The sequence below is a fragment of the Caulobacter sp. GW821-FHT09A05 genome, assembly GCF_059418465.1.
On record NZ_JBWKPX010000035.1, the window covers coordinates 1 to 46847 of the forward strand.

The 46847-nt window shown below is 68.7% G+C and carries 50 protein-coding genes; 29 read left to right on the top strand and 21 right to left on the bottom strand.

Annotated elements, in window-relative coordinates; all coding sequences use genetic code 11:
• Positions 1 to 120: 120 nt before the first annotated feature.
• On the bottom strand, positions 121 to 2379 hold the full coding sequence (locus AC07NX_RS22805; protein ID WP_494644953.1) for a S9 family peptidase: 2259 nt from the start codon (positions 2377 to 2379) through the stop codon (positions 121 to 123).
• A gap of 337 nt (positions 2380 to 2716) precedes the next feature.
• Positions 2717 to 5056 (bottom strand): TonB-dependent receptor family protein, encoded by a 2340-nt coding sequence (locus AC07NX_RS22810; protein ID WP_494644955.1) that lies wholly within the window; start codon positions 5054 to 5056, stop codon positions 2717 to 2719.
• Between the two features lie 236 nt (positions 5057 to 5292).
• Here AC07NX_RS22810 and ettA point away from each other — a divergent pair, with 236 nt between their 5' ends.
• Positions 5293 to 6960 (top strand): energy-dependent translational throttle protein EttA, encoded by a 1668-nt coding sequence (gene ettA, locus AC07NX_RS22815; protein ID WP_494644957.1) that lies wholly within the window; start codon positions 5293 to 5295, stop codon positions 6958 to 6960.
• A 69-nt stretch (positions 6961 to 7029) separates the two neighbouring features.
• On the opposite strand, the gene AC07NX_RS22820 is transcribed toward ettA, so the two are convergent.
• Positions 7030 to 7479 (bottom strand): hypothetical protein, encoded by a 450-nt coding sequence (locus AC07NX_RS22820; protein WP_494644958.1) that lies wholly within the window; start codon positions 7477 to 7479, stop codon positions 7030 to 7032.
• A 350-nt stretch (positions 7480 to 7829) separates the two neighbouring features.
• Between AC07NX_RS22820 and AC07NX_RS22825 the strand changes: the two genes are divergently transcribed.
• The 9 genes from AC07NX_RS22825 to metH all read left to right on the top strand — a co-directional run bounded on the left by AC07NX_RS22825 (position 7830) and on the right by metH (position 17671).
• Positions 7830 to 8789, top strand: a complete 960-nt coding sequence (locus AC07NX_RS22825) for a 2-hydroxyacid dehydrogenase (protein WP_494644959.1) — start codon at positions 7830 to 7832, stop codon at positions 8787 to 8789.
• Between the two features lie 343 nt (positions 8790 to 9132).
• Complete coding sequence (locus AC07NX_RS22830; protein WP_494644960.1) at positions 9133 to 9507, top strand: VOC family protein; 375 nt, start codon at positions 9133 to 9135, stop codon at positions 9505 to 9507.
• Between the two features lie 97 nt (positions 9508 to 9604).
• Positions 9605 to 10606, top strand: coding sequence for an ArsR/SmtB family transcription factor (locus AC07NX_RS22835; protein WP_494644962.1), 1002 nt, complete (start codon positions 9605 to 9607; stop codon positions 10604 to 10606).
• Positions 10603 to 11559, top strand: a complete 957-nt coding sequence (gene metF, locus AC07NX_RS22840) for a methylenetetrahydrofolate reductase [NAD(P)H] (protein WP_494644963.1) — start codon at positions 10603 to 10605, stop codon at positions 11557 to 11559. The genes AC07NX_RS22835 and metF overlap by 4 nt, the downstream gene beginning before the upstream one ends.
• The gene (gene blaCAU, locus AC07NX_RS22845) at positions 11556 to 12422 is read left to right on the top strand and encodes a CAU/MBL1b family subclass B3 metallo-beta-lactamase (protein WP_494644964.1); all 867 of its coding nucleotides are present in this window, start codon (positions 11556 to 11558) and stop codon (positions 12420 to 12422) included. Before metF ends, blaCAU begins: the two co-directional genes overlap by 4 nt.
• Before the next feature lie 95 nt (positions 12423 to 12517).
• The gene (locus AC07NX_RS22850; RefSeq protein ID WP_494644966.1) at positions 12518 to 13594 is read left to right on the top strand and encodes a homocysteine S-methyltransferase family protein; all 1077 of its coding nucleotides are present in this window, start codon (positions 12518 to 12520) and stop codon (positions 13592 to 13594) included.
• A gap of 11 nt (positions 13595 to 13605) precedes the next feature.
• Entirely contained in the window at positions 13606 to 14601 is a 996-nt protein-coding gene (locus AC07NX_RS22855) for a D-alanine--D-alanine ligase family protein (RefSeq protein WP_494644968.1), read from the top strand.
• Positions 14602 to 14603: 2 nt separating this feature from the next.
• A complete protein-coding gene (locus AC07NX_RS22860; RefSeq protein WP_494644969.1) occupies positions 14604 to 15005 on the top strand; it encodes a DUF4259 domain-containing protein in 402 nt (133 codons plus the stop codon).
• Positions 15002 to 17671 carry a methionine synthase gene (gene metH / locus AC07NX_RS22865; protein WP_494644971.1) on the top strand — a complete coding sequence of 890 codons (2670 nt, stop codon included), beginning with the start codon at positions 15002 to 15004 and terminating at the stop codon, positions 17669 to 17671. The genes AC07NX_RS22860 and metH overlap by 4 nt, the downstream gene beginning before the upstream one ends.
• 41 nt (positions 17672 to 17712) lie before the next feature.
• Here the strand turns inward: metH and AC07NX_RS22870 are convergent, their stop codons facing one another.
• The gene (locus tag AC07NX_RS22870; RefSeq protein ID WP_494644973.1) at positions 17713 to 18282 is read right to left on the bottom strand and encodes a Uma2 family endonuclease; all 570 of its coding nucleotides are present in this window, start codon (positions 18280 to 18282) and stop codon (positions 17713 to 17715) included.
• Positions 18283 to 18420: 138 nt separating this feature from the next.
• Here AC07NX_RS22870 and AC07NX_RS22875 point away from each other — a divergent pair, with 138 nt between their 5' ends.
• From AC07NX_RS22875 to AC07NX_RS22885, 3 genes are all read left to right on the top strand, one after another.
• Positions 18421 to 20250, top strand: coding sequence for a DUF885 domain-containing protein (locus AC07NX_RS22875; RefSeq protein ID WP_494644974.1), 1830 nt, complete (start codon positions 18421 to 18423; stop codon positions 20248 to 20250).
• 106 nt (positions 20251 to 20356) lie between these two features.
• Positions 20357 to 20737 (top strand): hypothetical protein, encoded by a 381-nt coding sequence (locus AC07NX_RS22880; protein ID WP_035070905.1) that lies wholly within the window; start codon positions 20357 to 20359, stop codon positions 20735 to 20737.
• A gap of 124 nt (positions 20738 to 20861) precedes the next feature.
• Positions 20862 to 22310 carry a GH1 family beta-glucosidase gene (locus AC07NX_RS22885; protein ID WP_494644977.1) on the top strand — a complete coding sequence of 483 codons (1449 nt, stop codon included), beginning with the start codon at positions 20862 to 20864 and terminating at the stop codon, positions 22308 to 22310.
• 33 nt (positions 22311 to 22343) lie between these two features.
• On the opposite strand, the gene AC07NX_RS22890 is transcribed toward AC07NX_RS22885, so the two are convergent.
• Positions 22344 to 23243, bottom strand: coding sequence for a hypothetical protein (locus tag AC07NX_RS22890; RefSeq protein WP_494644979.1), 900 nt, complete (start codon positions 23241 to 23243; stop codon positions 22344 to 22346).
• A gap of 371 nt (positions 23244 to 23614) precedes the next feature.
• On the opposite strand from AC07NX_RS22890, the gene AC07NX_RS22895 reads away from it, so the two are divergent.
• The 5 genes from AC07NX_RS22895 to AC07NX_RS22915 all read left to right on the top strand — a co-directional run bounded on the left by AC07NX_RS22895 (position 23615) and on the right by AC07NX_RS22915 (position 26465).
• Entirely contained in the window at positions 23615 to 24310 is a 696-nt protein-coding gene (locus tag AC07NX_RS22895) for a TerB family tellurite resistance protein (RefSeq protein ID WP_494644981.1), read from the top strand.
• A gap of 170 nt (positions 24311 to 24480) precedes the next feature.
• On the top strand, positions 24481 to 24726 hold the full coding sequence (locus tag AC07NX_RS22900) for a hypothetical protein (RefSeq protein WP_494644983.1): 246 nt from the start codon (positions 24481 to 24483) through the stop codon (positions 24724 to 24726).
• 156 nt (positions 24727 to 24882) lie between these two features.
• Positions 24883 to 25173 (top strand): putative quinol monooxygenase, encoded by a 291-nt coding sequence (locus AC07NX_RS22905; RefSeq protein WP_494644985.1) that lies wholly within the window; start codon positions 24883 to 24885, stop codon positions 25171 to 25173.
• Between the two features lie 5 nt (positions 25174 to 25178).
• Positions 25179 to 25313, top strand: a complete 135-nt coding sequence (locus AC07NX_RS22910; RefSeq protein ID WP_494644987.1) for a hypothetical protein — start codon at positions 25179 to 25181, stop codon at positions 25311 to 25313.
• A gap of 60 nt (positions 25314 to 25373) precedes the next feature.
• On the top strand, positions 25374 to 26465 hold the full coding sequence (locus AC07NX_RS22915; RefSeq protein ID WP_494644989.1) for an NADH:flavin oxidoreductase: 1092 nt from the start codon (positions 25374 to 25376) through the stop codon (positions 26463 to 26465).
• Between the two features lie 324 nt (positions 26466 to 26789).
• Here the strand turns inward: AC07NX_RS22915 and AC07NX_RS22920 are convergent, their stop codons facing one another.
• The 7 genes from AC07NX_RS22920 to AC07NX_RS22950 all read right to left on the bottom strand — a co-directional run bounded on the left by AC07NX_RS22920 (position 26790) and on the right by AC07NX_RS22950 (position 32351).
• Positions 26790 to 27581: an SDR family NAD(P)-dependent oxidoreductase gene (locus AC07NX_RS22920; RefSeq protein ID WP_494644991.1), complete on the bottom strand. Its 792-nt coding sequence runs from the start codon at positions 27579 to 27581 to the stop codon at positions 26790 to 26792.
• A gap of 107 nt (positions 27582 to 27688) precedes the next feature.
• Positions 27689 to 28600, bottom strand: a complete 912-nt coding sequence (locus AC07NX_RS22925; RefSeq protein WP_494644993.1) for an SMP-30/gluconolactonase/LRE family protein — start codon at positions 28598 to 28600, stop codon at positions 27689 to 27691.
• 109 nt (positions 28601 to 28709) lie between these two features.
• Positions 28710 to 29108 carry a hypothetical protein gene (locus AC07NX_RS22930; protein ID WP_494644995.1) on the bottom strand — a complete coding sequence of 133 codons (399 nt, stop codon included), beginning with the start codon at positions 29106 to 29108 and terminating at the stop codon, positions 28710 to 28712.
• Entirely contained in the window at positions 29108 to 29623 is a 516-nt protein-coding gene (locus tag AC07NX_RS22935) for a dihydrofolate reductase (RefSeq protein ID WP_035070885.1), read from the bottom strand. The genes AC07NX_RS22930 and AC07NX_RS22935 overlap by 1 nt, the downstream gene beginning before the upstream one ends.
• Before the next feature lie 198 nt (positions 29624 to 29821).
• Positions 29822 to 30664: a thymidylate synthase gene (locus tag AC07NX_RS22940; protein ID WP_494644997.1), complete on the bottom strand. Its 843-nt coding sequence runs from the start codon at positions 30662 to 30664 to the stop codon at positions 29822 to 29824.
• A 99-nt stretch (positions 30665 to 30763) separates the two neighbouring features.
• A complete protein-coding gene (locus tag AC07NX_RS22945; RefSeq protein ID WP_494644999.1) occupies positions 30764 to 31714 on the bottom strand; it encodes a CsgG/HfaB family protein in 951 nt (316 codons plus the stop codon).
• A 70-nt stretch (positions 31715 to 31784) separates the two neighbouring features.
• On the bottom strand, positions 31785 to 32351 hold the full coding sequence (locus tag AC07NX_RS22950; protein ID WP_494645000.1) for a DUF924 family protein: 567 nt from the start codon (positions 32349 to 32351) through the stop codon (positions 31785 to 31787).
• A 133-nt stretch (positions 32352 to 32484) separates the two neighbouring features.
• Here AC07NX_RS22950 and AC07NX_RS22955 point away from each other — a divergent pair, with 133 nt between their 5' ends.
• Positions 32485 to 33402: an RcnB family protein gene (locus tag AC07NX_RS22955; protein WP_494645002.1), complete on the top strand. Its 918-nt coding sequence runs from the start codon at positions 32485 to 32487 to the stop codon at positions 33400 to 33402.
• A 114-nt stretch (positions 33403 to 33516) separates the two neighbouring features.
• On the opposite strand, the gene AC07NX_RS22960 is transcribed toward AC07NX_RS22955, so the two are convergent.
• Entirely contained in the window at positions 33517 to 34041 is a 525-nt protein-coding gene (locus AC07NX_RS22960; RefSeq protein WP_494645003.1) for an inclusion body family protein, read from the bottom strand.
• 464 nt (positions 34042 to 34505) lie between these two features.
• Between AC07NX_RS22960 and ilvC the strand changes: the two genes are divergently transcribed.
• The 3 genes from ilvC to AC07NX_RS22975 all read left to right on the top strand — a co-directional run bounded on the left by ilvC (position 34506) and on the right by AC07NX_RS22975 (position 36480).
• On the top strand, positions 34506 to 35525 hold the full coding sequence (ilvC, locus tag AC07NX_RS22965) for a ketol-acid reductoisomerase (protein ID WP_035070870.1): 1020 nt from the start codon (positions 34506 to 34508) through the stop codon (positions 35523 to 35525).
• Positions 35526 to 35627: 102 nt separating this feature from the next.
• Positions 35628 to 35984 (top strand): ArsR/SmtB family transcription factor, encoded by a 357-nt coding sequence (locus AC07NX_RS22970; protein WP_494645033.1) that lies wholly within the window; start codon positions 35628 to 35630, stop codon positions 35982 to 35984.
• The gene (locus AC07NX_RS22975; RefSeq protein WP_494645004.1) at positions 35971 to 36480 is read left to right on the top strand and encodes an SRPBCC family protein; all 510 of its coding nucleotides are present in this window, start codon (positions 35971 to 35973) and stop codon (positions 36478 to 36480) included. Before AC07NX_RS22970 ends, AC07NX_RS22975 begins: the two co-directional genes overlap by 14 nt.
• Positions 36481 to 36554: 74 nt before the next feature.
• Here AC07NX_RS22975 and AC07NX_RS22980 read toward each other — a convergent pair whose 3' ends face one another.
• Entirely contained in the window at positions 36555 to 37379 is an 825-nt protein-coding gene (locus tag AC07NX_RS22980; protein WP_494645005.1) for a CAP domain-containing protein, read from the bottom strand.
• A gap of 49 nt (positions 37380 to 37428) precedes the next feature.
• Here AC07NX_RS22980 and AC07NX_RS22985 point away from each other — a divergent pair, with 49 nt between their 5' ends.
• Entirely contained in the window at positions 37429 to 37992 is a 564-nt protein-coding gene (locus AC07NX_RS22985; protein WP_035070864.1) for a nucleoside 2-deoxyribosyltransferase, read from the top strand.
• A gap of 7 nt (positions 37993 to 37999) precedes the next feature.
• Here the strand turns inward: AC07NX_RS22985 and AC07NX_RS22990 are convergent, their stop codons facing one another.
• Positions 38000 to 38701, bottom strand: a complete 702-nt coding sequence (locus AC07NX_RS22990) for a tRNA1(Val) (adenine(37)-N6)-methyltransferase (protein ID WP_494645007.1) — start codon at positions 38699 to 38701, stop codon at positions 38000 to 38002.
• 200 nt (positions 38702 to 38901) lie between these two features.
• On the opposite strand from AC07NX_RS22990, the gene AC07NX_RS22995 reads away from it, so the two are divergent.
• Complete coding sequence (locus tag AC07NX_RS22995) at positions 38902 to 39912, top strand: polyprenyl synthetase family protein (RefSeq protein ID WP_494645010.1); 1011 nt, start codon at positions 38902 to 38904, stop codon at positions 39910 to 39912.
• A gap of 1 nt (position 39913) precedes the next feature.
• Positions 39914 to 40450 carry a hypothetical protein gene (locus AC07NX_RS23000; protein ID WP_494645012.1) on the top strand — a complete coding sequence of 179 codons (537 nt, stop codon included), beginning with the start codon at positions 39914 to 39916 and terminating at the stop codon, positions 40448 to 40450.
• Positions 40451 to 40584: 134 nt separating this feature from the next.
• Here the strand turns inward: AC07NX_RS23000 and AC07NX_RS23005 are convergent, their stop codons facing one another.
• The gene (locus AC07NX_RS23005; protein ID WP_494645014.1) at positions 40585 to 41439 is read right to left on the bottom strand and encodes an FkbM family methyltransferase; all 855 of its coding nucleotides are present in this window, start codon (positions 41437 to 41439) and stop codon (positions 40585 to 40587) included.
• Between the two features lie 185 nt (positions 41440 to 41624).
• On the opposite strand from AC07NX_RS23005, the gene AC07NX_RS23010 reads away from it, so the two are divergent.
• Positions 41625 to 42026, top strand: coding sequence for a YccF domain-containing protein (locus tag AC07NX_RS23010; protein ID WP_145686877.1), 402 nt, complete (start codon positions 41625 to 41627; stop codon positions 42024 to 42026).
• A 3-nt stretch (positions 42027 to 42029) separates the two neighbouring features.
• Here AC07NX_RS23010 and AC07NX_RS23015 read toward each other — a convergent pair whose 3' ends face one another.
• The 5 genes from AC07NX_RS23015 to fumC all read right to left on the bottom strand — a co-directional run bounded on the left by AC07NX_RS23015 (position 42030) and on the right by fumC (position 45211).
• On the bottom strand, positions 42030 to 42338 hold the full coding sequence (locus tag AC07NX_RS23015) for a CcdB family protein (RefSeq protein WP_494645017.1): 309 nt from the start codon (positions 42336 to 42338) through the stop codon (positions 42030 to 42032).
• Positions 42339 to 42581, bottom strand: coding sequence for a type II toxin-antitoxin system CcdA family antitoxin (locus tag AC07NX_RS23020; RefSeq protein ID WP_494645019.1), 243 nt, complete (start codon positions 42579 to 42581; stop codon positions 42339 to 42341).
• Between the two features lie 29 nt (positions 42582 to 42610).
• Positions 42611 to 43075 (bottom strand): phytanoyl-CoA dioxygenase family protein, encoded by a 465-nt coding sequence (locus AC07NX_RS23025; protein ID WP_494645021.1) that lies wholly within the window; start codon positions 43073 to 43075, stop codon positions 42611 to 42613.
• A gap of 234 nt (positions 43076 to 43309) precedes the next feature.
• Positions 43310 to 43756 (bottom strand): GNAT family N-acetyltransferase, encoded by a 447-nt coding sequence (locus tag AC07NX_RS23030; RefSeq protein WP_494645023.1) that lies wholly within the window; start codon positions 43754 to 43756, stop codon positions 43310 to 43312.
• Between the two features lie 63 nt (positions 43757 to 43819).
• Complete coding sequence (gene fumC, locus AC07NX_RS23035) at positions 43820 to 45211, bottom strand: class II fumarate hydratase (protein ID WP_494645025.1); 1392 nt, start codon at positions 45209 to 45211, stop codon at positions 43820 to 43822.
• Positions 45212 to 45340: 129 nt separating this feature from the next.
• Between fumC and AC07NX_RS23040 the strand changes: the two genes are divergently transcribed.
• The 3 genes from AC07NX_RS23040 to AC07NX_RS23050 are packed head-to-tail and all read left to right on the top strand — an operon-like array spanning position 45341 to position 46659.
• Complete coding sequence (locus tag AC07NX_RS23040; RefSeq protein WP_494645027.1) at positions 45341 to 45880, top strand: DUF1697 domain-containing protein; 540 nt, start codon at positions 45341 to 45343, stop codon at positions 45878 to 45880.
• A 54-nt stretch (positions 45881 to 45934) separates the two neighbouring features.
• Positions 45935 to 46258: a YbjQ family protein gene (locus AC07NX_RS23045; RefSeq protein WP_494645029.1), complete on the top strand. Its 324-nt coding sequence runs from the start codon at positions 45935 to 45937 to the stop codon at positions 46256 to 46258.
• Positions 46259 to 46260: 2 nt separating this feature from the next.
• A complete protein-coding gene (locus tag AC07NX_RS23050; RefSeq protein WP_494645031.1) occupies positions 46261 to 46659 on the top strand; it encodes a RusA family crossover junction endodeoxyribonuclease in 399 nt (132 codons plus the stop codon).
• Positions 46660 to 46847 lie beyond the last annotated feature (188 nt).

Genomic DNA, 46847 nt, shown 5'->3' on the forward strand with positions numbered 1-46847 from the left:
CACCATCGACTTGACCGACCCCAAACCTGTCAGTCATGTCCCCGAACAGGTGTCCGCCATGTCCCCGAACTGAACAGCGAGGCCCGGGATGACGGCTGGAAAGGGGAAGCAGGGCCGGGGCTATTGCCCCTTCAACTGGCGATCGAAGAACTCCAGATGGGTCTTCAGCACGTGCAGGCCCTTGGTCTTGCTGCCGGGCGCGCTGTGGCGCTCGCCCGGATAGAGCATCATCTCGAACGGGATGGCGTTCTTCTGCAGCGCCGCGATCAGGCGGGTGCTGTTTTCGAAGATGACGTTGTCGTCGGCCATGCCGTGCAGCAGCAGCAGGCTGTTCGGCTTGAGGGTCTTCAGCCGGTCGAGCACGTCGGACGCGGCGTAGCCGTCCTTGTTCTCGTCCGGCTTGCCCATGAACTGCTCGGTGTAGTGGGTGTCGTAGAGGCCCCACGCGGTGGGCGGCGCGCCCGCGGCCCCGGCCTTGAACGGGGTGTCGGGCGCGGTCATCAGCATCAGGGTCATGAACCCGCCGTACGACCAGCCCATCACGCCCAGCCTGTCGGCGTCGACATAGGGCAGCGACCGCAGGAACCTGGCGCCGACCAGCTGGTCCCCGACCTCGACCGTGCCCATGCGGCGATCCAGGGCTCGCTTGAACCGGGCCGAGCGGTTGGCGCTGCCGCGGTTGTCCAGCTTGAAGACGACATAGCCGTCCTCGAGATAGGGCCGCTCGCCGACCTTCTGCCACGACCGGCTGACGGTCTGGGCGTGCGGGCCGCCATAGACCGAGACGATGGCCGGATACTTCCTGGCCGGGTCGAAGCCGACCGGCTTGAGGATCTCGTAGTGCAGCACCTCGCCGTCGGCCGCCTTCAGCGTCCCGTATTCGGGGACGGGCAGGGTGGCGGCGTAGGGCCAGTACGGGTGGCTGGCGTCGAGCCGGTTCTCCTCGATCCAGCGCACGCGCTTGCCGCTCGCGTCATAGAGCGCCATCTGCGGTGGAGTCTTCGGATCGCTGTAGCCGGCCGTGAAGGCGCCGCCGGTCTCGGCCACCTTGGCGGTCCACCAGCCGCCGGCCGGGGTCAGGGCCTTGGGCTTGCCATTCTTTCCCTGAGGGGGCTTGGCATAGGAGATCTCGTAGATCCGCCGCTCCAGCGGGGTGTCCATCGAGGCCGAGAAGATGGCGACCTTGCGGGCCTCGTCGACGCCTTCCAGGGCGTTGACCGGCCAGTCGCCCTGGGTGACCTGGGCGATCAGCTTGCCGCTGGCGGCGTAGTGGTAGAGGTGCTTGTAGCCCGACTTTTCGGACGACCACAGGAAGGTGCCGTCCTTCAGCGGCTTGAAGTCGTCGGAAAGCTCGACCCAGTGGGCGTCGGTGTCGGTGACGATCGTCCGGCCCCCAACCATCTGACCAGGGCCGGTGGCCGGGTCGTAGGCGATCAGCTCGACGGTCTTCTGGTCGCGGGTCTGGCGCTGGACGTACAGGGTCTTGCCGTCGGCCGACCAGTCGACGCGGGCGACATAGATGTCCTTGTTCGGGCCCAGGTCGATCTGGACGGTCTTGCCCGTCGCCAGGTCCTGGACGAACAGGTCGACCACGGCGTTGGGGCGGCCGGCGCGCGGATAGCGCTGCTCGACCACGGTAGCGCCGCCCGGGCCGATGTCGGCGCGCGGGATCACGTCGACGCCGCTCTCGTCGACGCGGGTATAGGCGATGCTGGTCTCGTTGGGGTTCCACCAGTAGCCGGTGAAGCGGTCCATCTCCTCCTGGGCGACGAACTCGGCCACGCCGAAGGACAGGGCGTCCTTGCCCTGCGTCGTCAGGGCCTTCTCGGCCCCGCCGGACGCTCCCCCATTCAGGGGCTTGATGTAGAGGTTCTGGTCGCGGACATAGGAGACGAAGCCGCCCTTGGGCGAGACCTTGGCGTCGACCTCGTCGCCGGGGGTGTCGGTCAGGCGGCTGACCTTGCCGTCGGCGACGCTGTCCAGATAGAGGTCGCCGTCCAGCGGCACGAGGATGAAGCGGCCTTCCTCGTCCCAGCTGTACTCGACGATGCCGCGGGCCGAGACGCGGGCCCGTTCGCGGCGGGCCTTCTCGGCCTCCGACAGTTCCTTGCCGCCCGACGACAGGGCCGCGGAGTCGATCAGGCGGTAGGGCTCGCCGCCCTTGACGTCGGCGGCCCACAGGTCCTGGACGTTGGCCGCCTCGGGTTTGCCCTTCAGGTAGGTGACGCGCTTGCCGTCCGGCGACAGGGCCACGCCCTTGGCGGTGGGACCGTTCAGGGCCGGGTCGGCGAAGATTCGCTCGGGGGTGAGTTTTTCCGCCAGGACCGGCGATGACAGGGCGAGGCAGGCCGCGATGGCCAGGAGCGAGGGTCTGATCATGGCGCGGGACGCTAGAGACGAGCGTGGCCGTTGTCAGCAGGGAAGTTCGGACCTTTTGGCGGGGAAAACGGGCCGGCGGCAGCGCGGCGGGTGCGTCAGCTCGCCGCGTGGCGAAGGAAACACTTGCCATGACCCACCTGTTAGCGGTAACAGGGGCCCGTGAGGCGCCGAGCGCCTCTGCCCTTCCTGGGCGTTTCCTCCCTAATGAACTTCAGCCCGGTCTTTTGGCCGGGCTTTCTTTTTGCGCGCGACCTCAGGCCGACCCGCTCGCGGGCGGAAACGAAAAAGGGCCGGAGGTCGCCCTCCGGCCCTTCGCCGCTCGGACGAGGTCGCCCGCCTAGAACTGCTTCTTGACGGTCACGAACGCCTGGCGAGGCGCGCCCGCCAGCAGGGTCTGGTTGTCGCCCGAATTGCCAAAGCCGTTCGAGCCGATCGTCGAGACGTAGTTCTCGTCGGTCAGGTTGGTGATGTTGGCCTGGATTTCGAGGCCCTTGGTCCAGCCCTCGCCCTGGAAGCGGTAGCCGGCCGTCAGGTCGACCAGGGTGTAGGACGGCACGCTCTGGTCATTGGTGTAGGTGAAGAACCGCTTGTCGGTGTAGTTGGCCGAGACCTTGGCGAAGAAGCCGGCGTGCTCGTACGACAGCTCGGTCTTGAACAGGTTCTTGGGGGTGTCGACGGTGTTCTTGCCGGCGGTGCGGGCCACCAGGGCGCCGGCCCCGTTGAGGACGTCGTCGCTGTAGGTGGAGTCGTTGTAGGCGTAGGACGCGAACAGCGACCAGTCGGGCAGGAAGCGCCACGTGCCGGCCACTTCGAAGCCCTGGCTCTCGACGCTGCCGACATTGGCCAGCACCGACGGATTGCCGACGATGCCCGCGCCGGCCTGGGTGGCCAGCAGGCGGTTCTCGAAGTCGACGTGATAGACGTCGACCACGGCCTGCAGGGTCTCGTTGTGGAAGCGCCAGCCCAGTTCGACGGTCTTGGAGGCTTCCGGCTTCAGGGTGTTGCGGATCGCGTTGAAGCCGGCCTGGGTGGTCGAGAACGGCCCGCTGGTGGCCGCGGCGACGAAGGCGCGGATGTTTTCCGAGTACGACCCGAAGAACTCGTGATTGTCGTTCATCCGCCAGGTGGCGCCCACCTGCGGCAGGAAGCTGTCCTTGGAAACGATCGAGCCGGTGATCGCGCCGCTGGACGGGGCCACGACGGTGTTGGCCGCGTTCTTGACCCGCAGCGACTTGAAGCCGGCGTTGATCGTGAAGGCGTCGGTCACCGACCATGTGTCCTGCAGATGGAACTGGCTGGTCAGGGTCTCGAACGAATAGGCCCACTGGGTCGCGAACGGGTTGGACTGGAACTCCAGGCTGTCGCGTTGCGGCGCGGCCCGATCCAGGCCGTAGAAGCGGCGAGCCTGGTTGAAGTCGTTGTCCTCGTACCACCAGCCGCCCTCGACCTTGTGGGCGCCCAGCGTCAGGGTGGCCGAGCCGATCACGCCGGCGCGGTTGATGTCGTATTCGGTGGTGCGGACCGAGATCGGCGCGTTGTTGGTGGTCGCGCCGGGGGTGTAGGCGTTGGGCGAGGGGACGTAGGGCGTGTACCACAGGCCCTGGCCGTTGTTGGTGTGGCCATAGGCCGTGCCCGACAGGCTCAGGTGCTCGTTGACGTCGGCGTCCAGGGTCACCGCGCCGATCACGTCGTCCCGCAGGCCGGCGGCGTCGTAATAGGCGTCGTCCAGCGTGGCGATGGGCGAGGGATAGGCCGTGCCGGCCGCCGGGTTGGTGGGCGGGGCGCCCGAGTCGCCGCGATTGTTGCCGACATCGGCGATCCGCACCGCCTTGGCCCAGTCGCCCGAGATGTTGTCCCAGCCGTAGCCGAGGCGCTTGATCATCCCCAGCGACAGGTCCTGGTAGTCGTTCTCACGGCGCTTGGAGCCGTTGGCCCAGGCGGTGATCGTCAGCGGGCCGGCCGGCTGGACGATCTTGAAGTTGATCTGCTCCTGGTTCTGCTGGCCCTCGCCCTTCCACTTGTCGCCTTCCTGCTTGGAGTAGCTCAGATAGGCCGTGGCGCCGCTGGGCAGCACGCCGGTGTCCAGGCGCACGAAGCCGCGCCAGGTGCTGTCCGAACCGCCGGTCGCGGCGGCCAGGACGCCGAACGTCTCCGACGGCTTGCGCGAGGTGAACTTCAGCGCGCCGCCCAGGTTCGAGGTCGAGGCCGTGTCCAGGGCGCCCGAGCCCTGGGCCAGCTCGACCGTGCCGATGTTCTCGGAACCGATCGCCCGGCTGATGTGCAGGCCGTTGTAGTTGCCGTAGCTCATGTCGCCCAGCGGCACGCCGTCCAGGGTGAAGCCCAGCTGGTTCTGGTTGAAGCTGCGGATCGAGATGCGCGTCGACCACTCGTAGGCGCCGAAGGCGTCGGCCGACTGGAAGTTGACGCCCGGCAGCTTGGCGACGGCCTTGATCGGGCTGGTGCCCGCCGCTTCCAGCGACAGGGCCTGCGCGTTCAGCATCTGGACCGACCGGCTCTGGCCCTGGCCCAGCACGACCACGGCGTCGACTTCGGTGGCGTCGGCCGGGGCGGCGTCGGCGGGCGCCGCGGCGGCGGCGGGTTCGGCGGCCAGGGCCAGGTGCGGCGCGGCCAACAGCAAGGCGCAAAAGGCCCCGCCCAGCATCAGGTGTCGTTGCATGCTCGTATCCCCACGCCGGCGCTCAGGGGGAGCGGCGCCGGCTTGGGGAGCTGCGGTAACAGCGCTCGACGACAGCGCGCCGACAGTTCCGTGTCGGGTTTCCGACGGAACCGCGACGGCGGAATGACAGCCCGCCAGCTGTCCGCGCCCGCCGGGAACATTGCGGAATCCCGCCCCGGAGGCTATCTGAGCGCCCGACCCCCCGATCCCGAATACCGAAGAGGCCGACGCCCCCCATGGCTCAGCAATATATTTTCCAGATGCAAGGTCTGACCAAGGCCTATCCCGGCGGCAAGAAGGTCTTCGAGAACATCTGGCTGTCGTTCTATTCCGACGCCAAGATCGGCGTCGTGGGCGTCAACGGCTCGGGCAAGTCGACCCTGCTGAAGGTGATGGCCGGGCTCGACAAGGAGTTCTCGGGCGAGGCCAAGGCGGCCGAGGGCATCAAGCGCGGCTACCTCCCGCAGGAGCCGGTGCTGGACCCGACGCTCGACGTCTGGGGCAACGTCATCGCCGACTGCGAGGACAAGAAGGTCTTCGACCAGTACAACGCCCTGGCCGCCAAGCTCGGCGAGGAATATTCCGACGAGCTGATGGAGGAGATGACCAAGCTCCAGGAGATCATCGACGCCCGCGACCTGTGGGACATCGACTCCAAGGTCGAGATGGCCATCGACGCCCTGCGCTGCCCGCCCAACGACGCCAATATCGAAAGCCTGTCGGGCGGCGAGAAGCGCCGCATCGCCCTGGCGCGCCTGCTGCTCAGCAAGCCCGACATCATGCTGCTGGACGAACCGACCAACCACTTGGACGCCGAGTCGGTGGCCTGGCTGCAGCACCATCTGGAAAACTTCCCGGGCTGCGTGATCCTGGTCACTCACGATCGCTACTTCCTGGACCAGGTCACCAAGTGGACGCTGGAGCTGGATCGCGGCAAGGGCATCCCCTACGAGGGCAATTATTCCGGCTGGCTGGAGCAGAAGCAGAAGCGCGTCGTCCAGGAGCAGTCGGAGTCCGAGTCCCGCCAGCGCGCCCTGACCCGCGAACTGGAATGGGTCCGCAGCTCGCCCAAGGCCCGTCAGTCCAAGTCCAAGGCCCGCCTGGCCTCGTACGAGGAAATGGTCGCCGCCCAGGAGAACGCCCGCGCCGCCCAGACCCACGCCCACATCCAGATCCCGCCCGGCCCGCGCCTGGGCAACGTGGTGCTGGAAGTCACCGGCCTGGAGAAGGAATACGGCGACAAGGTGCTGTTCAAGGACCTGTCGTTCAAGCTGCCGCCGAACGGCATCGTCGGGGTGATCGGCCCCAACGGGGCCGGCAAGTCGACCCTGTTCAAGCTAATCACCGGCCGCGAGCAGCCCGACCAGGGCACGGTCAAGGTCGGCGAGACCGTCAAGCTCTCCTATGTCGACCAGTCGCGCGACGCCCTGGACGCCAACAAGACCATCTGGGAAGAGATCAGCGGCGGCACCGACGTGATGATCGTCGGCAAGCGCGAGATCAATTCCCGCGCCTATGTCGGCAGCTTCAACTTCAAGGGCGGCGACCAGCAGAAGAAGGTCGGCCTGCTGTCGGGCGGTGAGCGCAATCGTGTCCACCTGGCCAAGACCCTGGCCACCGGCGGCAACCTGCTGCTGCTCGACGAACCGACCAACGACCTGGACATCGAGACCCTGCAGGCCCTGGAAGAGGCTCTGGAAGAGTTCGCCGGCTGCGCCGTGGTCATCAGCCACGATCGCTGGTTCCTCGACCGCCTGGCGACCCACATCCTGGCCTTCGAGGGCGACAGCCACGTCGAATGGTTCGAGGGCAACTTCGAGATGTACGAGGAAGACAAGAAGCGCCGCCTGGGCGCCGACAGCCTGATCCCCAAGCGCATCAAGTTCCAGAAGTTCGCGCGATAGTAGCGCGCGGTTTCGGCTACGCGACGGGGCGGTCCGCGAGGGCCGCCCCGTCGTCGTTTCGGGCCAGCCCTACTTCGGTTCGGTCGGCGCGCCGGGCGTCGTGGTCGAGCCGGGCAGGTTCGAACCCGGGGCCGGGGTCGCGGAATCCGGCATGGTCGGCGGGGTGGCCGGCATGCTGGTCGAGGACTCCGACGGCATGGTCGACGAGGTCGAGGGGTTCACCGACGTGTCGGTGGTCGTCGAGGTCGACGTCGAGGCCGAGGTGTCGGTCGCGGGCGCGGTGGCCGGCGCGGTGGCCGAGGTGTCGGTCGACATGCCGGTCGAGGCTGATCCGCTCCACCAGTCCTTGCTGGCCCGCACCTTGGGCGAGGCCTTCAGATAGGCCTCGAGCTGGCTGTAGGGGATCGGCTGCTTGGGGCTGGCCGCGGCGGCCGAGGCCTTGGACTGGGGCGCGGCGGAGGCGGCGCCGGCGACGAGCAAGGCCAGGGCGGCGCCGGCGGCGAGGGTTCTGATCATCATGGGGAGTTTCTCCAGAACTGGCGCGTCCACGGGATCGCGTCGTTGAGCAAAACCCCTGAGCGTGGCCGCAGTTCACAGCTTGGCCTATGCAAGCCTCGGAACCAGGGTCCGCGCGACCGGGTTTGAAAGGCCGGTTCCCCCGTCAGCCTGGAGGCCAAGATGATCGAGGCGTTCGCCCAGGGACTGGCGTCGGGCCCTTGCGTGATCACTATTCCGAGACTTGGCGGCCCATGGCGTTCGCCAGGGACCGGAGTAGCTTGATCTGGCGAAACTGATCCCGATCTTTCAGGAACAGATCGCGGAGGCGTGGTCCATCCAGGCCGCGCGCGTCGTCCGGGATGGAGAAAAACATGCCCCAAACGCCCGCCGAAAAACCCCACATCGCCCTTTCGCACGAGATGCTGATGCCGCTGCAGCCGCTTCTCGAGGGGGCGTACCAGGTGCACAGGCTGTGGGACTATCCCGACCGCCTGGCGTTCCTGGACGGGCCGGGGCGACAGGTGCGGGCCATCGTCCACGCCGGCGAGATGGTGCTGGCCAAGGACCTGTTGTCGGAGATGCCGCGCCTGGGCCTGATCGCGTGCGTCAGCGTCGGCTACGACGGCGTCGACGTGGCCTGGTGCAAGCAGCACGGCATCGCCGTCACCCATTCGACGGGCCTCAACGCTGCCGACGTCGCCGACCACGCGGTGGGTCTGGTTCTCGCCGCCTGGCGCGGCATCGTCGAGGGCGACCAGAAGCTGCGCAGCGGCCACTGGACCAGCATGGAGCGGATGAGCCCCCGTCACGGCCTGCGCGGCCGCAAGGCCGGCGTCGTCGGCCTGGGCCATATCGGCGAGGCGGTGGCCCAGCGGCTGGAGGCCTTCGAGCTGAAGGTCTCGTGGTGGGCGCCCCGCCCCAAGGAGACCGAGCGCCCGCGCGCCAGAAGCCTCCTGGACCTCGCGCGGGACAGCGACATCCTGGTGGTCTGCGCCCGCCCCGACGCCACGAACCGTCACATGATCAACCAGGCGGTCATCGAGGCCCTGGGGCCGCAGGGCCTGCTGGTCAATATCGCCCGCGGCTCGCTGGTCGACGAGGACGCCCTGATCGCCGCGCTCAGGGACGGCCGGCTGGGCATGGCCGGGCTGGACGTGTTCGACCACGAGCCGACCCCGGCTTCGCGCTGGGCCGGCGTGCCGCACACCGTGCTGACCCCTCACACCGCCGGCGCGACCCTGGACAGCATCCCGGCCATGGTCGGGCTGACCGTCGAGAACCTGCGCCGGTTCTTCAAGGGCGAGGCCCTGGCTTCGCCGGTGGATGGCTAGGGACCGGCCTCAATTGCGTGCCGGTGATACCCAAGCGAAATCGGCGCTCTCATTGGTTGTCATCCCGGAAAGCGCGTAGCGCTTGTCCGGGATCCAGGGGCTGGCGCGGTGCGCTCGCCCCTGGGGCCCGGCTCTACGGTCCGCCAGGCGGACCGTAGAGCCGGGATGACAACTGAAAATCAACGATCTAATTGAGTCCGGACCCTAGGGTCCGTCCCGCTCGTCGCGCCGGCCGCGCGACGAGCGGATTATCGGCCTTGATCGGCGTGCTTGCGCCGTGCCGGGTCCGGCCGCAAGCTCGGGCCGGGCTGGGCGGGTCCGTGCTCGGCCGAGGGAGGTCTGGATGGCCAAGGTCCTGGGCTTGGGCGGGGTGTTCTTCAAGGCGGAGGATCCCGCCGCCGTGGGCGCCTGGTACGCCCGGGTGCTGGGCTTCGAGGTGTCCGACTGGGGCGGGGTCGCGTTCAAGCCTACCCGGGTCGGCGGCACGAACTGGTCGCCGTTCGCGGCCGACACCCACTATTTCGAACCGTCCCAGGCGCCGTTCATGATCAACTTCATCGTCGACGACCTGGACGGGGTGCTGGCCAAGGCCGCCGCCGAAGGGGTGGAGCCGACCGGCCGGCAGGACGAGGATATGGGGCGGTTCGCCTGGCTTATCGATCCCGCTGGGGTGAAGATTGAGCTCTGGGAACCGGCGAAGGCCCCGTCCGAGGCATAGTTTACCACCATGGTTGGACGGAGGATTCGTCTTCTCGCCAGACGGCCGAAGCGGATTTAGCTTGCCAAATCGGACATAAAGATATCTTTATGTCCCCATGAAAGTGTCGTCCGAACAGGTGGTGGATCTGTTGCGCGCGGCGGGCGAGTCGACCCGCCTGCGGGTGCTGGCCTTGCTGGCGGCCGAAGAGCTTTCGGTACTGGAGCTGTGCGGGATCCTGGACCAGAGCCAGCCTCGCGTTTCCCGGCACCTGAAGCTGCTGGCCGAGGCCGGCCTGGTCGAACGGTTCCCGGACGGCGCCTGGGTGTTCTACCGCCTGGCCCTGAAGTCGCCGGGGCGCGCCGTCATCGAGCGGGCCCTGGAGCTGATCGACCCGCGGGATCCCGTCGCCCGGGGCGACGCCGAACGGCTGGCCCTGGTGCGCGCCGAGCGCGCGGCCGGCGCCCAGGCCTATTTCGCCCGCAACGCCGCCCGCTGGAACGAGATCCGCTCGCTGTACGTCGACGAGGCCGAGGTCGAGGCCGCGATCCTGCAGGCGGCGGGCGAGGGGCCCTTCGACGAGATGGTCGACCTGGGCGCGGGCGCGGGTCGCATGCTGACGCTCTTCGGGCGTCGCGCGGGAGCGGCCCTGGGTCTGGACCTGTCGCAGCAGATGCTCAACATCGCCCGCGACGAGGTGGCCAAGGCGGGGCTGGCCCAGTGCGAGCTGCGCCACGGCGACATCTTCGCCACCGGCCTGCCGGGCGGCTGCGCCGACCTGGTGACCGTGCACCAGGTGCTGCACTATCTGGGCGATCCCCCCGCCGCCGTGGCCGAGGCCGCGCGCCTGGTGGCCGAGGGCGGCCTGCTGCTGATCGCCGATTTCGCGCCCCACGACCACGAGTTCCTGCGCGAGAACCACCAGCACCGCCGTCTGGGCTTCGCCGACGCCGAGATCATCGCCTGGATCGAGGCCGCCGGCCTGGTCCTGGACGCCAATATCGCCCTGCCGCCGACCTCCGACGAGGGCCTTACCGTCAAGATCTGGACCGCGCGTCGTCCCCACGGCCTGGCCGCGGTTCGAAACGCCGCCAAGACCGCCGAAAGAAGCGCCGCATGACCGTTCCTCCCATTCGTCGCGTCCTGGGCCCGGTCGCCCGCGCCGGCGAGCGCACCGACCGTCCGCGCGTCTCGTTCGAGTTCTTCCCGCCCAAGACCGAACAGATGGAAGAAAACCTCTGGGCGGCGATCAAGCGCCTGGCCCCGCTGGACCCGGCCTTCGTCTCGGTGACCTACGGGGCGGGCGGTTCGACGCGCGAGCGCACCCACCGCACGGTCAAGCGCATCCTGGACGAGACCAGCCTCAAGCCCGCCGCCCACCTGACCTGCGTCGGCGCCAGCCGCGCCGAGGTGGACGAGGTGATCCGCGAATACTGGGAGACCGGCGTGCGTCACGTGGTGTCGCTGCGTGGCGACCCGCCGCCCGGCGAGGGCGGCATCGGCGGCGTCTACGTGCCGCGCGAGGACGGCTACAAGAACGCCACCGAGCTGACCTCGGCCCTGACCGCGATCGCGCCGTTCAACGTGCTGGTCGGGGTCTATCCGGAGAAGCATCCCGAAAGCCCGTCGATCGAGCACGACATCGAGGTGCTGAAGGCCAAGGTCGACGCCGGCGCGACCCTGGCCATCAGCCAGTTCTTCTTCGACACTGACGCTTTCCTGCGGTTCGTCGACAAGGTGCGCGCGGCCGGGATCACCATCCCGATCGTGCCGGGCATCATGCCGGTGACCAATTTCAAGGGCCTGGTGAAGATGTCGGCGGCCTGCCAGACGGCGGTGCCGGGCTGGCTGGCCAACCTGTTCGACGGCCTGGACGAGGACGCCGACACCCGCCGGCTGATCGCCTGCTCGGTGGCCTCGGAGATGTGCGCCAAGCTGCAGGAGCAGGGCTTCTCCGACTTCCACTTCTACACCCTGAACCGGGCCGACCTGGTCTACGCCATCTGCCGCGTGCTGGGCGTGCGCGAGGCCGCACCGGCGCCGGCTCCCCTCTCGGCGGAGGCGGCGGCGTGAGACGCGCGGCGGCGATCCTCCTGGCGGCCCTGAGTCTGGCCCTGGCCGGCGCGGCGCATGCCGACGATCCGGCCAACTGGTCCAAGCCGATCCGGCCCTACCGGGTGGTCGGCAACATCTACTATGTCGGCTCCGAAGGTCTGTCGGCCTGGCTGATTTCGTCGTCGGAAGGCCACGTTCTGCTGGACAGCGGTCCGTCGCCGGCCGGCGCCAAGCTGATCGAGGCCAATATCCAGGCCCTGGGCTTCAAGCTCTCGGACGTGAAGGTCCTGATCAACACCCACGCCCATTTCGACCACGCCGGGGGCCTGGCCCAGCTGAAGGCCGACACCGGCGCCAAGGTCTGGGCCTCGCGCCCGGACGAGCCGGCCCTGAAGAAGGGCCAGCACTTCGGCGACAACGCCAACGGGCTGACGCCGTTCGCGCCGGTCAAGGTCGACAAGGCGTTCGGCGACGGCCAGAAGCTGAAGCTGGGCGAGACCATCCTGGTCGCCCACCTGACGCCGGGCCACACGATCGGCTGCACCACCTGGACCACCCAGGTGATCGACCGCGACCGGCCGCTGAACGTCACCTTCCCCTGTTCGGCCTCGGTGGCCGGCAACGTGCTGGTGGGCAACAAGACCTACAGGTCCATCGTCGCCGACTATCGCGCCACCTTCGCCACGCTGAAGGCGTTGCCCACCGACGTGATGCTGCCCAGCCACGAGGAGCAGGGGAACCTGCTGGCCAAGCGCAAGAAGATGCTGGCCGGCGACGTCAACGCCTTCGTCGATCCCGGCGAAATCGTCCGCTACGCCACCGCTTCGGAGGCGGCCTTCGACAAGGAGCTGGCCCGCCAGCAAGCCGCCCCAAAGCCGTGACATGGGCGCGAGCGCGCAGAATTGAGTCCCGCTTCCTCGCGAAGCGCTAGAAAGACCCGAACGGCCGGAGCCCCATCCTCCGGCAGGAGCCGATCATGACCGATCTCACCACTCGCGCCGGGCGCATCGAAGCCCTCAAGGCCGCCGCCAAGGAACGCATCCTGATCCTGGACGGCTCGTGGGGCGTGATGTTCCAGAAGAAGAAGCTGACCGAGACCGACTACCGCGCCGAGCGCTTCGCCGACTACGACGGCCAGATGAAGGGCAACAACGACATCCTGTGCCTGACCCGGCCCGACCTAGTGGCCGAGCTGCATGACGCCTATTTCGCGGCCGGCGCCGACATCTCGGAGACCAACACCTTCTCGGGCACCACCATCGCCCAGGCCGACTACGGCCTGGACGCCGCCACCGTGCGCGACATCAACTACGAAGGCGCCCGCATCGGCCGCCAGGTCGCCGACCGCTGGCTGGCCGAGCACCCGGAAAAGCCGCGCTTCATCGCCGGCTCGATCGGGCCGCTGAACGTCATGCTGTCGATGTCGTCGGACGTGAACGATCCGGGCGCGCGCAAGGTGAGCTTCGACCAGGTCTACCAGGCCTATCGCGAGCAGGTGGCGGCGCTCTACGAAGGGGGCGTCGACCTCTTCCTGATCGAGACCATCACCGACACCCTCAACTGCAAGGCCGCGATCAAGGCGATCCTGGACTTGCGTGACGAGGGCCATGAAGAGCTGCCGATCTGGATCAGCGGCACCATCACCGACCGTTCGGGCCGCACCCTGTCGGGCCAGACGGCCGAGGCGTTCTGGAACTCGGTCAAGCACTGCAAGCCGTTCGCGGTGGGCTTCAACTGCGCCCTGGGGGCCGATCTGATGCGGCCGCACATCGCCGAGATGGCCCGCATCGCCGACACCCTGGTGGCGGCCTATCCCAACGCCGGCCTGCCCAACGCCATGGGCGAGTACGACGAGGAACCGCACCAGACCGGCCACCAGCTGCACGAGTGGGCCAAGGACGGCATCGTCAACATCCTGGGCGGTTGCTGCGGCACCACGCCGGACCACATCAAGCACGTGGCCGACGAGGTGCGCGGCGTCGCGCCCCGCGCCATCCCCGAGCGTCCGAAGGCCATGCGCCTGGCGGGCCTGGAACCCTTCGAGCTGGCCTAGAGATTCCGACGATGCGCACCACCATCCTTTTCGGCGGCATGAGCCGCGAGCGCCTGGTCTCGGTGGCCAGCGCCAAGGCCCTGGCCAAGGCCTTGCCGGACGCCGACCTGTGGTTCTGGGCGCCCGACGACCGGGTCTATGTGGCCAGCGACGCGGTGCTGCAGGCCCACGAGCGGCCGTTCGAGATCGACCTGCCGACCGAGGGCGCGCCGATCGGCGGCATAGAGGCGGCGTTGGACAAGGCCAAGGCCGAGGACCGCGTGCTGGTGCTGGGCATGCACGGCGGCGCGGCCGAGAACGGGGACCTGGCGGCCCTGTGCGAGGCGCGCGGCGTGGCCTTCACCGGCTCGGACTCCAAGTCCAGCCGCCTGGCCTTCGACAAGATCGCCACCAAGGCCGCCGTGGCCAAGGCCGGCGTGGTCGCGCCCTCGACCGTCGAACTGGCCGACGCACCGGCGGCGCTGGAAAAATACGGCAAGCTGGTCGCCAAGCCGGTGGCCGACGGCTCCAGCTACGGCCTGATTTTCGTCAACCAGGCCGCCGATCTCGAAACGCTGAAGGCCGCGGCCGCCCGCGAGGCCTATGTCATCGAGCCGTTCGTGGCCGGGGCCGAGGCCACCTGCGGGGTGCTGGAGCAGGACGGCCAGGTCTTCGCCCTGCCGCCGGTCGAGATCCGTCCGGCCGACGGGGCCTTCGACTATGTCGGCAAGTACCTGGCCAAGACGACCGAGGAGATCTGCCCGGCGACCTTCGCGCCCGAGGTCAACGCCGCCATGCAGGACGCCGCGCTGCGGGCCCACAAGACCGTGGGTGCGGGCGGCTATTCGCGCAGCGACTTCATCGTCACGCCGAACGGCCCGATCTTCCTGGAGATCAACACCCTGCCGGGCATGACGGCCGCCTCGCTGTATCCTAAGTCGCTGAAGGCCCAGGGGATCGCGTTCAAGGACTTCCTGGACGGCCAGATCGCCCTGGCGGTCGCCCGCGCCAAGGCCGAGGCGGCTTGACCATGGGAACGTGGAATGTCGGGGCGTTCGACAACGACGACGCCAGCGATTTCATCGATGATCTGGCCGAGGCGCCGGATTGGCGCACGGTCCTGCAACTGCTCGATCATGTCACGAAGACGGTCGGCTACCTGGAAGCCCCGGAAGGCCAGATGGCCGTGGCCGCCGCCGCCATTGTCGCGGCCGCGGTCGGCGAGGCGACGATCCTCCCGGATGATCGTCGCGAGCTGAAGGCCGCCCTCGGCGCCCCGCCGCAAGGCGCCGTCGCCCTGGCCCGATCGGCGCTGTCGCGCGTTGTGGCTCCAGCCTCCGAACTCGACGAACTCTGGCAGGAGGGGGACGACCACGACGCGTGGCTGACCCAGATCGCCGCCCTGCAAACGACCTTGAGCGCATCCCAATGAGACCCGTCTTCGTCAACATCGGTGAGCGCACCAACGTCACCGGATCGGCCAAGTTCAAGAAGCTGATCGTCGAGGGCGACTATTCGGCCGCCCTGTCCGTCGCCCGCCAGCAGGTCGAGGCCGGCGCCCAGGTCATCGACGTCAACATGGACGAGGGCCTGCTGGACTCCAAGCAGGCCATGATCACCTTCCTGAACCTGATGGCGGCCGAGCCTGACATCGCCCGGGTGCCGGTGATGATCGACAGCTCCAAGTGGGAGGTGATCGAGGCCGGCCTGAAGTGCGTGCAGGGCAAGGCGATCGTCAACTCGATCTCGATGAAGGAGGGCGAAGACAAGTTCATCGAGCAGGCCAGGCTGTGCCTGCGCTACGGCGCGGCCGTGGTAGTGATGGCCTTCGACGAGGTCGGCCAGGCCGACACCGCCGCCCGCAAGATCGAGATCTGCGAGAAGGCCTACCGCATCCTGGTCGACAAGGTGGGTTTCCCACCGGAAGACATCATCTTCGACCCCAACATCTTCGCCGTGGCGACCGGGATCGAGGAGCACGACAACTACGCCGTCGACTTCATCGAGGGCGTGCGCGAGATCAAGAAGCGCTGCCCCTACGCCCGCATCTCGGGCGGGGTGTCGAACGTGTCGTTCAGCTTCCGCGGCAACGAGCCGGTGCGCCGGGCGATCCACTCAGTGTTCCTGTACCACGCCATCGAGGCGGGCATGGACATGGGCATCGTCAACGCCGGCGACCTGCCGGTCTACGACACCCTGGACCCCGAACTGCGCGAGGCCGTCGAGGACGTGATCCTCAACCGTCCGCAGCGGACCAACGTCTCCAACACCGAGCGCCTGGTCGACATGGCCCCGCGCTACAAGGGCGACAAGAGCCAGGTCCAGACCGCCAATCTCGAATGGCGCAAGGGCACGGTGAACGAGCGCATCACCCACGCCCTGGTCAACGGCATCACCGACTATATCGAACAGGACACGGAGGAAGCGCGCCAGTCGGTCGAGCGGCCGCTGCACGTGATCGAAGGCCACCTGATGGACGGCATCAACGTGGTCGGCGACCTGTTCGGCTCGGGCAAGATGTTCCTGCCGCAGGTCGTGAAGTCGGCCCGCGTCATGAAGCAGGCCGTGGCCTATCTCGAACCGTTCATGGAGGCCGAAAAGACCGGCAAGCCGCGCGAGCAGGCCGGCCGCATCCTGATGGCCACGGTCAAGGGCGACGTCCACGACATCGGCAAGAACATCGTCGGTGTGGTCCTGCAGTGTAACAATTACGAGGTCATCGACCTGGGTGTGATGGTGCCGGCCGACCGCATCCTGGACGAGGCGCGCAAGCACAAGGTCGACATGATCGGCCTGTCGGGCCTGATTACCCCGTCGCTGGACGAGATGGTGTTCGTGGCCTCGGAGATGGAGCGCCAGGGCTTCACCATGCCGCTGCTGATCGGCGGCGCCACCACCAGCCGCACCCACACGGCGGTGAAGATCGAGCCGGCCTATCGCGCGGGCTCCACGACCTATGTGCTGGACGCCAGCCGGGCGGTGGGCGTGGTCTCGGGCCTGCTGTCGGCGGGCGATCGCGACCGGCTGCAGGCCGAGACCCGCGCCGAATACGTCCGCATCCGCGAGCAGTACGCCCGTGGGCAGACGGCCAAGGCGCGCACCAAGATCGCCGACGCCCGCAAGCGCAAGTTCGCCATCGCCTGGGAAGGCTACCAGCCGCCGAAGCCGGCCTTCATCGGCGCGCGCACGTTCGAGCCGTCGCTGGCCGAGCTGGTCCCGTTCATCGACTGGTCGCCGTTCTTCGCCAGCTGGGAGCTGATCGGCCGCTTCCCGCAGATCCTGGAGGACGACGTGGTCGGCCAGGCCGCCACCGATCTCTATCGCGACGCCCGCGCCATGCTCGACAAGGTGGTGGCCGAGACGTGGTTCGGGGCCAAGGGCGTGGTCGGCTTCTGGCCGGCCCAGGCCGATGGCGACGACATCGTTCTCTACACGGACGAAAGCCGCTCGACCGAGCTGGCCCGCCTGTTCACCCTGCGTCAGCAGATGGACAAGTCCGAGGGCAAGGCCAACCTCGCCCTGGCCGACTTCGTCGCGCCGATCGGCCAGGGCGGCGACTACATGGGTGGCTTCGCCGTCACCGCCGGCCACGGCGAGGACGAGATCGTCAAGCGCTTCAAGGACGCCGGCGACGACTACAGCGCCATCATGGCCTCGGCCCTGGCCGACCGCCTGGCCGAGGCCTTCGCCGAGTGGCTGCACTACAAGGCCCGCGTCGAGCTGTGGGGCTATGCGCCGGGCGAACTGCGCGACACCGACCTGATGATCGCCGAGAAATACCAGGGCATCCGCCCGGCCCCCGGCTATCCGGCCCAGCCCGACCACACCGAGAAGGGCACGCTGTTCAAGCTGCTGGACGCCGAGGCGGCCACCGGCATGATCCTGACCGAAAGCTACGCCATGAGCCCTGGCGCCGCGGTGTCAGGCTTCTATTTCAGCCACCCACAAAGCCACTATTTCGGCGTCGGCAAGGTCGATCTCGACCAGGTCGAGGACTATGCCCGCCGCAAGGGCTGGGACCTGGCCATGGCCGAGAAGTGGCTGTCGCCGATCCTCAACTACGATCCGGCGGCGCGAGTGAAGGGCGAGGCGGCTTAGGGCCGCCACGGCCGGGGCAGGCACATGTGCCTGTCCCCGTTTCAGTCCAGCAAATCCGCCAGCCGCGTCCGCAATTCCGGCGCCAGCAGCGCCGCCACCTCGGCGTCGGCCTCGAACGATCGGACCGACCGATAGCCCTCGTCCGTCGGGTCGCGATGGACGATGATCCGCCGCGCCTCGACATCGACCACCCAGTAGTCGCGCACGCCGTGGTCGGCGTAGATCGCGGCCTTCAGGCCCAGGTCTCGCGACAGGCTCTCGTCGCTGACCTCGATCAGCAGGATGAGATCGCCGCCCGACAGATCCTGCGGCTTGAAAGCGCGCGGGTAGAGCATCAAGTCGGGTTCGACGAACAGCATTTCGGCCAGGTAGAGCGTGGTCTCCACGCCCACGCGCTGGCCGTCGGCCTTACCCTTCACCAGCCATTCCAGCAGCACGCTCTTGAAGATCTCGTGGTCGTTCTTCTTGGCCGCCATGACCACGAGCTCCCCCCCGATCAGCTCGACGTTCTCGTCCTCCTGCATCACGCCCGCCTCGACCATGCGGAACACGTCCTGCGTGGTGAACAGCCGGCGAGGCAGGTCGGGAGAGGGGCGAACGGGCGCGTTCATGCAGCGACGATACCATGACGGCCGGGGCCGCGCACGCGGCTGGCCAGCCAGGACAGCGCATGAGGGCGCCCCCGCCGCGAGGCCGTGGGCGTCCCCGTCGAACTCGGCTAGGTTTCCCGCGAATCCGGGAGGCCCTGCGTGAGCCAGTTCAATCGACGAGACGTTCTGGCGCTGGGCGCCGCGACCCTGGCCCTGGGCGGGAGCGGCGAGGCCCTGGCCGCCGCCGCGCCCGGCGACGCCGCCGAGGCCCTGTTAGCTGGGGTCGCCGAGGACCTGATGTGGGAATATCCCGAGAACGCCTCGGCCCTGGGCCTGGACAAGGACAAGCGGGCCGCGCTCAAATCCAGCCTGACCGACCGCTCGCTGGCGGGCCGCGGCGGGCTGGCCGCCGCCGCCAAGGCCCGGGTCGCGCGGATGAAGGCGGTCGACCGCAAGGGCCTGAGCCCCGCCGTCGCCCTCGACCTGGGTGTCGTCCAGACCGCCCACGAACTGGCCGTCGAAGGCTTCGACTTTCCCTATGGCGACGCCATCGGCCTGTCGTCGCAATGGTCGTATCGCAACGCGCCCTATGTGGTGGCCCAGAACACCGGCGCCTTCGTCGAGACGCCGGACTTCCTGGACAGCCTGCATGGCGTGACGGGCGCCGCCGACGTCGAGGCCTATCTCCACCGCCTGGAACTCTACGCCGCCCAGCTGGACGGCGAGACGGCGCGGCTGAAGCACGACGGCGCGCTGGGCGTGATCGCGCCGGACTTCCTGCTGGACAAGACGCTGAAGCAGCAGAAGGGCGCCCGCGCCCAGCCGGTCGCCGAGTGGGGCCTGGTCACCTCCCTGGCCAAGAAGGCCAAGGCCATCTCCGGCGACCCCGCGCGCCGCGCCGCCGCCATCGTCGAGGGCAAGATCGCCCCGGCCATGGACCGCCAGATCGCCGAGCTGACCGCCCACCGCGCCAGGGCCACCTCCGACGCCGGCGCCTGGAAGCTGCCGGACGGCGAGGCCTACTACGCCTGGGCCCTGAGGGCCGGCACGACCAGCCGCCTGACGCCCGACGAGATCCACCAGATGGGCGAGGCGCAGCTGAAGACGCTGTTCGCCCGCATGGACACGCTGCTGAAGGCCCAGGGCCTGACCCAGGGCAGCGTCGGCGCGCGGATGAAGGCCCTGGGCGAGGACCCCAGGAACCTGTTCCCCAACACCGACGAGGGGCGGGCCCAGATCCTGGCCTATCTGAACGGCCGGGTGGCCGACATCCGCACCCGCCTGCCGCGCGCCTTCGCCACGCTGGCGCCGGGCGCCCTGGTCATCAAGCGCGTGCCGGTCGAGATCCAGGACGGGGCCCCGGGCGGCTACGCCGCGGCCGGCTCGATCGACGGCACGGTTCCGGGCAACTACTACATCAACCTGCGGGACACCGGCATGTGGCCACGCTACAGCCTGCCGACCCTCACCTACCACGAGGGCTTGCCCGGTCACATCTGGCAGGGGGAGTACACCTACAAGCTGCCCCTGGTCCGCTCGCTGCTGGCCTTCAACGCCTATTCGGAAGGCTGGGCCCTCTATGCGGAGCAGTTGGCCGACGAGCTGGGCGCCTATGACGGCGATCCGCTGGGCCAGCTGGGCTACCTGCAGTCCATCGCCTTCCGGGCCTGCCGCCTGGTGGTCGACACCGGCATCCACGCCAAGCGCTGGACTCGCGACCAGGCGATCGACTGGTTCGTGACCACCAACGGCTCGACCCGCCAGGAGGTGCAGGGCGAGGTCGACCGCTACTGCGCCTGGCCGGGCCAGGCCTGCGGCTACAAGGTCGGTCACAGCGAGATCGTCCGCCTGCGAAGCAAGGCCCAGGCCGCGCTCGGGCCTCGCTTCGACCTGCGCGCCTTCGACGACGCGGTGGTGATGGGCGGTAACGTTCCGCTGACCGAACTGGAAGGCGTGATCGATCGGTTCGTGGATACCCTCATAGGGTGAGTTGTAAAAAATAACATCCAATAGGGGAAAAACTTGGCTTTGGCATCGGGTGGATCCATAGTCGTCATGGTGGAATTATCCACCAGGACAACTAGGGGGAAACTTCATGGCTCACGTTCTTTACGCCGTCGGAAACGCCACGGGTGTCGACGCCAAGCTGACCAGTGTCGAACATTCCCAGGACGATTGCGCGATCCCCGCGTGGACGGTCACCCACACGGGCGGCACGGACAACAACTGGATCTTCCTGCCGGACTGCTCCAATTCCGACTATTGGCGCGATCACCACATCAACGTGGCCGCCACCGACGGAAGCTGGGTGGTCTCGTTCTGGGTCGATGATGACGACGGCCGCATACTGTACTGGTCCAACTTCGACGGGTACTCGACCCAGAATTCGGTACCGCGGTCGAAGGACGTCACCGACTGCGCCCTGATGATCCATCTGGTGAACGGCTCGCCGGTGGTGACCTGGGCGCCGTGGTGACCTGACGGCGGTCGCGGGCCTTTCGAGGTCGGCGACGTCGCGCCCGTGACATCTGGTCAATCGCCGCGATTTGGGTTCATCCTGCCTGAAGACGAAGGCGGACGATCTTCGGCGGGGGGCGAACGTGGGCGACAAGGGCATCAGCCGCAGGGCGCTGGGCGCGCTGGCGATCGGCGGAGCGGCGAGCGTGGGGCTGGGCGGCTGCGACCGTGTCGGCCCCACCGAGGCGGCGGTGAAATCCCGCCAGTTCCCGAAGGATTTCGTCTGGGGCGCGGCGACGGCGGCGTTCCAGACCGAGGGCTCGCCCACCGCCGACGGGCGCGGCCCCAGCATCTGGGACACATTCCAGAAGCAGCCGGGCCGGATCAAGGACGGCTCCACCGCCGAGGTCGCCACCGACAGCTATCGCCGCTACGCCGAGGACGTCGATCTGGTCGCCGAGGCGGGCCTGAAGGCCTTCCGGTTCTCGATCGCCTGGTCGCGGGTGCTGCCCACCGGGGCCGGGACGGTCAACGCCCCGGGCCTGGACCACTATGAGCGCCTGGTCGACGCCTGTCTCGCCAAGGGGGTCACGCCCTACGCCACCCTGTTCCATTGGGACCTGCCTCAGGCCCTGCAGGACAAGGGCGGCTGGAGCGCGCGCGACACCGCCAGGAGCTTCGCCGACTACGCCGCGGCCGTGGCTGGACGGCTGGGCGACCGCCTCAAGCATGTCATCACCCTGAACGAACCGGCCGTGCACACGGTGTTCGGCCATGTGCTGGGCGAGCACGCGCCGGGGCTGAAGGACATCGCCCTGCTGGGGCCGACCACCCACCACATGAACCTCGGCCAAGGCCTGGCGATCCAGGCCCTGCGCGCGGCCCGGGGCGACCTGCGGATCGGCACGACCCAGGCGCTGCAGCCGTGTCGTGCGTCCGGCGGCCCCCTGGCGTTCTGGAACCGCCCCGCCGCCGACGGCTTGGACGCGCTGTGGAACCGGGCCTGGCTGGATCCGCTGCTGAAGGGAACCTATCCGGCGCTGATGGACGAGTTCCTCCAGGGCCACGTCCGTGGCGGCGACCTGAAGGTCGTCCAACAGCCGATCGACTTCCTCGGGGTCAATTACTACGCTCCGGCCTATGTGAAGCTGGATCTGGCCAGCCCCAGCCACATCGCGGAGGGCGCGCCGCCAAAGGGGGGCGAGCTGGACGCCTTCGGTCGGCAGATCGATCCGTCGGGCCTGGTCGAGGTGCTGGAGATGGTCCGCCGGGACTACGGCAACCCGCCGGTGCTGATCACCGAGAACGGCTGTTCCGACCCGTTCGGCGACGGCCCGGCGGTGATCGACGACGGCTTCCGCCGCCAGTACCTGCGCCGCCACCTGGAGGCGGTGAAGAGCGCCATGGAGGCCGGCTCGCGGATCGGCGGCTACTTCACCTGGACCCTGATCGACAACTGGGAATGGGACATCGGCTACACCTCGAAGTTCGGCCTGGTGGCGATGGACCGCGCGACCGGCGTGCGGACCCCCAAGTCGTCGTACGGGTGGCTCAAGGGCGTGGCGACGACGGGGATGCTGCCGAGCGCATGAAACCCTCTCCCGCTGGGAGAGGGCGCTAGATCCCTAGTCCGCCTTGCAGATCAGCACGTTCTTGCCGCCGCGCTTGGCCGGGACCAGGCTGCCGGCGCAGGGCTTGGGGTCGTTCGGGTCGATGATGACCTCGCCCTTGGCGGCGATCGGCATGGCCGCGGGCTTGGCGCCGATCGGCGGCAGGGCCGTCGCGGTCTTCCTGGCGGCCGGCTTGGCCGCGGCCTGAACCTTCGGCTTGGTGGCGGCCGGGGTCTCGACCGGAGCCTGGGCCACGGGAGTCTCGGCCGGCGGGGCCTCCGCCGTCGGCGCGGGCGGCGGGGCCTCGGGTGCGGCCGCCGGCGCGGGGGTTTCGACGGCGCTGGGCGCGGCCTCCGGAACGGCGGTCTCGGCGGCGGCCGGCTTCTTGACGTTGTAGTTCAGGGCCTGGCCGAACAGGTTGGACTTGGTCTCCAGCGCCTTGGCGCGGGGGTCGCAGTCGCCCGGCGGGCTCCAGCTCATCCACACCTGGGCCAGGCGCGCCTTGTCAATCTGATCGGCGCCGGTCCAGACCGAATGGCCCTTCTTGATCGCCGCCGCGCCATATTCCGAGATCGGGCGGGGGCTGGCCTTCTCGGCCGCGACGATGGCCGAGCGATAGGTCGCCAGGTCCTTCTTGGCCTGGGCGCGCATCGCCGGATATTCCTTCATGGCCGCGTTGAAGCCGTCGGGACCGGGGAAGGTCTTCTCGATGCGGGTCACTTCCGGCATCACCTTGTCGTACAGCTCGACATAGCCGCCCAGCGCGCCATAGCACCAGCCGACATAGCCGTAGTCGTCGGTCGGGGCGGTGGCGGCGGGCTGGGTGCGGGGCGGGGGAGCCGAAGCGGTCGGCGCGGTGGACACCGGAGCGTCCTGGGCGATCAGGGCCAGGGCGAGAAGGAAGGCGGTCGCCATGCGGGCGGAGGTCCTCTTGGTGGGGCGTCGCTCAGAGAGTCGGTCGCGTTCGAATAGAGCATTTCCGGCCGCATTGGGACCGGAGCATGGCGCCGGGTGTTTTGCACCGCGGTCGGCCAAGCGTCGCCATAACGGCTGGATCGGCCAAAACGCTCCCGCTCCCGGCAAAGATTCCTGTGTGCAGCCTGCCGTTGCGCGAGTCGTCGTCGCCCCCACACGTTACAAAGTTTCAATGTGCGCCGCAGCAAGCAGCGGGTGGGGGCATGACGTTTTTGTGCTAGAAAGCAGGACGGGAGCGTGATCCGTTGAGAGGCGGGGGGCGTATCTCCGCCGTCATCACTCCGCCATGCTTCTGGATTTTCGTCACGGTCATGACCTTCTGGCGCAACATCGCAACCCTCGCCGCGCGCCGGCTGGACATGGCCGAATGCCAGGAATGTCCGCCGGGCCTGCCCGGGCAGGATCCGGCCTTCTCGACCGCGGTCACGGCGCTGGGCGCGAAGCTGGCCAAGGCCGACGGTTCGGCCGATGGCGACGAATACGCCGCCTTCGCCGAGGTGTTCCACCCCGACCCCGAGTCGGAGAACAACATCCACCGCCTGTACGACCTGGCGCGCCAGACCACGCACGGCTTCGAGAGCTACGCCAAGCGGCTGGCCAAGCGCTACCGCACCTGCCCGCAGATCCTCGAGGACGTGCTGGACGGCCTGTTCCACATCGCCAAGGCCGACGGGGCGGTGACCCAGGAGGAACTGAGCTACCTGGAGCGCGTGGCCGACCTGTTCGGCATGTCGCCGCTGTCGTTCCGCCGCCTGACCGCGACCCACGTCGGGACCGAGCCGGACGACCCCTATCGCATTCTCGACGTGCCGGCCGACGCCGACGACGCGGTGGTGCATTCGGCCTGGCGGGCGGCGATGTCGGAGGCGCATCCCGACCGCGCCCGGGCCCGCGGCCTGCCGCTGGAGTTCATCGAGGTGGCCGAGGCCAAATCGGCCGCCATCAACGCCGCCTTCAGCACGGTGATGCGCGAACGTCGCGAACTGGCCGGTCTTGCGGCGTCCTGAGGCCGCCAATTCGCCATGGTTAGCGCCGAATTCATTTTACGGAACGATCGGCTGGGTGTTCAGTTGACGTTCAGTACTGGCGCCCCATCTTGATTTCATTGGGCGGGGCACGCCTGGCGAGGACGACCATGGAGACAGGTAAGGCTACCGGTATCGCTTGGCGCAGCCTGGTGACGCTCGCCGGCGCCGTGGCGACGTCCATCGCCGTCGCCGTCGCCGCCGTGCTGGCGGTGGTGTTCGCCGCCACCCTGGTGGTCATCGGCTTCATGGCCACGGCCCTGCTCGGCCTGGCCGCCTTCGCCCTGCGCGGCCGTGGCGCGACCGCCGCCGCGCCCAGCGGCGATCCCGGCCTGATCGAAGCTCGCCACATGGGCGGCCACTCGTGGGTGGCCTACGGCTGGAACGAGCGGCGGTAGGCCGCTCACCCCGCCAATCTCATTTTCGCGCCGTCACTCGGGCCTCGTGTCCGGGCGACGCTCGTCATGGAGCGGCGACGCCCCCTTGCCCTCCGTCCTCTCTTCCCCGACACTGCCTTCAAACAAGTGTTTGGCTGAAGGCCTCGGGAGGATGACATGATCGGCGTGGTGGCGGTGCTGAAGGTGCAGCCGGACAAGACGGGCGACTTCGAGGCGGTGTTCCTGGACCTCCAGAACAAGGTCAAGGCCAACGAGCCGGGCTGCCTCGTCTACCAGCTGACCCGCAGCAAGACCGAGGCCGGGACCTACAAGGTGCTGGAACTCTACGCCTCGGAAGACGCGCTCAGGCATCACGGCGGAACCGACTATTTCAAGGCCGCCGGCGCCGCCATGGGGCCGTTCATGGCCGGCCGCCCCGAGATCGAATATCTCGACGCGGTGGAGTAGGGGCCTTGGACCTCGCCTTCTCGCCCGGGGACCTGGCCTTCCGGCGGGAGGTCCGCGACTGGATCGCCACGGCCTGTGACGACGGCCTGCGCCACAAGACCTCCACCAGACACAAGATCGGTTGCAGTTTTTCTGCATAGTCCTCAAACGCAACTCACCTCTATAAACCTCGCTAACCCTGTCCTAGCCGGAGCCGCCTTATGGCCCTCGACGCCCTGTTCAAGCCGTTCGAATTCAAGTCGCTGAAGCTGCCCAACCGGGTGGTGATGGCCCCGATGACGCGGTCGTTCTCGCCCGGCGGGGTGGCCACCGACGAGGTCGCCGCCTACTACCGCCGACGGGCCGAGAACCAGGTCGGGCTGATCGTCACCGAGGGCACGGGCGTGGCCCGGCCGGCCTCGCTGAACGACGCCAACATCCCGCGCTTCCATGGCGAGAAGGAGCTGGCGGCCTGGAAGACGGTGGTCGACGAGGTGCACGCCGCCGGCGGCCTGATCGCCCCGCAGCTGTGGCACGTGGGTTCGGCCAAGGGCAAGGACGTGCTGGGCAAGATCGACAGCCCCTCGGGCCTGTCCAAGCCCGGCGGCTCGCCGTTCACCGAGCCGATGACCGACGAGGACGTGGCCGACACCATCGCCGCCTTCGCCAGCGCCGCCGCCAACGCCAAGGCCCTGGGCTTCGACGCCATCGAGCTGCACGGCGCCCACGGCTACCTGATCGATCAGTTTTTCTGGAACGGCACCAATGTCCGCGACGACGCCTTCGGCGGTCCTAGCATCGCCGAGCGCAGCAAGTTCGCCGCCGAGATCCTCAGGGCCGTCCGCGCCGCCGTCGGCCCGGACTATCCGGTGATCATCCGCCTGTCGCAGTGGAAGCAACAGGACTACGCGGTCAAGAACGCCGAGACCCCGCAGCTGCTGGAGGCCTGGCTGCAGCCCCTGGCCGACGCCGGCGCCGACATCTTCCATTGCAGCCAGCGCCGGTTCTGGGAGCCGGAGTTCGAGGGCAGCGACCTGAACTTCGCCGGCTGGGCCAAGAAGCTGACCGGCGCCCCGACCATCACCGTCGGCTCGGTGGGCCTGTCGGGCGAGTTCATCGCGGCCTTCGGCGGCGAGGGCAGCCAGCCCGCTTCGATCGACGGCCTGCTGGAGCGCCTGGAGCGCGGCGAGTTCGACCTGGTCGGCGTGGGCCGCGCGATCCTGCAGGACCCCGAATGGGTCGTGAAGATCCGCGACGGCCGCGAGGCCGAGCTGAAGAGCTTCGAGCGGTCGGCGCTGGGGGTGCTGTACTAGGCGGCGCCACATAGAACCTCCCCCTGTGGGGGAGGGGTATCGCATATGCCTCAAAACGGTTGTCATCCCGGACGAGCGCGCAGCGCGAAGATCCGGGACCGGGGCGTGAACGCAGGCGCTTCCGGCGGTCCCGGATCGGCGCTCGGCTCTGCCGAGCTTGTCCGGGATGACAGGTTTTTTCAGAGCAAATCCATATGCGACAGCCCTGCCCTGTGGGGGAGGCGGCGCGAAGGCGCCGGTGGGGGGAGAAGATCCACCTCGGGCAAACTCCCCCCACCGTCGGCTGCGCCGACACCTCCCCCACAGGGGGAGGGCCTGACGGGATCACGCGATCGTCGTCACCAGCCCGCCTTCCACCTTCAGGGACGCCCCGTTGGTCGCCGCCGACAGCGGGCTGGCGACATAGGCCACGAGGCTGGCCACTTCCTGCGGCTCGATCATCCGCTGCAGCAGCGAGGCCGAGCGGTGCTTGGCGAAGAACTCGGCCTCGTGTTCCTCCGGCGAGGCGTCCGGGTCGCTGGACACGCTCTTGAGGAAGTCGGCGATGGCCGCGGCGCGGGTCGGGCCGGGCAGGACCGAATTGACCGTCACGCCGGTCCCCTTGGTCTGCTGGGCCATGCCGCGCGCGACCGCCAACTGGGCGCTCTTGGTCATGCCGTAGTGGACCATCTCGCCGGGCGTCGCCAGGCCGCTTTCGCTGGAGATGAAGATCACCCGGCCCCAGTTGCGCGCCAGCATGCCGGGGAAGTAGCCGCGCGACAGGCGCACGCCGCTCATCACATTGACGTCGAACAGATGCAGCCAGTCCTCGTCTGGGATGTCGGCGAAGGCCTTCATCTCGTAGATGCCCAGGTTGTTGACCAGGATGTCGACCTGCGGGACGGCTTTCAGGATGGCCTGCGCGCCCGCCGCCGTGCCCGCGTCGGCCAGCACGCCCGAGACGTTCGCGCCGCCCGAGGCGCGGATGTCGGCGACGGCCTCGTCCAGCTTGGCCTGGGCGCGGCCGGTGACGAACACCGTGGCGCCCTCCACGGCCAGGGCGCGGGCGATCTCCAGGCCAATGCCGGCGGTCGAGCCGGTCACCAGGGCGGTCTTGTCTTTGAGTTTGAGATCCATCGAAGGACTCCGTTGCTTGCGACACCCCAGTTGGGGACGCGCGAGCGCCGCGGCCAGGCTCGCAACCGGCACATGGCTTGTGATTTCAATTCACAAGTCGATCGATGTCAGGCGTTGAAATTCAGCTTCAGGCCCGGCCTCGGCCACCGCGTCCTATAGAGTTTGCCCGTCCCCGACGCGGTGATCCAGGCGTCGCGCATGTCGGCGCCGCCGAAGCAGATGTTGGTCACGATCACGTCGGGCACGGCGTGGTGCTGGGTCGTCCCGTCGGGCGAGAAGGCGGTGATCCCGCCGTTGATGATCGTCGCCACGCAGACCCTGCCGCCGGCCTCGACCGCCAGGCTGTCCAGCATCTGGTAGCCTGGCAGGTTGCAGACCACGTTGCCTGGCTGCAGCGGCGCGGGATCGGCCAGCACGCCCGGCTCCGCCACCTGGAACGACCACAGCCGGCCCAGCAGGGTGTCGGCCATGTAGACGGTCTTCTCGTTGGGCGAGAGGCCCACGCCGTTGGGCGAGACGAAGTGGTCACGCCACCGCGTGATCCTGGAGCCGTCGGGCAGGGCGTAGTACAGCGCGCCGTACCGGCGGCCGTCCGGCGTGCTGCAGCCGTGGTCGGTGAACCAGAACCCACCCTGCCTGTCGAACACCAGGTCGTTGGGCCCCACCAGCGGCTTGCCCTCGCATTCGGTATAGAGCGTGGTCACCGCGCCGGTGGCGAGGTCGACCCGCTGGATCGAGCCGCCCTGGTGGCCGGGCGGGGTGGGGCCGGGCACGTTGAGGCCGCCCATGTCGAAGAACTGGAAGCTGCCGCCGTTGTTAGTGACGTAGATCGCGCCGTCCGGGCCGATGGCCGCGCCGTTGGGGCCGCCGGGGACCCGGGCCATCGCCTCCTTGCGGCCGTCTGGGCGCACGCGGGTCAGGACCTGGCCCTGGATCTCGACAAGGACCACCGAGCCGTCGGCCATGGCGATCGGGCCCTCGGGGAACTGCAGGCCCTCGGCGACGAGTTCCAGCTCCATGCGTCTCTCCCTGGATGACGCCTCTGACGGGCGTGTCCAGCGAGTAAACGAGCGTTTGAACGGCGCGGCAAGCGCCTTGCGTCCTTCGAGCCACGGGCCTCGAAGACCCTCAGTTCAGGTCGTAGAGCTCGTAGGCGATCAGCCCGCCGTCGCCACCCAGGAAGGCGCGGCCGTGGGCCGAGCGCACCAGGGCCTCGCGGTCCACCCATTTGGGCGTGGCGTCCGAGGCGTCGGCCCCCTGGGTCGCGCAGGGGACGGTCAGCCGCACCGCCTGGCGCGGCCGGAAACGCTTGCCGCGCTCGGCCCGGATCGTCCGGCCGAACACCCGGCAACTGGCGACCTCGCCGCCGTCCAGGGGACGCACCTTGAGCACGTTGAACACCACCACGTCGGTGGCGGCGGCGCGGGCCAGGCTGTCGGCTTGGCCCAGGCCGATATCGGCCTGGGCGGCGTGGGCCACACCGAGGGAAAGGGCGAAGACGCAGAGGAGAGCGGTCAGCGGATGCATCAGCGGCGCTCCAGGACGCGGAAGACGAAGGCGTGGTCGTCGTCCGGACCGGCGGGGTGCGCCTCGCGACGCACCTCGGTCCAGGCCGCCTCGTCGAAGGCGGGAAAGCTGACGTCGCCCTGAACCTCGGCCTGGACCTCGGTCAGGTACAGGCGCCGGGCCTTGGGCAGGGCGGTCTCGAACAGGGCGCGGCCGCCGATCACGCAAACCTCGTCGACGCCGTCCTCGGCCGCCTGCTCCTTGGCCATCTGGACGGCCTCCAGGAAGCTCTCGCAGACCACGGCCTGGGGCGGCTCGAACGAGCCGTCGCGAGACAGCACGATGTTCATCCGCCCGGGCAGCGGCTTGCGCGGCAGGCTGTCCCAGGTCTTGCGTCCCATGATCACCGGCTTGCCCATCGTACAGGCCTTGAAGATCGCCAGGTCGGACTTCAGCCGCCACGGCAGGTCGTTGTCGCGGCCGATGACGCCGTTCAGGGAGCGAGCCACCGGGCCGACGGTCAGGATAACGGACATGGAACTATCTTTACCCTGCGTCGCGCGATGCGGCCACCCGGTCTGTCGGACTTGCGACGTTGGTGGACGCGTCAGCCGCCGAATGGCGTGATGACCTGCTGGGCGCTGGCGCGGGCGATCAGCTCGCCGTCCGGACGGCGGAAGTCGGCCTCGACATGGATCATGCCCTGGTCTGGTCGCGCCGGCCGGCGGCCCAGGTCAAACGGCGACCGCCGCCTTGATGTGCGGGTGGGCCTCGTAGCCTTCCAGCTGGAAGTCCTCGTACGCGAAGGCGAACAGGTCGCGCTTGTCGGCCATCTTCAGGACGGGGAAGGGCTTGGGCTCGCGCTGGAGCTGCTCGCGGGCCTGGTCCAGGTGGTTCAGGTACAGGTGCGCGTCGCCGAAGGTGTGAACGAACTCCCCGGGCTCCAGCCCCACCACCTGGGCGACCATCATCGTCAGCAGGGCGTAGGAGGCGATGTTGAACGGTACGCCCAGGAAAACGTCGGCGCTGCGCTGGTAGAGCTGGCAGCTGAGCTTTCCATCGGCGACGAAGAACTGGAACAGGCAGTGGCAGGGCGGCAGGGCCATGTCCTCGACATCGGCCGGGTTCCAGGCGCTGACGATGTGGCGGCGGCTGTTGGGATTGGTCTTCAGGCCCTCGACCAGGTTGGCGATCTGGTCGATCGACCGGCCGTCGGGCGCGGCCCAGGAGCGCCATTGCTTGCCGTAGACGGGACCCAGGTCGCCGTTTTCGTCGGCCCACTCGTCCCAGATCCTGCAGCCGTTGTCCTGCAGGTACTTCACGTTGGTGTCGCCGCGCAGGAACCACAGCAGCTCGACGATGATCGAGCGCAGGTGCAGCTTCTTGGTGGTCAGGACGGGGAAGCCCTTCGACAGGTCGAAGCGGATCTGCCGGCCGAACACGCCCAGGGTGCCGGTGCCGGTGCGGTCGCCGCGCTGGACGCCGCTCTCCAGGATGTCGGCCAGCAGGTTCAGGTACTGCCGCTCGGGATGATCGGCGGCGGCGGGGTCGGCGTGGATGGGCGCGAGGGCGTTCATGGCGGCACTGTCCTACGCGAATCGCGGCGATGGCCAATCACAAAAACGCCCCGCTCGAGGTCTCGGGCGGGGCGCCTTGTCGTGAACCTGTCGCCGGCGTTACCGCGCCGGTTCCAGGCCGGTGTTCAGCACCCAGCCGACATTGTCGTTCTCGTCGGCCACTTCCCACCACAGGCCGTTCTTGGTCCCGGTCGGATAGACGATGGCGCCGGCGGGCAGGGCGCGGATCAGCTTGCCGCCGGCTGCGGCCGTGGCGCGCATGTTGGTCACGCGGGTGGCCACGAAGGTCTTGGACGGCGCGTCCGCCGCGGCCGTGGTGGTGGTCGACAGCAGGCCCAGGTCCGTGACCAGCTTGGTGTAGCTGTTGATGAACGACAGGGTGATGATCCGGCCGATCTCGGTGTCCTCGTAGCCGCCGCCGACGGCCCCGCCGAAGCCCCAGCCGCCGCCCGCGCCCCAGCCGATGTCGTTCTTGGCCGCGTAGCCTTCCTGCACCGCCATGGTCTCGGTGGTGCGCACGTTGGTCAGGGACAGCACGGTGTTGGCTTCCAGCTTCTTGGTCTTGATGCCGCCGACCAGGCCGCCGACGCGACCGCCGATCAGGCCGCCGAGGGCGCCGGCCACCGCGCCGCCGCCGGCGTTGCTGTCGCTGGCCTGGACCTCGGCCACCAGCACGTAGTCGGCGGCCTTGATCTGGCCCTGGCCGACATTGGAGCCGCGCTGCAGGCCCAGGTTGCCGCCGATGTTGCGCTCGATCTGCGCCGCGTTCAGGCCCGCGCCCCGGTCGACCAGGTTGAAGCAGCCCGACTTCTGGACCATGGCCTTCAGCAGCTTCTGCGGCGAGGCCAGATTGTACTGCATCCAGCCGCGGGTGTCGTCGCCGTCCATGATCGACAGGGTGCCCAGCTTGCGGGAGCAACGGGGAATCTCGGCGACCGCCTGGGTCTGGAGTTTCTGGGCGTTGCTCGGCTTGGCCTGGGCCAGGGCCGCGCTCGGCGCGAGGATTGACAGCGTGGCGCCGGCCGTGAGCAGGCCCGATAGCAGTTTCATGATGTGCTCCAGTAATCCCTGACTGCGAGCGCCAACCTTAGCTTGCGCGATGGGCTCGGCCAAGCTCGCGTCAGCCGGCGAAGCCGCCTTCGTCCAGGAAGGCCTGCTCGGCCGCTGTCGTGCTTCGGCCCAAGGCCTTGTTTCGGTGGGGAAAGCGGCCGAAGCGCGCGATGATGTCCCGGTGCGCGATGGCCCATTTGAGGCTGTCGGCGTCGCCGGTGTCCTTCAGCAGCCCCTCGAACAGGGCGATGCTGGTGTCCTGGTCGGCCAGGGATTCGGAGTGCTCGTAGGGCAGGTAGAAGAACGGCCGCAGCTCGGGCGCGACGGCCTTGTCGTGGCCGGCGGCCACGGCGGCGGCGGCGATGGCGCGGGCCTTGCCGTCGGTCGCGAAGGCGTGGCCGCTGTCGCGGTAGAGGTTGCGGGGGAACTGGTCCAGCAGGATCACCAGGGCCAGGGCGCCCTCGGCCCCATTGGACGCGTCGGCGGCCCAGGCGTCGTACTTGCCCCGGGCGGCGGCCAGGTGGACCGGCTCGAACTTCAGGCGGATGGCGTCGTCGAAGGCGTCGGACTTGGCGAACCACTTGCCGGGACCGGCGGCGGTCCAGAAGCCCAGCACGTCCTGTGGTTTGGCGGTCATGGCGGATCCCCCTTCGGACAATCTTGGATAGGCGGCATCGTTCAAACGCGGTTCATGGAGCAAGGCCGACACTTCCATACAAGGGATGAGCGACGGGGCCAGCGCAAGGGCCTCCTGGAGCACTTGGAAAGACATGAAACGTCTGATTACGACCGCGATGATCCTGTCCCTGATGGGCGGCGTCGCGGCGGAAGCCGCCGGGGCCGGGCAGGATCGCCCGGATCGTCGCGGCGAACGCGGCGCGAGCCGGGAAGGCGGGCGCGGCGAAGGCGGCGGCTGGCGCCAGCAACAGGCTCAGCCCCAGCAGCCCCAGGCCCAGCCGCAACAGCAGCCTTTGGGCGGCGGCGATCGCGGCGCCTGGCGCCAGTCGCGCGGGGAACGTGGCGATCGCGGTGATCGCGGTGATCGCGGCGGGCGTCCCGACTGGAACGGCGGCGCCCGGCCGGCGCCCGAGGCCCAGCAGCCCGTGCAGCCTCCGCAAGCCCCGACCGCGCCCCAGGCTCGCAGCTCGCGGGAAGGCGGCGACCGGGACGGCTGGCGAGGGCGAGACGGTCGCGACGGCCGCTGGGATCGCGGCGACCAGAACCGTGGTGACCAAAATCGGGGTGACCAAAATCGGGGCGACCGGAACCGCGGCGACCGGAACTGGGGGGATCGCGGCGATCGCAACGGCGGCTGGGACCGGGGTCCGGGACGTCCGGACCAGGGCCGTCCCGACTACGGCCGTCCGGGCCACAATGGTCAGTGGCGTGACCGCGACAACGATCGCCAACGCTACGACCAGCGCCGCTACCGGCCGTCCTATCGCGCCACGCAGCGCTACCGGGTTCCGGCCTACCGCTATCCGCGCGGCTTCTATGCGCGCCACTGGTCGTTCGGCGACTACCTGCCGGGCGGCTGGTACGGCTCGTCCTACTATCTGGACGCCTGGCGGTACGGCCTGCCGTATCCGCCCATCGGCTGCGAGTGGGTGCGGGTCGGCGACGACGCGGTACTGGTCGACGTCTGGAGCGGCCAGGTGCTGAGCGTCTACTACGACCTGTTCTGGTGATGTCGGGCGCGCGGCCTTCGCGATCGCCGCGCCCCTGAAGGACGAAAGCCGCGCCTCGGTCGAGGCGCGGCTTTCTTGCGTCGCGAACGGGCTCGCGTCGCCCGGGGCTGTTGGTCAGGACGCGGTGATCATCGGATCCCAGATGAAGTAGCCCACCACGTTCAGGCTGCCCGCATGGTATTGAAGCACGACGAACGAGACGTTGTAGCTCTCGGTGCCGGCCTCGACGATGTCGGCCGTCAGATAGAAGTCGTACTGCGGCGTCGTGACGTAGGTCGGGGGCAGGGCGATTGTGCCGGGCGTCGTGCCGGGCACCGGCGTCTGCGGTTGGATCAGCTCCCCGGTCATGGTTCCGGTGATCTGGTCGTTCGCGAACCGCTGGATATTCTGCAGGTTCGCCGAATAGCTGGTGTTGCCGGACTGCGACGTCATGCGCCAACGGATGGTGTCGCCGACATCCACCGAAATCGACAGATCGCCCGAGGCCTGGCCGCTTTTCACGTATTCGTTGGGCGCGATCATGTAGGCGTAGTTGTGTCCCACGGGGGTGGGGCTCCGGGGATCCTTGCTCGGACTGGGGATGGACGCCATCAGGTTGGCCGTGTCGACGACGATCTCGATGTCAATTATTTCGCTCATGTCCGTGGTTTCCTCGCTTATGGGTTGTGTGTGGAGCGACCATGCTCTCAATACAACCATGAGTCAAAGTTATTCATTAATTCCCTCTAAAATTGCATTTATCGGCATCGCGATCCGTGCAGCGGCGCCCTGGGAGGGTTCCCGCCAAGGGATGCGAAGGCGTTGGACCTGGCGCCGCCGCGGCGGCCTAGACTTCGTCGTCGATTTCGCCGCCTGCTCGCCGACCACCCCGGCGGTTCACAGGCGGTCGGGGGCGACAATCGGGGCGTTCGTCGCGGCTTCTCGAGGGCTGGCCATGGCGGGGAAGCGCCCCAGCGTCTAAAACGTCGCCACAGAGGCCTTCCGGTCACAACGTTCTGTCGTCATCGCCTTGACGAAACGGCAAAAAAACGCTCAAACGCCCGGCCTTTGTCGCTCCGCCGTTGCGCGGGGCGGCCATATTGACCAAGTCCTGGAGAAAAAACATGCGCGTCTATTATGATCGCGACGCCGACCTCGCCCGCATCCTGGACAAGAAGATCGCGATCGTAGGCTATGGTTCGCAAGGTCACGCGCATGCCCTCAACCTTCGGGACTCGGGCGCGACCAACGTCGCCGTCGCCCTGCGCGCCGGTTCGCCGACCGCCAAGAAGGCCGAGGGCGAAGGCCTGAAGGTCATGACCGTGGCCGAGGCCGCCGCCTGGGCCGACCTGCTGATGATCCTGGCGCCCGACGAGCACCAGGCCGCGATCTACAAGAACGACATCGCACCCAACATCCGCGACGGCGCGGCCCTGCTGTTCGCCCACGGCCTGAACGTCCACTTCGGCCTGATCGAGCCCAAGGACACCATCGACGTGCTGATGGTCGCCCCCAAGGGCCCGGGCCACACCGTGCGCGGCGAGTACCAGAAGGGCGGCGGCGTGCCCTGCCTGATCGCGGTGCACCACAACGCCACCGGCAACGCCCTGGACCTCGGCCTGGCCTACGCTTCGGCCATCGGCGGCGGTCGCTCGGGCATCATCGAGACCAACTTCCGCGAGGAATGCGAAACCGACCTGTTCGGCGAGCAGGCCGTCCTCTGCGGCGGCACGGTCGAGCTGGTCCGCGCCGGCTTCGAAGTGCTGGTGGAAGCCGGCTACGCGCCGGAAATGGCCTATTTCGAGTGCCTGCACGAGCTGAAGCTGATCGTCGACCTGATGTACGAAGGCGGTATCGCCAACATGAACTACTCGATCAGCAACACGGCCGAGTACGGCGAGTACGTCACCGGCCCGCGCATCATCACCGCCGAGACCAAGGCCGAGATGAAGCGCGTGCTGGACGACATCCAGTCGGGCAAGTTCGTCCGCGACTTCATGCTGGAAAACCAGGTCGGCCAGCCGAGCTTCAAGGCGACCCGTCGCCGCTCGGCCGAGCACCAGATCGAGGAAGTCGGCGGCCGCCTGCGGGCCATGATGCCCTGGATCGCCAAGAACAAGCTGGTGGACGTGGCCAAGAACTAGGCTTCGCGACCCGGTGGATCCCACCAAGCCCCCGGCCCCACAGGCCGGGGGCTTTTCATTTGTGGCTTGCGCGTCGCCGATCCGCGCCACATACTGAACTACATGGTTCAGCATTCAGCCGCCCGCCTCGATGTCTCGTTCACCGCGCTCTCGGACGCCACCCGGCGCGGCGTGCTGGAGCAGCTCGGCCGCGCGGACGCGTCGATCACGGACCTCGCCGATCGGTTCGACATGACTCTCACGGGCATGAAGAAGCACGTCAGCGTGCTGGAGCGGGCGGGGCTGGTGACAACGGAGAAGATCGGGCGCGTGCGCACCTGCCGGCTGAACGTGGGCGGGCTGGAGGACGAGGCCGCCTGGATTGAACGCTACCGCCGACGCTGGGACCTCCGCTTCGAGGCGCTGGACGAGATCGTCGAAGACTTGAAACAGAAGGAGGACTTGGATGGACGGAGATAGCAGCGAACCCGCACCCCGGAAGAACCGCACGGTGGTGGAGCGCAAGTCGGACCTGGAGCTGGTCGTCACGCGCGTCTTCGACGGCCCGCCGCGGATCGTGTTCGAAGCCTGGGCCAAGCCCGAGCTGTTCCAGCGGTGGTGGGTTCCAAAGTCGTTGGGCGTGCCTCTGCGGTCCTGCGAGATGGATGTCCGCACCGGAGGCGGCTATCACCTCGAGTTCGGGCTGGAGGCCGCCAATTCCATGGCCTTCTACGGCAAGTACCTCGAGGTGACGCCACCCTCGCGCATCGTCTGGACCAACGAGGAAAGCGGCGACGCCGGCGCGGTGACCACCGTCACCTTCGCCGACCAGGGTGGCAGGACGCTGCTGACGCTGAGCGAACTCTACCCCACCAAGGAAGCCTGCGACGAGGCGATCCAAGGCTCGGCGGCCGGCCTGCCCGAGCAGTTCGAGCAGTTGGACGCACTGTTGATCGACCTGGGCGCCAATGCGTGACCTCGGCGAAGCCCTCGGCCGTTCGCGGCCGGGGGCGTGGCGGGAACGATCGGCGACGCGAGCACGGTAGCTCTCTAGCCCAGCACGAACACCGGCCCCCAGGCCACCTGGTACTTGCGCGCGCCGGTCGACAGGTGGGGGCGCAACTGCCAGGCGCCAGGCGGCAGGGTCCGGGCGCCGGGGCTTTCCAGATAGGTCTCGATCAGGGCCTCGGCGCCGGGCTCGGAGACCGAGAACTGGCTGATGCTCGGGGTGGCGTTCGCCAGGGCCGCGGCGATGGCGGCGACCGAGGCGGCCCGCAGCGGGGCGGGGGCGGCCAGCCGCGCGGAGACCTCGGCATAGGCCCCCACGGCGATCACCTCGCGGCCCCGGCGCAGCACGCCGTAGCCGACATGGGTGAAGCCCGGCGCCAGCAGGTTGGCGCGGTGGCCGGCGCTGCCCTTCCACTGGCCCATGATCTGGTCGGGCCGCACCGCCCCGTCGGCGTTCAGGCGCTCTGCGATGTTCTCGGCCGGCGCGCCGACCAGGTCGCGGGCCAGCAGGCCCACCCGCGCGGCCGGGCCGAAGCCCTCGCGGGTCATGTGGTCGAAGACCCCGGTGCGGGCGAGGTCGGCGGCGTGGGCGCGGGCCGCCAGGGTCAGGCCGGGATCGGGCGCCAGCTCGGAAAGGCCTCGGCCCCGCCGGAAGATGTCGCCCAGGTCGCGCAGGTCGGCCTCGAAATCGGCGTCGAAATCGGCGTCGAAATCGCCCCGGCTCTCGGCCAGCTGGCGGCGCAGGCGGCGGTCATAGGCCAGCCACGGGTCGCTCGCGGCGGCCCGGGCGAGGGCGGGGGCGAGGCCCGGCGAGGCCAGGCCGGCGGCCGCGATGGCGATCAGGGTGCGGCGGTTTAAAACGGGCATGGTCCTCAAGGCGGTTGACAGCGTCTCGTTTCGGCAAGTTGTAAGGGGCATGAGACCCGTACGTTCCATCTGGCTGGCCGGCCCCGAGCCCTGGCTTCCCGACGCCGAGGCCCAGGCCGCGCGCCAGCGCGCCTTCTGCGCGGACAACGGCTTCACCGGCCTGACCGCGCCGGCCATCGTCGAGACCCAGGCCGACAATGTCGAGGTCCAGGCCCGCGAACTCTATGCCGAGAGGATGGCCAAGCTGCGGCAGGCCGACGCCGGGATCATCAACCTGACGCCGTTCCGCGGTCCTTCCTGCGCCAGCGCCGCCGCCTTCGAGGCCGGGGTGCTGGCCGGGCTGGGGCGGCCGCTCATGGCCTATGTCAACGTCGCCGATGAGAGCGAGGCCGAATATGTCGACCGGGTCGAGGTGCATGTCGGCGCCCAGCGCGACGAGCACGGCGTCTGGCGCGACGGCGACGGCTGCGTGGTCGAGGACTTCGGCCTGCCCGAGACCCTGATGCTGTGGGCCGAGGCCCGCCGGCTGTTCGTGATCATCACCGACAATCCGTTGCATGACCTGACCGGGCTGGAGATGTGCCTGGAGGCGCTGGCGCTTTACGCCGAGTAGGGCGGGGTCAACCCCACCCCAGCGCCGCGTCCCCCCGCAGGATCGCCTCGGCCGCCGCCGAGTGGCCCGTCCCCTCGCGGTCGTGCAGGACCAGGGGCGGCAGCAGGACCAGCGGGGCCTTGCCGGTCTTGATCGCCCGGAGGATCACCCGCTTGGCCGGGACGTCGGCGAAGGGCGCGACGGGGCGGATCCGGAAAGAGCCGGCCTTGGGGGCCAGCAGGGCCAGAAGGTCGGCCAGGCGGTCGGCGCGGTGGATCAGGGTGATGGTCCCGCCCTCGCGGACGGCCTTCAGGCAGAAGGCGGTCCAGGCCGCCAGCCCGCCGTCGGCCATCCAGGCGCCGGACTTCTCCGGCGCGGGCGCGCGCAGCGCGGCGGGGTCGTCGAAGAACGGCGGATTGCTCATGACCGCGTCGAACACCGGCAGGTCCAGGGCGCGGAAGCTCCGCTCGACGTCGCCGCCGACGATCTCGACCCGGTCCTGGAGCGCATTGAGCGCCGCATTGCCCCGCGCCAGGTCGACCGCGAGGGGATCGCGCTCCAGCCCGACGAATCGGGCGCCAGGACGCCGTACGGCCGCCGCCAGCAGCGCGCCGCCGACCCCGCAGCCGGCCTCGATCACCCGCTCGCCGGCCTTCGCGTCGCAGGTCGCCGCCAGCAGGGCCGCGTCCATGCCCGCCCGGTAGCCCGCCACGGGTTGGCGCAGCCGCACGCGGCCGTCCAGAACGGCGTCTTCGGTGACGCTTGGCGGGCTGATGGGCGCGGGTATCTCGTTCGGCAACGTTTCAAGCCTTGTGCTCGCCTTGACCCTGACCTATCCCGCCACCATTGTCGCTCGCAACGGCTGATCAAGCCCAAGGGACGCGAGGCGTACGCCGACCGCCGGCGGGCGTCAGCAGGGAGAGTATGGTTTTGGACGCAGCTGCAGCGACCCTCGCCCGGGAGCCGGGATCGGTGGATCGTCTCGTGCGGCTGGCCGCCGCCGACATGGCCGGGGTCGACGCCCTGATCACCGCGCGCATGCAGAGCGAAGTGCCGGTCATCCCCGCCCTGGCCGAGCACCTGATCGCCGCCGGCGGCAAGCGCCTGCGTCCGCTGCTGACCGTGGCCGCCGCGCGCCTGGCTGGCTCGGACAACGACACCTGCCTGAAGCTGGCCGCCGCCGTCGAGTTCATCCACACCGCCACCCTGCTGCACGACGACGTGGTCGACGGCAGCCAGCTGCGGCGCGGCAAGGTCGCGGCCCACCTGATCTGGGGCGCGGCGCAAAGCGTGCTGGTCGGCGACTTCCTGTTCGCCCGGGCCTTCGAGCTGATGGTCGAAACCAGCTCGATGAAGGCGCTGGAGATCCTGGCCAAGGCCAGCCGGGTCATCGCCGAGGGCGAGGTGCTGCAGCTCACCCGCAGCCACGACCTGAACCTGTCGCAGGCCCTCTACCTGGAAATCATCGCCGCCAAGACCGCCGAGCTGTTCGCCGCGGCGTCGGAAGCCGGCGGCGTCTCGGCCGGCGTTTCGCCCGCCCAGTCGGACGCCCTGCGCGCCTACGGCATGAATCTCGGCCTGGCGTTCCAGCTGGCCGACGACGCCCTGGACTATGGCGGCACGACCGAGGCGCTGGGCAAGAACGCCGGCGACGATTTCCGCGAGGGCAAGGCGACGCTGCCGCTGCTGCTGGCCATCGCCCGCTCGGGCCCGCGCGAGGCCGAGTTCTGGGAGCGGGCCATCGGCCGCCGCGACCAGACCGAGGCCGACTTCCGCCGGGCCCGCGAACTGATCGTCGGCACCGGGGCGCTGGAGGCCACGCTCGACCTGGCCGCGGCCTATGCCGACAAGGCCAAGGCCGCGCTGTCGGGCTTCCCGGCCAACGACTGGCGTTCCAGCCTTGAGAGCCTGGCCGACTTCGCGGTCAGCCGGCGGGCCTGACATGGCCAGGGCGGGGCGGCGGGCCTCCTCAGAAACCTCCCGCGACGACCCGCACGACCACGCCCACCGCGCTGGCGAGGCTGCCGGCCAGGTGATCGGCGGCGGCCTGGGCGTGGTGATCGGCTTTTGCGTCCTGCTGCTGATGTTCGGCCCGGTGCTGTGGGCTCCGCTGTGGGCGGGCGCCTCGGCGGCGGTTCGGGTCAAGGCCCTGGCCCACGAAGGCTGGCTGACCGCCGGCGCGGCCGTCGCCGCCGGCCTGGCCGTGGCCTTCGCCCAGTTCCTGCCGCTGGTCCAGAAGAGCCCGCTGCTGCGCTATCCGGCCGTGCTGCTGTTCTCGCTGGCCTGGGTGGGTGGGCTGTGGCTGGAGCTGACGGCCCCGCCGCACCCTTGGCTGGCGCCGCCGCCCTGGCATGCGCCGGGTCCCTGGGCGATGGCGATCATCGGCGTCGGCACGGTGATCTATGCCGGCCTCTACCTGCTGATCCTCACGCGCTTCGGCAAGGGGCGGTGGGCGAAGCGGTGGCAGCTGATCAGGTAGGCAAAGAGACTGTCATCCCGGACAAGCGCGCAGCGCGCCGATCCGGGACCGACGCGTGAACTCAGCGCTTCCGGCGGTCCCGGGTCTTCGCTTCGCTACGCCCGGGATGACAACCCGTTTTATGGCGAAGAAGCCTAACCCGACGCCTTCAGGCACAGGTCCAGGTGCGTGCCGTTGTCGTCCTCGACGTGGCGGGTCCAGGCCGCGTCGACCTTGGCGATCACCTCGGCGGCGTCGGCGCCCTTGACCGTCTCGCGCTTCTTCTTGCGGTGCAGGATCTCGACACCGTAACCCAGGTCCAGGAAGAAGCTCAGCAGGGCCGAGCCCTCGGCGCGCGAGGTCTCGGCCTGGAAGCGCGGGGAGTATTCCAGGAAGGTGATCGGCTTCTGCTCGGCCATGAAGGCCTTGGCGCCCATGAAGGCGCGATATTCCATGCCCTCGATGTCGATCTTCATCACGTCGACCCGGCCCAGCTCGCCGCGCAGCAAGTCGATCGGCACGACGGGGGCGAAGTCGTAGTCGCTCAGGTCGTCCGGGGCGGCCTGGCCCGCCGGTTCCAGCTGGTGGTTGTTGTGCATGGTCTGGCGGCGCAGGAAGGCGGTCTCCAGCGTGTCGGATACGCCCACCAGGATCAGGCGGATGTTGTCGATGGCGTTGGTCCTGGCGCTCTCCAGGATCACCCGGCCGTTGCCGGGGCTCATCTCGATGGCGATCACCCGGCCCTCGGGACCGACCTTCCGGGCGGCCGGCAGGGCGAAGGCGCCCCAGCTGGCCCCGACGTCCAGCACGGTCATGCCGGGCTTCAGGGTCTGCAGGAAGTAGTCCAGCACCCAGGGCTCGTAGTCCTTGCCGTCCAGCAGCTGCTTGGTGATCACCCAGTGGTCGGGCATGCGGTAGGTGCAGCCGCGGAACTTCACCGAGGCGGGGACGGGGGCGACGCCGACCGGCAGCGAGATCGCCTGGTGCTTCTTCTTGCGGAACAGACCCATCGTGCCCTCGTGGCGGCGCGGCGTCCGGAATCGGCGCGGCGACCTTTTGTTTCTCGAGCGTCACATAGCGATACCTTGTGGCAAGGTCACGTCCCCGGGGGCGCGAAAAGCCGCCGCTCGACATCGACCGCGATTCGTCGCACGCCTAGGCCGCGCCGTTCGATCGCGGCCCGTCGGAGACCGTCATGATCCGCCTGCTGCTCAACATCTTGTGGTTCGTCATGGGCGGATGGATCAGCGGCCTGCTGTGGCTGCTGGGCGGCCTGCTGCTGGCGATCACCGTCGTCGGCCTGCCCTATACGGGCGCGGCCTGGCGCATCGCCGGCTTCGCCTTCTGGCCGTTCGGCAAGGAGATCGTGCCGCGCGACCTGGTGACCGGCCGCGAGGACCTGGGCACGGGTCCGCTGGGCTGTCTCCTTAACGTGATCTGGTTCGTGCTGGGCGGCTGGTACATCGCCCTGTCGCATCTGGTGATCGCCGTCGCCGAGGCGGTGACGATCATCGGCATCCCGTTCGCGATCAAGGACCTGCAACTGGCCATCGTGGCCCTCGCCCCGATCGGTCGGACGGTGGTGGACCGGCGCTAGGCGTCAGAAGCCGGTGAACAGGCGATCGACGGCGCGACGGATGTCGTCTTCGTAGGGCTGAACCGAACCCAGGCGTCGTCGAAGATCACGTTGGCGAATGGCCGTCATGCCCGTGATGCTGATGAGCAGCACCGTTCCATCGTGCTCGATTCCGATTTCGAAAGCGTTCAGGGGCGCGCTTCGGCCGGCCAGAACCGGTGCGACGATGACTTCCGTCAATTCGCCCAGCAGATGAGAGGACAGCACCACCACGAATGGGATGGCACCCCGTATCGACGCCGCCGGGTTTTCGTAGAGATCGAACTGCTGCACCTACCAGATCCGGAGATGATCCGAGAGCAGCCCGTGCTCTTCGATGAAGTCGTTGTGCTCCTTGATCGCCTCGGCGTTCTCCTCCGCCCATCGCCGCGCGCGCTCCTCGGCGCCGGTCGGGTCGACCTTCTGCAGATGCAGCCGCAGCTGCGTCTCGCTCATGCCCGCGACGGAAATGCCCAGCCGCTTGGCCTGCGCCAGCAGTTCCGGATCGATGCCGATGTCGAGTTCGACCTTGCCCATGGGCAAAGGCTAGCACGCTCCGAGCCCGGTCAACAGGTCGGGTGATCCTCGCCCAGTCCCCTCCACGCGAGCCCGCCGGGCAGGTCGAAGTCGGCGTAGTCGACCTGCAGCACGCGGCGGCGGCGCGGCGGTTCGGCGCGGTCGGAGGCGTGCAGGATCGGCGTGGCGTAGGCCCAGACGTCGCCAGCCTCAGCCAGGCAATCAATCACGGCATGCTTTGCGGCGCGAGCGGCCGCGTCCTCCGCCGCGACGCGACCCAGGCGATGCGAGCCCTGGGCCACCCGCAAGGGCGCGTTGGCGGCGTCGACGGGGTCGAGGTGGACACGCAAGGTGACCATCCGCGCCAGGATCGCGAACGGCGGGGCCACATGCAGCAGGCCGTCCTTGGTCGACCAGGGGCCGAAGCCTTCGACCTCGATGCGGGCGGCGACGGGTATGGTGCGGTCCTGGTGCCAGGCCACCGCCCAGTTGGCCTCCGGGGTCTTGTCGAACATTACCGCTCGCACCGGGCGGGCGGCGGGCGGCGGGGGAGGTGAGGCGGACGGCCAAGGCGCCGACGGGGCCGGTCGCGGCCAGGACGGCGTCGAGGACGGCTGCGTCGCGCAGCCGCGCGCCGGGTCGGGCCCCGATCGCCTGGTCGGCCAGGCCGCGCAGGACCGTAAGGTCCTCGGGCGACAGGACGTTCGGGACATGCATCGCACCGTCGCGAGCGAAGTTGGCGAGCGCGTTCATCCGGTGCTCCGCCGCAGCACGTGGGTCCAAGGGCCCGAGCCGTCTGGCGAAAAGCCCTGCGCCTCCCAGAACAGCGCGGCGGCGGGGGAGGCGGCGGCGTTGCAGGTCAGGAGGTCGACCTGGTCGAGGGCCTCCTGCGCCAGGGCCGAGGCCAGGGCGCGCGCCACGCCCTGGCGGCGGAAGGCGGGGCGGACATAGAAGCGGCGCACGCGGCGGGCCGGTTCGGCCGCAGCGGGTTCGACGGAAAGGCCGCCGACGCCGGCCAGCTCACCGGCCAGCAGCGCGCCCAGCAGGGCCTCGCCGTCGCGGTCGAAGCGCTGATCGCCGCCGGCCCACCCTTCGGCCAGCCGCGCCATGTTGCCGACGCCCTCGCTCGCCGCGTCGGCGAGGAGGGCGGGGAAGCCGTCCGGCAGATCGTCGATGATCCGGATCAGCTGGATCAAGAGAGACTCCCAGTTGGCGCGCATTCTGATCGCCGAACCGGCGTCCACTTCGGCGGAATGCGCTTAGCCCGGCGAGATCATGTTCTCGGGACGGACGTACTGGTCGAACTCCTCGTTGGTCAGGTAGCCACCGCCGACGGCCTCCTCGCGCAGGGTGGTGCCGTTCTTGTGCGCGGTCTTGGCGATCTTGGCGCAGAGGTCGTAGCCCAGCTTGCCGTTCAGGGCCGTGACCAGCATCAGCGAGTTCTCGACGCCCTTGGCGATGTTGTCGACGCGCGGCTCGATGCCGACGACGCAGTTGTCGGTGAAGCTGATCGCCGCGTCGGCCACCAGCCGCACCGACTGCAGGAAGTTGTAGGCCATCACCGGGTTGAAGACGTTCAGCTCGAAATGACCCTGGCTGCCGGCGAAGGTGACGGCGGCGTGGTTGCCGAACACCTGGACGCAGACCTGGGTGAGGGCTTCGCACTGGGTCGGGTTGACCTTGCCCGGCATGATCGACGAGCCGGGCTCGTTCTCGGGCAGGGAGAGCTCGCCCAGGCCGGCGCGCGGGCCGCTGCCCAGGAAGCGGATGTCGTTGGCGATCTTGAACAGGCTGGCGGCGACGGTGTTGATCGCGCCGTGGCTGAAGACCATGGCGTCGTGGGCGGCCAGGGCCTCGAACTTGTTGGGGGCGGTGGTGAAGGGCAGGCCGGTGATGGCGGCGATCTGCTCGGCCACCTTTTCGGCGAAGCCGACCGGGGCGTTCAGGCCGGTGCCGACCGCGGTGCCGCCCTGGGCCAGCTGCATCAGCTTGGGCAGGGTCTGCTCGATGCGCTCGATGCCGTTGGCCACCTGCTGGGCGTAGCCGCCGAACTCCTGGCCCAGGGTCAGGGGGGTGGCGTCCTGGGTGTGGGTGCGGCCGATCTTGATGATCTTGGCCCAGGCGTCGGACTTGGCCTTCAGGGCCTCATGCAGATGCTTGAGGGCCGGAAGCAGGTCGTGGACGATCTGCTCGGCGCAGGCCACGTGCATCGCCGTCGGATAGGTGTCGTTCGACGACTGGCTCATATTGACGTGGTCGTTGGGATGGACGGGCTTCTTGCTGCCCATCTCGCCGCCCAGCATCTCGATGGCGCGGTTGGAGATCACCTCGTTGGCGTTCATGTTCGACTGGGTGCCCGAGCCCGTCTGCCAGACCACCAGGGGGAAGTGCTCGTTCAGCTTGCCCTCGATCACCTCGTTGGCGGCCGCGACGATGGTTTCGGCGATCTTCGGGTCCAGCTTGCCCAGGGCCAGGTTGGCCTCGGCGGCGGCGCGCTTGACGATCCCGAGGGCCCGGACGACGGGAAGCGGCTGCTTCTCCCAGCCGATCTTGAAATTGCCGAGCGAGCGCTGGGCCTGGGCGCCCCAGTACTTGTCGTTCTCGACGGCGATCGGGCCGAAGGTGTCGGTCTCGTTGCGCGTGGCGGTCATGCGGCGGGTCTCCCGGAAAAACGGTCGAGCGGGGGTCTAGACCCAAGGCGCGCCCAGGGCAACGCTCCCGGCTTGCGATCAGGTCCCGGCCGGACTACCACGGGAACAATCAAGGAACGGAGTTCGCCCATGAGCCCTCACATCGCGTTGCTGCGCGGCGTCAATGTCGGCGGTCGCAAGGTGCTCAAGGACGACCTGCTGGGCCTGGCCCAGGACCTGGGCTTCGACGACGCCAAGACCCTGCTGGCCAGCGGCAACCTGGTGCTGTGGGGGAAGGGCGCGTCCGACGCCGAGATGGAAAAGCGGCTGGAGGATGGGTTGGAAAAGCGCATGGGCCTGCGCACGGACTTCTTCGTCCGCACCCCCGCCGAACTGAAGGCGATCATCGACGCCAACCCCTATCCGGACGAGGCCAGGAGCCACCCCAACCACCTGCTGGTGCACTTCATGAAGGCGTCGCTGCCGGACGGCGACGAGGCGACGCTGCGCGCGGCGATCACCGGTCCCGAGACCTTCAAGGTGGGAACGCGCGAGCTCTATATCGACTATCCCGACGGCATCGGCCGCTCGATGCTCGACCGCGACTGGGCGAAGACCAAGCGCGCGCCGTTGGGCACCACGCGCAACTGGAACACGGTGCTGAAGCTGGCGGCCATGGTTGGTTTGTAGGGGACGCGGCGCACCGGCCTTGGCTATATCGGTTTCACGCCAAGGAGATGTCCCATGCTCGTCGCCACCACCAATGACCTGCCCGGCCACCGTATCGTCGCCCACCTGGGCCTGGTGCGCGGCGTCACCGTCCGCTCGCGCAGCGTGATCGGCAATATCGGCGGTTCGATCCAGTCGATCTTCGGCGGCAAGCTGTCGATCTATGTCGACCTGGCCGAGGCTGCCCGCAAGGAGGCCTACGAACTGCTGGTGGCCCACGCCGCCGAGATGGGGGCCAACGCCATCCTGGCCATGCGCTACGACGCCAACGAGATCATGGAAGGCATCACCGAGGTCCTGGCCTACGGCACGGCCGTCAAGGTCGAACCGATCGCCTGATCATGCCATCGCCTGGGGACGACGGCTGGACGCACCACGGCAAGGTCAGGGCTCGCGAGGACGGCGGCGAGCTGACCCTGGTGGTCGACGGCCTGACCACCCAGGCCAAGTACTACAAGCCGCTGATCTACGAGTTCTTCCGCAAGGTCTGGCGCGGCTCGCGGCCGGCCTGGGGGGAGTTCTCGGTCGAGATCGGCATGGAGTTCGTCGGTGAGCCGCCGTGGATGGACCTGGACAACCTGGCCAAGGCCCTGCTGGACGCGATCAAGGGCTACGCCTTCCACGACGACGCCCAGGTGGCCCGTCTGCTGGTCGAGCGTCGTCCCGCCGAACGCGAGCGGATCGTCGTCGTGGTGCGCAGGCTGGAGTCGCGCTTCCTGCGGGCGACGCTGGAAGGCTGAGGGGCGGTTGGGGACAGGCCCATGGGCCTGTCCCCGTCGGCAAACTCCGTCCTAGATTCAAACACTAGAGTGCGTTTGGCGGGCGAAACCGCTCACACTTTCGCCCAACGCGCTCTAGCAGGCTGTTGAAGAAGTCCGTAGCGGTGCGGGACTGGGCATGATTCACTCTCTCAAGCGAGGCTTGAGGG

Coding starts and splice junctions, on each gene's coding strand:
- AC07NX_RS22805 (WP_494644953.1), bottom strand. CDS start 2,379: ATGATCAGACCCTCGCTCCTGGCCATCGCGGCCTGCCTCGCCCTGTCA.
- AC07NX_RS22810 (WP_494644955.1), bottom strand. CDS start 5,056: ATGCAACGACACCTGATGCTGGGCGGGGCCTTTTGCGCCTTGCTGTTG.
- ettA (WP_494644957.1), top strand. CDS start 5,293: ATGGCTCAGCAATATATTTTCCAGATGCAAGGTCTGACCAAGGCCTAT.
- AC07NX_RS22820 (WP_494644958.1), bottom strand. CDS start 7,479: ATGATGATCAGAACCCTCGCCGCCGGCGCCGCCCTGGCCTTGCTCGTC.
- AC07NX_RS22825 (WP_494644959.1), top strand. CDS start 7,830: ATGCCCCAAACGCCCGCCGAAAAACCCCACATCGCCCTTTCGCACGAG.
- AC07NX_RS22830 (WP_494644960.1), top strand. CDS start 9,133: ATGGCCAAGGTCCTGGGCTTGGGCGGGGTGTTCTTCAAGGCGGAGGAT.
- AC07NX_RS22835 (WP_494644962.1), top strand. CDS start 9,605: ATGAAAGTGTCGTCCGAACAGGTGGTGGATCTGTTGCGCGCGGCGGGC.
- metF (WP_494644963.1), top strand. CDS start 10,603: ATGACCGTTCCTCCCATTCGTCGCGTCCTGGGCCCGGTCGCCCGCGCC.
- AC07NX_RS22850 (WP_494644966.1), top strand. CDS start 12,518: ATGACCGATCTCACCACTCGCGCCGGGCGCATCGAAGCCCTCAAGGCC.
- AC07NX_RS22855 (WP_494644968.1), top strand. CDS start 13,606: ATGCGCACCACCATCCTTTTCGGCGGCATGAGCCGCGAGCGCCTGGTC.
- AC07NX_RS22860 (WP_494644969.1), top strand. CDS start 14,604: ATGGGAACGTGGAATGTCGGGGCGTTCGACAACGACGACGCCAGCGAT.
- metH (WP_494644971.1), top strand. CDS start 15,002: ATGAGACCCGTCTTCGTCAACATCGGTGAGCGCACCAACGTCACCGGA.
- AC07NX_RS22870 (WP_494644973.1), bottom strand. CDS start 18,282: ATGAACGCGCCCGTTCGCCCCTCTCCCGACCTGCCTCGCCGGCTGTTC.
- AC07NX_RS22880 (WP_035070905.1), top strand. CDS start 20,357: ATGGCTCACGTTCTTTACGCCGTCGGAAACGCCACGGGTGTCGACGCC.
- AC07NX_RS22890 (WP_494644979.1), bottom strand. CDS start 23,243: ATGGCGACCGCCTTCCTTCTCGCCCTGGCCCTGATCGCCCAGGACGCT.
- AC07NX_RS22895 (WP_494644981.1), top strand. CDS start 23,615: ATGACCTTCTGGCGCAACATCGCAACCCTCGCCGCGCGCCGGCTGGAC.
- AC07NX_RS22905 (WP_494644985.1), top strand. CDS start 24,883: ATGATCGGCGTGGTGGCGGTGCTGAAGGTGCAGCCGGACAAGACGGGC.
- AC07NX_RS22915 (WP_494644989.1), top strand. CDS start 25,374: ATGGCCCTCGACGCCCTGTTCAAGCCGTTCGAATTCAAGTCGCTGAAG.
- AC07NX_RS22920 (WP_494644991.1), bottom strand. CDS start 27,581: ATGGATCTCAAACTCAAAGACAAGACCGCCCTGGTGACCGGCTCGACC.
- AC07NX_RS22925 (WP_494644993.1), bottom strand. CDS start 28,600: ATGGAGCTGGAACTCGTCGCCGAGGGCCTGCAGTTCCCCGAGGGCCCG.
- AC07NX_RS22930 (WP_494644995.1), bottom strand. CDS start 29,108: ATGCATCCGCTGACCGCTCTCCTCTGCGTCTTCGCCCTTTCCCTCGGT.
- AC07NX_RS22935 (WP_035070885.1), bottom strand. CDS start 29,623: ATGTCCGTTATCCTGACCGTCGGCCCGGTGGCTCGCTCCCTGAACGGC.
- AC07NX_RS22940 (WP_494644997.1), bottom strand. CDS start 30,664: ATGAACGCCCTCGCGCCCATCCACGCCGACCCCGCCGCCGCCGATCAT.
- AC07NX_RS22945 (WP_494644999.1), bottom strand. CDS start 31,714: ATGAAACTGCTATCGGGCCTGCTCACGGCCGGCGCCACGCTGTCAATC.
- AC07NX_RS22950 (WP_494645000.1), bottom strand. CDS start 32,351: ATGACCGCCAAACCACAGGACGTGCTGGGCTTCTGGACCGCCGCCGGT.
- AC07NX_RS22955 (WP_494645002.1), top strand. CDS start 32,485: ATGAAACGTCTGATTACGACCGCGATGATCCTGTCCCTGATGGGCGGC.
- AC07NX_RS22960 (WP_494645003.1), bottom strand. CDS start 34,041: ATGAGCGAAATAATTGACATCGAGATCGTCGTCGACACGGCCAACCTG.
- ilvC (WP_035070870.1), top strand. CDS start 34,506: ATGCGCGTCTATTATGATCGCGACGCCGACCTCGCCCGCATCCTGGAC.
- AC07NX_RS22970 (WP_494645033.1), top strand. CDS start 35,628: ATGGTTCAGCATTCAGCCGCCCGCCTCGATGTCTCGTTCACCGCGCTC.
- AC07NX_RS22975 (WP_494645004.1), top strand. CDS start 35,971: ATGGACGGAGATAGCAGCGAACCCGCACCCCGGAAGAACCGCACGGTG.
- AC07NX_RS22980 (WP_494645005.1), bottom strand. CDS start 37,379: ATGCCCGTTTTAAACCGCCGCACCCTGATCGCCATCGCGGCCGCCGGC.
- AC07NX_RS22985 (WP_035070864.1), top strand. CDS start 37,429: ATGAGACCCGTACGTTCCATCTGGCTGGCCGGCCCCGAGCCCTGGCTT.
- AC07NX_RS23000 (WP_494645012.1), top strand. CDS start 39,914: ATGGCCAGGGCGGGGCGGCGGGCCTCCTCAGAAACCTCCCGCGACGAC.
- AC07NX_RS23005 (WP_494645014.1), bottom strand. CDS start 41,439: ATGGGTCTGTTCCGCAAGAAGAAGCACCAGGCGATCTCGCTGCCGGTC.
- AC07NX_RS23010 (WP_145686877.1), top strand. CDS start 41,625: ATGATCCGCCTGCTGCTCAACATCTTGTGGTTCGTCATGGGCGGATGG.
- AC07NX_RS23020 (WP_494645019.1), bottom strand. CDS start 42,581: ATGGGCAAGGTCGAACTCGACATCGGCATCGATCCGGAACTGCTGGCG.
- AC07NX_RS23025 (WP_494645021.1), bottom strand. CDS start 43,075: ATGTTCGACAAGACCCCGGAGGCCAACTGGGCGGTGGCCTGGCACCAG.
- fumC (WP_494645025.1), bottom strand. CDS start 45,211: ATGACCGCCACGCGCAACGAGACCGACACCTTCGGCCCGATCGCCGTC.
- AC07NX_RS23040 (WP_494645027.1), top strand. CDS start 45,341: ATGAGCCCTCACATCGCGTTGCTGCGCGGCGTCAATGTCGGCGGTCGC.
- AC07NX_RS23045 (WP_494645029.1), top strand. CDS start 45,935: ATGCTCGTCGCCACCACCAATGACCTGCCCGGCCACCGTATCGTCGCC.
- AC07NX_RS23050 (WP_494645031.1), top strand. CDS start 46,261: ATGCCATCGCCTGGGGACGACGGCTGGACGCACCACGGCAAGGTCAGG.